General features: G+C 64.1%; 47 protein-coding genes and 1 riboswitch (2 of these 48 running past the window's edge). Of the genes, 18 read left to right on the top strand and 29 right to left on the bottom strand.

What is annotated here, in order from left to right; genetic code table 11:
* The 5 genes from QTJ18_RS21000 to QTJ18_RS20980 form a co-directional block, all read right to left on the bottom strand.
* Nucleotides 1-50 carry the 5' portion of an ABC transporter ATP-binding protein gene (locus tag QTJ18_RS21000; RefSeq protein WP_252755216.1) on the bottom strand. 1,846 nt of this gene lie to the left of the window's left edge, so 50 of the gene's 1,896 nt are visible here — the first part of the coding sequence; its start codon is at nucleotides 48-50; its stop codon lies beyond the left edge, outside the window.
* A gap of 10 nt (nucleotides 51-60) precedes the next feature.
* The gene (locus QTJ18_RS20995; protein WP_252755217.1) at nucleotides 61-1,914 is read right to left on the bottom strand and encodes an ABC transporter ATP-binding protein; all 1,854 of its coding nucleotides are present in this window, start codon (nucleotides 1,912-1,914) and stop codon (nucleotides 61-63) included.
* Between the two features lie 285 nt (nucleotides 1,915-2,199).
* Entirely contained in the window at nucleotides 2,200-2,976 is a 777-nt protein-coding gene (locus QTJ18_RS20990) for an ATP-binding cassette domain-containing protein (RefSeq protein WP_252755218.1), read from the bottom strand.
* Complete coding sequence (locus QTJ18_RS20985) at nucleotides 2,976-4,058, bottom strand: ABC transporter permease (RefSeq protein ID WP_252755219.1); 1,083 nt, start codon at nucleotides 4,056-4,058, stop codon at nucleotides 2,976-2,978. Before QTJ18_RS20985 ends, QTJ18_RS20990 begins: the two co-directional genes overlap by 1 nt.
* A gap of 189 nt (nucleotides 4,059-4,247) precedes the next feature.
* On the bottom strand, nucleotides 4,248-5,273 hold the full coding sequence (locus QTJ18_RS20980; RefSeq protein ID WP_252755220.1) for a sugar ABC transporter substrate-binding protein: 1,026 nt from the start codon (nucleotides 5,271-5,273) through the stop codon (nucleotides 4,248-4,250).
* Between the two features lie 212 nt (nucleotides 5,274-5,485).
* On the opposite strand from QTJ18_RS20980, the gene QTJ18_RS20975 reads away from it, so the two are divergent.
* Together QTJ18_RS20975 and QTJ18_RS20970 are read left to right on the top strand one after the other, a co-directional pair.
* Entirely contained in the window at nucleotides 5,486-6,718 is a 1,233-nt protein-coding gene (locus tag QTJ18_RS20975) for an ROK family transcriptional regulator (protein ID WP_252755221.1), read from the top strand.
* On the top strand, nucleotides 6,718-7,152 hold the full coding sequence (locus QTJ18_RS20970) for an RbsD/FucU family protein (RefSeq protein ID WP_252755222.1): 435 nt from the start codon (nucleotides 6,718-6,720) through the stop codon (nucleotides 7,150-7,152). The genes QTJ18_RS20975 and QTJ18_RS20970 overlap by 1 nt, the downstream gene beginning before the upstream one ends.
* Before the next feature lie 162 nt (nucleotides 7,153-7,314).
* On the opposite strand, the gene QTJ18_RS20965 is transcribed toward QTJ18_RS20970, so the two are convergent.
* The 7 genes from QTJ18_RS20965 to QTJ18_RS20935 all read right to left on the bottom strand — a co-directional run bounded on the left by QTJ18_RS20965 (nucleotide 7,315) and on the right by QTJ18_RS20935 (nucleotide 14,021).
* Entirely contained in the window at nucleotides 7,315-8,595 is a 1,281-nt protein-coding gene (locus QTJ18_RS20965; RefSeq protein ID WP_252755223.1) for a TRAP transporter large permease, read from the bottom strand.
* A gap of 1 nt (nucleotide 8,596) precedes the next feature.
* Entirely contained in the window at nucleotides 8,597-9,124 is a 528-nt protein-coding gene (locus QTJ18_RS20960) for a TRAP transporter small permease (RefSeq protein WP_252755224.1), read from the bottom strand.
* An 85-nt stretch (nucleotides 9,125-9,209) separates the two neighbouring features.
* Nucleotides 9,210-10,151: a TRAP transporter substrate-binding protein gene (locus QTJ18_RS20955; protein WP_489667273.1), complete on the bottom strand. Its 942-nt coding sequence runs from the start codon at nucleotides 10,149-10,151 to the stop codon at nucleotides 9,210-9,212.
* Nucleotides 10,152-10,267: 116 nt separating this feature from the next.
* On the bottom strand, nucleotides 10,268-11,143 hold the full coding sequence (locus QTJ18_RS20950; protein ID WP_252755226.1) for an amidohydrolase family protein: 876 nt from the start codon (nucleotides 11,141-11,143) through the stop codon (nucleotides 10,268-10,270).
* Entirely contained in the window at nucleotides 11,143-12,279 is a 1,137-nt protein-coding gene (locus tag QTJ18_RS20945; protein ID WP_252755227.1) for a mandelate racemase/muconate lactonizing enzyme family protein, read from the bottom strand. Before QTJ18_RS20945 ends, QTJ18_RS20950 begins: the two co-directional genes overlap by 1 nt.
* A 13-nt stretch (nucleotides 12,280-12,292) precedes the next feature.
* Nucleotides 12,293-13,201 (bottom strand): 5-dehydro-4-deoxyglucarate dehydratase, encoded by a 909-nt coding sequence (gene kdgD, locus QTJ18_RS20940; protein WP_252755261.1) that lies wholly within the window; start codon nucleotides 13,199-13,201, stop codon nucleotides 12,293-12,295.
* Between the two features lie 73 nt (nucleotides 13,202-13,274).
* Nucleotides 13,275-14,021, bottom strand: coding sequence for a FadR/GntR family transcriptional regulator (locus QTJ18_RS20935; protein ID WP_252755228.1), 747 nt, complete (start codon nucleotides 14,019-14,021; stop codon nucleotides 13,275-13,277).
* Nucleotides 14,022-14,185: 164 nt separating this feature from the next.
* Between QTJ18_RS20935 and QTJ18_RS20930 the strand changes: the two genes are divergently transcribed.
* Nucleotides 14,186-14,983: an NAD-dependent epimerase/dehydratase family protein gene (locus tag QTJ18_RS20930; protein ID WP_252755229.1), complete on the top strand. Its 798-nt coding sequence runs from the start codon at nucleotides 14,186-14,188 to the stop codon at nucleotides 14,981-14,983.
* Between the two features lie 92 nt (nucleotides 14,984-15,075).
* Here QTJ18_RS20930 and QTJ18_RS20925 read toward each other — a convergent pair whose 3' ends face one another.
* Complete coding sequence (locus tag QTJ18_RS20925) at nucleotides 15,076-15,753, bottom strand: sulfite oxidase-like oxidoreductase (RefSeq protein WP_252755230.1); 678 nt, start codon at nucleotides 15,751-15,753, stop codon at nucleotides 15,076-15,078.
* Between the two features lie 302 nt (nucleotides 15,754-16,055).
* Here QTJ18_RS20925 and modA point away from each other — a divergent pair, with 302 nt between their 5' ends.
* From modA to QTJ18_RS20905, 4 genes are all read left to right on the top strand, one after another.
* Complete coding sequence (gene modA, locus QTJ18_RS20920; RefSeq protein WP_489667274.1) at nucleotides 16,056-16,826, top strand: molybdate ABC transporter substrate-binding protein; 771 nt, start codon at nucleotides 16,056-16,058, stop codon at nucleotides 16,824-16,826.
* A 163-nt stretch (nucleotides 16,827-16,989) separates the two neighbouring features.
* Complete coding sequence (gene modB / locus QTJ18_RS20915) at nucleotides 16,990-17,709, top strand: molybdate ABC transporter permease subunit (RefSeq protein ID WP_252755231.1); 720 nt, start codon at nucleotides 16,990-16,992, stop codon at nucleotides 17,707-17,709.
* Nucleotides 17,706-18,782: a molybdenum ABC transporter ATP-binding protein gene (gene modC, locus QTJ18_RS20910; protein WP_252755232.1), complete on the top strand. Its 1,077-nt coding sequence runs from the start codon at nucleotides 17,706-17,708 to the stop codon at nucleotides 18,780-18,782. The genes modB and modC overlap by 4 nt, the downstream gene beginning before the upstream one ends.
* 297 nt (nucleotides 18,783-19,079) lie before the next feature.
* Nucleotides 19,080-19,565, top strand: coding sequence for a DUF1003 domain-containing protein (locus QTJ18_RS20905; protein ID WP_489667272.1), 486 nt, complete (start codon nucleotides 19,080-19,082; stop codon nucleotides 19,563-19,565).
* 67 nt (nucleotides 19,566-19,632) lie between these two features.
* Here the strand turns inward: QTJ18_RS20905 and QTJ18_RS20900 are convergent, their stop codons facing one another.
* Entirely contained in the window at nucleotides 19,633-20,019 is a 387-nt protein-coding gene (locus QTJ18_RS20900) for a winged helix-turn-helix domain-containing protein (protein ID WP_252755233.1), read from the bottom strand.
* A 179-nt stretch (nucleotides 20,020-20,198) separates the two neighbouring features.
* Here QTJ18_RS20900 and QTJ18_RS20895 point away from each other — a divergent pair, with 179 nt between their 5' ends.
* Both QTJ18_RS20895 and pbpC read left to right on the top strand, forming a co-directional pair.
* Nucleotides 20,199-25,655 carry an alpha-2-macroglobulin family protein gene (locus QTJ18_RS20895; RefSeq protein WP_252755264.1) on the top strand — a complete coding sequence of 1,819 codons (5,457 nt, stop codon included), beginning with the start codon at nucleotides 20,199-20,201 and terminating at the stop codon, nucleotides 25,653-25,655.
* A gap of 6 nt (nucleotides 25,656-25,661) precedes the next feature.
* Complete coding sequence (gene pbpC / locus QTJ18_RS20890) at nucleotides 25,662-27,746, top strand: penicillin-binding protein 1C (RefSeq protein ID WP_252755234.1); 2,085 nt, start codon at nucleotides 25,662-25,664, stop codon at nucleotides 27,744-27,746.
* Here the strand turns inward: pbpC and QTJ18_RS20885 are convergent, their stop codons facing one another.
* Nucleotides 27,747-29,063, bottom strand: coding sequence for a cobyrinic acid a,c-diamide synthase CobB (locus QTJ18_RS20885; RefSeq protein WP_252755235.1), 1,317 nt, complete (start codon nucleotides 29,061-29,063; stop codon nucleotides 27,747-27,749).
* Entirely contained in the window at nucleotides 29,060-29,851 is a 792-nt protein-coding gene (cobA, locus tag QTJ18_RS20880) for a uroporphyrinogen-III C-methyltransferase (RefSeq protein ID WP_252755236.1), read from the bottom strand. The genes QTJ18_RS20885 and cobA overlap by 4 nt, the downstream gene beginning before the upstream one ends.
* Nucleotides 29,852-29,928: 77 nt before the next feature.
* Between cobA and QTJ18_RS20875 the strand changes: the two genes are divergently transcribed.
* The gene (locus tag QTJ18_RS20875) at nucleotides 29,929-31,050 is read left to right on the top strand and encodes a cobalt-precorrin-5B (C(1))-methyltransferase (protein ID WP_252755237.1); all 1,122 of its coding nucleotides are present in this window, start codon (nucleotides 29,929-29,931) and stop codon (nucleotides 31,048-31,050) included.
* Here QTJ18_RS20875 and cobM read toward each other — a convergent pair.
* The 3 genes from cobM to cbiE are packed head-to-tail and all read right to left on the bottom strand — an operon-like array spanning nucleotide 31,005 to nucleotide 33,426.
* Nucleotides 31,005-31,778 (bottom strand): precorrin-4 C(11)-methyltransferase, encoded by a 774-nt coding sequence (cobM, locus tag QTJ18_RS20870; RefSeq protein WP_252755238.1) that lies wholly within the window; start codon nucleotides 31,776-31,778, stop codon nucleotides 31,005-31,007. The genes QTJ18_RS20875 and cobM overlap by 46 nt on opposite strands.
* Nucleotides 31,775-32,173 (bottom strand): cobalamin biosynthesis protein, encoded by a 399-nt coding sequence (locus QTJ18_RS20865; protein ID WP_252755239.1) that lies wholly within the window; start codon nucleotides 32,171-32,173, stop codon nucleotides 31,775-31,777. The genes cobM and QTJ18_RS20865 overlap by 4 nt, the downstream gene beginning before the upstream one ends.
* Nucleotides 32,170-33,426 carry a precorrin-6y C5,15-methyltransferase (decarboxylating) subunit CbiE gene (gene cbiE, locus QTJ18_RS20860; RefSeq protein WP_252755240.1) on the bottom strand — a complete coding sequence of 419 codons (1,257 nt, stop codon included), beginning with the start codon at nucleotides 33,424-33,426 and terminating at the stop codon, nucleotides 32,170-32,172. The genes QTJ18_RS20865 and cbiE overlap by 4 nt, the downstream gene beginning before the upstream one ends.
* Before the next feature lies 1 nt (nucleotide 33,427).
* Here cbiE and QTJ18_RS20855 point away from each other — a divergent pair, with 1 nt between their 5' ends.
* Nucleotides 33,428-34,204, top strand: a complete 777-nt coding sequence (locus QTJ18_RS20855) for a cobalt-precorrin-6A reductase (protein ID WP_252755265.1) — start codon at nucleotides 33,428-33,430, stop codon at nucleotides 34,202-34,204.
* Here QTJ18_RS20855 and QTJ18_RS20850 read toward each other — a convergent pair.
* The 7 genes from QTJ18_RS20850 to QTJ18_RS20820 are packed head-to-tail and all read right to left on the bottom strand — an operon-like array spanning nucleotide 34,159 to nucleotide 42,547.
* Entirely contained in the window at nucleotides 34,159-34,932 is a 774-nt protein-coding gene (locus tag QTJ18_RS20850) for a precorrin-3B C(17)-methyltransferase (protein ID WP_252755241.1), read from the bottom strand. The genes QTJ18_RS20855 and QTJ18_RS20850 overlap by 46 nt on opposite strands.
* A gap of 13 nt (nucleotides 34,933-34,945) precedes the next feature.
* Nucleotides 34,946-35,686 carry a precorrin-2 C(20)-methyltransferase gene (locus tag QTJ18_RS20845; RefSeq protein WP_252755266.1) on the bottom strand — a complete coding sequence of 247 codons (741 nt, stop codon included), beginning with the start codon at nucleotides 35,684-35,686 and terminating at the stop codon, nucleotides 34,946-34,948.
* A gap of 20 nt (nucleotides 35,687-35,706) precedes the next feature.
* Entirely contained in the window at nucleotides 35,707-36,339 is a 633-nt protein-coding gene (locus QTJ18_RS20840; RefSeq protein ID WP_252755267.1) for a precorrin-8X methylmutase, read from the bottom strand.
* Nucleotides 36,340-36,348: 9 nt separating this feature from the next.
* Nucleotides 36,349-37,692, bottom strand: a complete 1,344-nt coding sequence (gene cobG, locus QTJ18_RS20835; protein WP_252755242.1) for a precorrin-3B synthase — start codon at nucleotides 37,690-37,692, stop codon at nucleotides 36,349-36,351.
* Entirely contained in the window at nucleotides 37,689-41,060 is a 3,372-nt protein-coding gene (gene cobN, locus QTJ18_RS20830; protein ID WP_252755243.1) for a cobaltochelatase subunit CobN, read from the bottom strand. The genes cobG and cobN overlap by 4 nt, the downstream gene beginning before the upstream one ends.
* Nucleotides 41,060-42,097, bottom strand: coding sequence for a cobalamin biosynthesis protein CobW (gene cobW / locus QTJ18_RS20825; RefSeq protein WP_252755244.1), 1,038 nt, complete (start codon nucleotides 42,095-42,097; stop codon nucleotides 41,060-41,062). The genes cobN and cobW overlap by 1 nt, the downstream gene beginning before the upstream one ends.
* 12 nt (nucleotides 42,098-42,109) lie before the next feature.
* Nucleotides 42,110-42,547, bottom strand: coding sequence for a DUF1636 family protein (locus QTJ18_RS20820; protein WP_489667275.1), 438 nt, complete (start codon nucleotides 42,545-42,547; stop codon nucleotides 42,110-42,112).
* Between the two features lie 77 nt (nucleotides 42,548-42,624).
* Nucleotides 42,625-42,851: riboswitch (cobalamin riboswitch) on the bottom strand.
* A gap of 94 nt (nucleotides 42,852-42,945) precedes the next feature.
* Between QTJ18_RS20820 and cobO the strand changes: the two genes are divergently transcribed.
* Together cobO and QTJ18_RS20810 are read left to right on the top strand one after the other, a co-directional pair.
* On the top strand, nucleotides 42,946-43,560 hold the full coding sequence (gene cobO, locus QTJ18_RS20815) for a cob(I)yrinic acid a,c-diamide adenosyltransferase (protein WP_252755246.1): 615 nt from the start codon (nucleotides 42,946-42,948) through the stop codon (nucleotides 43,558-43,560).
* Complete coding sequence (locus QTJ18_RS20810; RefSeq protein WP_252755247.1) at nucleotides 43,560-45,029, top strand: cobyric acid synthase; 1,470 nt, start codon at nucleotides 43,560-43,562, stop codon at nucleotides 45,027-45,029. Before cobO ends, QTJ18_RS20810 begins: the two co-directional genes overlap by 1 nt.
* Here QTJ18_RS20810 and cbiB read toward each other — a convergent pair.
* Entirely contained in the window at nucleotides 45,013-45,984 is a 972-nt protein-coding gene (gene cbiB, locus QTJ18_RS20805; RefSeq protein WP_252755248.1) for an adenosylcobinamide-phosphate synthase CbiB, read from the bottom strand. The genes QTJ18_RS20810 and cbiB overlap by 17 nt on opposite strands.
* A 43-nt stretch (nucleotides 45,985-46,027) precedes the next feature.
* Here cbiB and cobD point away from each other — a divergent pair, with 43 nt between their 5' ends.
* The 4 genes from cobD (at nucleotide 46,028) to QTJ18_RS20785 (ending at nucleotide 51,090) form a co-directional block, all read left to right on the top strand.
* On the top strand, nucleotides 46,028-47,062 hold the full coding sequence (cobD, locus tag QTJ18_RS20800; protein ID WP_252755249.1) for a threonine-phosphate decarboxylase CobD: 1,035 nt from the start codon (nucleotides 46,028-46,030) through the stop codon (nucleotides 47,060-47,062).
* A 79-nt stretch (nucleotides 47,063-47,141) separates the two neighbouring features.
* Nucleotides 47,142-48,593 carry a M20 family metallopeptidase gene (locus QTJ18_RS20795; RefSeq protein ID WP_252755250.1) on the top strand — a complete coding sequence of 484 codons (1,452 nt, stop codon included), beginning with the start codon at nucleotides 47,142-47,144 and terminating at the stop codon, nucleotides 48,591-48,593.
* A gap of 65 nt (nucleotides 48,594-48,658) precedes the next feature.
* On the top strand, nucleotides 48,659-50,119 hold the full coding sequence (locus QTJ18_RS20790; protein WP_252755251.1) for a phospholipase D-like domain-containing protein: 1,461 nt from the start codon (nucleotides 48,659-48,661) through the stop codon (nucleotides 50,117-50,119).
* A 149-nt stretch (nucleotides 50,120-50,268) separates the two neighbouring features.
* Complete coding sequence (locus tag QTJ18_RS20785) at nucleotides 50,269-51,090, top strand: endonuclease/exonuclease/phosphatase family protein (protein ID WP_252755252.1); 822 nt, start codon at nucleotides 50,269-50,271, stop codon at nucleotides 51,088-51,090.
* Between the two features lie 13 nt (nucleotides 51,091-51,103).
* Here the strand turns inward: QTJ18_RS20785 and QTJ18_RS20780 are convergent, their stop codons facing one another.
* Complete coding sequence (locus tag QTJ18_RS20780; RefSeq protein WP_252755253.1) at nucleotides 51,104-52,231, bottom strand: NAD(P)/FAD-dependent oxidoreductase; 1,128 nt, start codon at nucleotides 52,229-52,231, stop codon at nucleotides 51,104-51,106.
* Between the two features lie 78 nt (nucleotides 52,232-52,309).
* Nucleotides 52,310-53,509 (bottom strand): M20 aminoacylase family protein, encoded by a 1,200-nt coding sequence (locus QTJ18_RS20775; protein ID WP_252755254.1) that lies wholly within the window; start codon nucleotides 53,507-53,509, stop codon nucleotides 52,310-52,312.
* A 593-nt stretch (nucleotides 53,510-54,102) separates the two neighbouring features.
* On the opposite strand from QTJ18_RS20775, the gene QTJ18_RS20770 reads away from it, so the two are divergent.
* Nucleotides 54,103-56,742 carry the start of a GH36-type glycosyl hydrolase domain-containing protein gene (locus QTJ18_RS20770; RefSeq protein ID WP_252755255.1) on the top strand. It continues 5,835 nt past the right edge of the window, so the window shows 2,640 of its 8,475 coding nt (coding positions 1-2,640); it begins with the start codon at nucleotides 54,103-54,105; its stop codon lies beyond the right edge, outside the window.

Raw genomic sequence — 56,742 nt, 5'->3', positions numbered from 1 at the left:
CGCCCGTCTTCGCGAACATCGGCGCGCTCGGTTTCCATTTCCTCTGCCATTCTATCCCCCTCAGCCCGCCATGGTTTCGTCGTCGGGCCGGATCTGCAGGTCGTAGAGCGCCCGATAGCGGCCGCCCAGCGCCAGCAATTCCTGGTGCGAGCCCTGTTCGACGATATGTCCGTCCTCCAGGAACAGGATCCGGTCGGCATGCATCAGGGAGCTCAACCGGTGGGCCACGATGATGGTGACGCGGTCGGATGCGTAGCGGCGCATGGCGCTCCGGATGCGCTGCTCGGTTGCCGCATCGATTGCGGCGGTGGAATCGTCGAAGATCATCACGGCCGGCTTCAACATCAGGGCGCGCGCAATCGACAGGCGCTGGCGCTGCCCGCCGGAAAGGGAGACGCCGCGTTCGCCGACCACTGTCTCATAGCTGGCCGGCAGGCCCAGCACGTAATTGTGCAGCTGGGCGCTTTCGCTGGCCTTCTCGATCTGGCCTTCCCGCGCCCAGGGGTCTCCATAGGCAATATTGTTCTCGATCGTCGTGGTGAAGAGGAAGGAATCCTGCTGCACCACCACCACGGAGCGCCGCAGGGATTGCAACCTGACGCTGCGAATATCCTGGCCATCGATCGTGATGCTGCCGGATGTCGTATCGTAAAAGCGCGGGACGAGATGGGCGATCGTCGACTTGCCGCTGCCGGGCGGACCGACAATGCCGATCGTCTCGCCGCGCCGCGCCTCGAAGCTGATGGACTTCAGCACGGGACTGTCCGGCGCCGCGGGATAGGCGAAGCTCACTTTGTCGAAGTGAAGCGTGCCCTGGCTGATCTTCAGGGCGGGCGCGCCGGGCTTGTCCTTCACGGCGATATCCATGTCCAGAAGCTCGAACAGACGGGCGCCGCAGGTGGAGGCGCGTGCGAAGCCATTCACCATCAGGCCCAGCTGGCGCACCGGCATTTGCAGAATGGTCATGAAGGTCAGGAAGGAGGCGAGCGTGCCGACGGTGATTTCGCCTTCCATCACTTTTCCGCCGCCGACCCAGAGGACCAGTCCCATGGCGGCAAAGAAGGAAAAGGTCATGGCGCTGGTATTGGCGACCCGGATGCCGACCCGCTGATGGGCGAGCGTCAGCGCCTCGCGCGAGGCATTGTCGAATTTTTCCAATTCGTGCGCATGGGCCGAAAAGGCGCGCACAACGCGTATCCCGCCGAGATTCTCTTCCATCACCCGGGTGAGAACGGCGAGCCGCTCCTGCAGGTCGAGCCAGGTCGCCCGCAGCCGCAATTGCGTGACGGAGGACCGCCAGCCGACAAAGGGGACGAAGCTCAGAGCCAGAAGCCCCAGCACCACATCGGTCGACAAAAGCAGATAGGCGCCGATACCGATCAGCACCGAGAGGAAGATCATGCGCACGAGCGCGGTCGAGAAATACATGCGCACGCCTTCCAGATCGAGAAGGCCGACGGTGATCAGATCGCCGGAATGAACCGTGTCGTGGAAGCTGAAGGAGAGGCGCTGGATCTTCTCGTAACAGGCCAGCCGCAACTCGTAGCCGATATGATGGCCCACGGCCTCGCTGTAATAGTTCTGGACCATGGTGAACAGGCCGCGCAGCACGCTTGCCCCGAGCAGCAGAAGCGCCGTCCATAAAAGCGCGTCCTGGGCAGCGGCGGCGGCATTGCCGGTCGCGGTAATGCCCTGTGCCTGGTCGACGGCCCGTCCCAGCAGAAGCGGAATCATCAACTGGAAGGTGGAGGCGATGAAGGTCGCGCCGATGGCGGCACCCGACTGGTAGGGGTGGCGCAGCGCCATCACGGTGATGCGGGTGAGGATGGAGAGGCCCTTGCCCCAGCCAGCGGCCTTAACATGGGCGAGCGATGCGGAAAGCGGGGCTGCTCCGCCGGAAGAAGAGGCTGTCACGATCGTCATTCCAGAATGAAGCGCGCAGACGCCAGTTGTGAGCGAGAGGGCGCGTATACCACCTGAACTAGGCGGAGAATTGCTGAAGGGAATGACATAGGAAACCGATTCTGCACGAATCGGAAGCGTTTTTTCGGATTTTCGCCAGGAAAGCCCGCCTGCGGGCGCAAACCTCCCCTATCCCGGACCCGCATCGGGAAACCAGGTGCCGGGGAGGTCCGATCGAAAGACAGGTGTTCGCCCGGCCGCGCCCTCGCAAGCGGCGCGGCCGGGGACATTTAGCGGTCAGGCGGCCAACGGTTCGGGTGCTTTTGCGCCCGTCATGAAGGCCACGGCATCCGACATGGAATAATCTTTCGGATTGATGACGGTCAGACGCCTGCCAAGCCGATGGATATGGATGCGATCGGCCACTTCGAAGACATGCGGCATATTGTGCGAGATCAGGACGATCGGAATTCCGCGGGAGCGGACATCGAGGATCAGCTCCAGCACGCGCCGGCTCTCCTTCACGCCGAGCGCTGCCGTCGGCTCATCGAGGATGATGACCTTGGAGCCGAAGGCCGCTGCCCGTGCCACGGCAACGCCCTGGCGCTGACCGCCGGACAGAGTTTCCACCGCCTGATTGATGTTCTGGATCGTCATCAGACCGAGTTCGGAGAGCTTGTCGCGGGCAAAGCTCTCCATGGCCGGACGATCAAGCTTGCGGAAGACGCTGCCCATGATGCCCGGCTTGCGGATTTCGCGGCCGAGAAACATGTTGTCGGCAATCGAGAGGGCCGGCGATAGCGCCAGGTTCTGGTAGACCGTCTCTATGCCGGCCTCGCGCGCGGCGATCGGCGAGCGGAAGTGCACCGGTTTGCCCTCCAGACGGATCTCGCCATCGTCGGGGCTGATCGCACCGGAGATCGCCTTGATCAGCGACGACTTGCCCGCGCCATTGTCGCCGATGACCGCGAGGATCTCGCCCGGATAGAGGTCGAAATCGGCGCCGTCGAGCGCGGTGACCCTGCCATAGCGCTTGACGAGGCCGCGAGCGGTGAGAATGGGGTCCTGTGCCATTAGCCTGCTACCTTTCTGATCCACTGGTCGATGGCCACTGCCGCGATAATCAGCACGCCGATCAACAGATAGGTCCATTGCGGATCGGTGCCGATCAGGCGAAGGCCGAGCGAGAAGACGCCGACGATCAGCGCGCCGAACAGCATTCCCAGGATGGAGCCGCGTCCGCCGAAGAGCGACAGGCCACCGATCACCACGGCGGTGATGCTCTCGATGTTTGCGAACTGGCCGGCAGTCGGCGAGACCGATCCGATCCGGCCGATCAGCGCCCAGCCGCCCAGCGCGCAGATGATGCCGGACAGCGTGTAGACGGAAATCAGCATCTTCTTGACATTGACCCCGGCAAGCTCGGCCGCGTCCGGATCATCACCGACCGCATAGAGATGGCGGCCCCAGGCGGTGGAATTCAGCACATACCAGAGCAGGAAGACGAGCAGGACCATGGCGATTACGCCATAGGTGAAGACGGCACCCCCAATGCGGATATTGTCGCCGAAAAATTGCAGCAGGGGCGCATTGGCGGCGAGATCCTGCGAGCGGATCGTCTCATTGGCGGAATAGAGGAAATTGGTGGCCAGCACGATCTGCCACATGCCGAGGGTCACGATGAAGGGCGGCAGCTTGACGCGCGCGACCAGGAAGCCGTTGATGAAGCCGCAGATCGCCCCCACGACAAAGCCGGCAAGCACCGCCAGCGGAACCGGCACGCCATAATGGATGGCGAACTGGCCCATGACGACGGATGACAGCACCATGATCGCGCCAACCGAAAGATCGATGCCGGCGGTCAGGATGACGAGCGTCTGTGCGGCGCCGATAATGCCGGTAATGGCCACCTGCTGCAGGATCAGCGTCAGTGAAAAGGCCGAAAAGAACTTCGTGCCGAGGATCAAGCCGAAGACGGTGAGAGACAGAAGCAGGACGATCAGCGGCACGGCGGCCGGGCTGCCATGCAGGAAATGCTGGAATTTCTGTAGAGTCGTCTTGTCGTGCGTATCGAACTGGGCGACCTGCGTGGAGCTTCCCGACAGACCCTTTTCGAAATCGATTGCGGGTTTGCCGGCGGCCTGTGGCTCGCTCATGTCTTCCTCCCTTGTGCCTTCTGAAGGCTTTGAGGGCCGGCTGGAGGTCGTTTGCAACCTCCGGATCTCGGCGGTAGGACGGGCCGGTCAGCACTTTGCTGCAAGCGATGGTCAGGCCGCGTCCCGTGTGGTGAAAGGGCGGCCCTGGCCGCCCTTGTGCAGTGATCGTGTTTCGTCAGGCCGTGCGGCTTAGCCCCAGCACTTGGCCGTACCTTCCTTCGTATCGATGGAGGGCACGCCATTGGCCGGCTTGTCGGTCACCAGAGCGACGCCCGTATCGAAGAAATTCTTGCCTTCGGTCGGCTTCGGCTTCTCGCCCTTGTCGGCGAAGGTCTTGATCGCCTCGATGCCGAGAGCGGCCATCAGCAGGGGATATTGCTGGGAGGTCGCGCCGATGACGCCGTCCTTGACATTCTGGACGCCCGGGCAGCCGCCATCGACGGACACGATCAGCACATCCTTCTCCTTGCCGACCGCCTTCAGCGCCTCATAGGCGCCGGCCGCCGCCGGTTCGTTGATCGTGTGGACGACATTGATGCCGGGATCCTTCTGAAGAAGGTTCTCCATGGCGGTCCGGCCGCCTTCCTCATTGCCGTTCGTCACGTCATTGCCGACGATGCGCGGATCCTTCTCGTCACCAATGCGGGTGATATCGCCGACATCGATCCCAAAACCCTTCATGAAGCCCTGATTGCGCAGAACGTCGACGGAGGGCTGGGCAGGGGTGAGGTTCAGGAGCGCGATCCTGGCATCCTTGGCCTTGTCGCCAAGGGTTGCGGCGGCCCATTTGCCGATCAGCTCGCCGGCCAGCAGATTGTCGGTGGCGAAGGTCGCGTCGGCCGCATCGATCGGATCAAGCGGCGTATCGAGCGCGATCACCAGAAGACCGGCCTTGCGGGCCTCTTCGACGGCCGGCACGATGCCTTTGGTGTCCGATGCCGTCAGCAGAATGCCCTTCGCGCCATCGGCGATGCAGGTCTCGATGGCGGCTACCTGGCTTTCGGAATCGCCGTCGATCTTGCCGGCATAGGATTTCAGCGTGACGCCGAGTTCCTTGGCCTTGGCTGTGGCGCCTTCCTTCATCTTAACGAAGAAGGGATTGGTGTCGGTCTTGGTGATCAGGCAGGCGGAAACATCGGCGGCCGAGGCGGGCGCATCGAAAACAACGCCGAGCGCAAGCGTCGCGACGGCTGCAGTCAAAACAGATTTCTTCATTGGCTCCTCCCAGAGCATGGTTGTCCGCGAATGCGGTGATCGCGGGCATGGACGGGTCCGGAGTGACCGAACGCCTCCTCCAAGCCGTCCGCCCTTGCAGCGCCCATCATCACCAAACAATCGACCCTGTCAATAATTAATTCCGATTGATTTATTAATTCGAGGCGGTAAGGTTCGGGCATTGCAGAATGGGTGCTCAGGGAGGGGCGGCCATGACCATTGACGACAATCCGTCCGCAGCGCTTGCGCCCAATTTCGCCTCCGGCCTTGCCGGGGGCTCGAACCAGGTCCGGGTACGGGCGCATAACGAGCGGCTGGTCCTGTCCCTGGTGCGCATGCACGGCTCGCTGTCCAAGGCCGACATCACCCGCGCCAGCGGCCTTTCGGCGCAGACGGTCTCAGTGATCATGCGGGCGCTCGAAAAGGATGGTCTTCTGCTGCGCGGCGAACCGCAGCGCGGCAAGGTGGGGCAGCCCTCCGTTCCGATGCGTCTCAATCCGGATGCGGTCTTCTCGTTTGGGGTCAAGATCGGCCGGCGCAGCGCCGATGTCGTGCTGATGGATTTCGTCGGCAAGATCCGCATGCAGGTCCGCCAGACTTACGCCTATCCGAGGCCGGGCCAGATCATCAGCATCATCATGTCCGGCATGGAGCGGCTGGAACAGCAGATGAGCGAGGCGGAACGCCAGCGGATCGCCGGTGTCGGCATTGCGGCACCTTTCGAACTCTGGAACTGGGCCGAGGAAGTGGGAGCCCCATCGGGCGCCATGGAGGAGTGGCGGGATTTCGATCTGCATGCCGAGATATCGGCGAAGGCGCGGCATCCGGTCTATCTGCAGAACGACGCCACGAGCGCCTGCGGCGCCGAACTCGTCTTCGGCGTCGGGCCGGCCTATCCCGATTTCGTCTATTTCTTCATCGGCTCGTTTATCGGCGGCGGGATCGTGCTGAATTCGGAAGTCTTTTCAGGTCGCTCCGGCACGGCCGGCGCGCTGGGCCCCCTGCCGGTGCGCGGCAAGGGCGGCGAAACCCGGCAGCTTCTCGATATCGCCTCCATCTTCGTTCTGGAAAAACTGCTGATGGAGCGCGGCATCGACCCGCAGCCCCTCTGGTATTCGGCAGCGGAGTGGATCGATTTCGGCGAACCCATGGAGATCTGGATCCGCGACACGGCCGAAGCGCTTGCACAGGCGATCGTCGCCTCGGCGGCACTCATCGATTTCGGCGCAGCGGTCATCGATGGCGGCTTTCCCGCCTGGGTCAGGCGGCGGATTGTCGACGCCACGGTGGAAGCCGTCTCTCGCCTCGACCTCCAGGGCATCATCATGCCGGATATCATCGAAGGCAAAGTGGGTGCCCAGGCGCGCGCAATCGGCGGCGCCAGCCTGCCGATCTTCGCCCGCTACCTGACCGATCAAAGTGTCTTGTTCAAGGAGCTCGCCTGATGCTGAAGGGGATTGATCCACTGCTGAGCCCGGAGCTTCTGGCGACGCTGCGCGCCATGGGTCACGGCGACGAAATCGCCCTTGTCGATGGAAACTATCCCGCAGTGGAACATGCCCGGCGCCTGGTGCGGCTGGACGGGCTTGGCCTGGTCCCCGTGCTGGATGCGATCCTGTCGGTCCTGCCGATCGACGATTTCGTGCCGCAGGCAATTTTCCGTTCCACCCGCGGGCAGGACCGCGATCATTTCGAGCCGGTTCATCACGAGATGATCGCCTGCTGCCAGAGGCATGAGCCGAAGCAACCGGTCGTGCCTCTGGTGGGGGATGAATTCTATCAGCGTGTGCGGCGCGCCCATTGCGTGGTGCAGACGGGCGAGCCGCGGCTCTATGCCAATATCATTTTGAGAAAGGGCGTGATCCGTCCCGGCGCCTGAGGTGCTGCGGCGTCTAGATCACATAGGCCGTCCCACGCCTCGTCGCGCAGTGCCTCCCCCTTCGCTTTTCCCCCGATCATCGCCTTTCCAGCCCTGCCCATAAAGACGAAAGGCCGGTGGAGAGATCCACCGGCCTTTCGTTCATGTCCTGGGAGGACGGTTTTACCGAAAGAGGCTGGGAAGCCACAGAGACAGCGCCGGGATATAGGTGACCAGCAGCAGGACAGCGACACTTGCGCCGAAGAAGGGCCAGATCGTCCGCATGGCCTCCCGGATCGTGATCCCGCCCACGGCGCAGCCGACAAAGAGGACGGTCCCGACCGGTGGCGTGTTCAATCCGATGCCGGCATTGAGGATCATCACGACGCCGAAATGCACCGGATCAACCCCGAAGGCCTTGACCACCGGCAGCAGGACCGGCGTGGAAATGATCACCAGCGGCGCCATGTCCATGAAGGTTCCGAGCAGCAGCAGGATGATGTTGATCACGAGCAGGATGATGATCGGATCGTCGGAGATCGCGCCGATCGCGCCGATCATCAGCTGTTGCACCTGCAGGAAGGCCATCAGCCAGGCGAAGGATGCGGCCGTGCCGATCACCAGCAGGACCATTGCGGTGGTGCGCACGGCGCCCGTGACCGCTTCGACAAAGCCGTGCCAGTTCAACTCGCGATAGACGAGCATCGCGACCAGGAAAGCGTAGAGAACGGCAATGCAGGAGCTTTCCGTGGCGGTGAAAATGCCGGAGCGTACGCCGCCGAAAATGATACCGATCAGAAGAATGCCCGGTGTTGCAGCCAGGAGGTAGATGACCAGATTGGCAAAGCCCGGAAAGGGTTCGGAGGGATAGCCCCGCCGGCGCGCGACGATATAGGCGGTGATCATCAGCGCCAGCGCCAGCAACATGCCGGGAACGATGCCGGCCGTGAAGAGATCGGCCACCGAGACATTGCCGCCGGCAGCGATCGAATAAAGGATCATGTTGTGCGAGGGCGGGATCATCAGGGCGATGATGGCGGCATTGACCGTGACGTTGACGGCATAGCTGCGGTCGTAGCCGCGCGCTGCCATCTGCGGCACCATCAGGCCGCCCACGGCCGATGCATCCGCCACGGCAGAGCCGGAGATCCCGCCGAACAGCGTGGATGCGACGATGTTGACCTGGCCAAGTCCGCCGCGCAGGTGGCCGACAAGGCCGGCGGCAAAGCGGATCAGGCGGGCGGCGATCCCGCCGCGCACCATCAGGTCGCCGGCAAAGATGAAGAAGGGGATCGCCATCATGGCGAAGACATTCATGCCGGAATTCAACTGCTGGAAGATCACGATCGGCGGCAGGCCGAGATACATGACTGTGGCCAGCGAGGCGATGCCGAGGCAGAAGGCGATGGGCATGCCGATCGTCATCAAGACGATGAAGGAGCCAAACAATACAGCATAGGCCATTTTACACGGTCTCCACGGAATCGGCCGGCGAGACAGTGGCCTCCGGCTCATCGATAATGACGTCGCAGAGGCGTTCCACTGCAAAGAGGGCGATCAGGCCGCCGCCGACGATCAGGGGAATGAAATCGACGCCGCCCGGCCAGCCCAGAACGGGAATGGTTGCGGTCCAGGTGCCTCTGGCCAGCAGCACGCCATAATAGGACATGCAGCATCCGAAGCCTGCCACCAAAGCAAGGCTGATCAGATCCATGGCGCGCTGCACCGGCTTCGGCATGGCGTAGCGCACGATATCGAGCCCAAGGTGGCCGCTTTCGCGCACGCCGACCGCGGCGCCCAGCAAGATGAACCACGACATCATGAACAGCGAGAGCGGCTCCGACCAGCTCGGCGAGCTGTTGAGCACATAGCGCCCGAAGACCTGCCAGCCGACGATGAGGGTCATGGCGACGATGCCGACGGCCGCAATATAGAGAGCGGCGCGGCTCAACAGACCAAGAGCGGGTCTGACGCTTCGAATGAAAGTCTTCATTCCCATTGTCCTTTGCGCAAAACGGGACGCGCACAGAGAAAAGGGCCAGTCGTGTTTCAAGCGACTGGCCCCGGAACAGATCGATTTACTTGACGGCCTGGATGCGGGCCACGAGATCCTGCATCTTCGGATCGGTGACGAAGCGGTCATAGACCGGCTTCATTGCATTGGAGAACTCTTCCTTGTTCACCTGAACGACCTTGACGCCGCTGGCGCGTACCTTCTCTTCCGATGCCTTTTCGCGCGCCTGCCAGAGCTCACGCATCTTGGCAACGGAATCCTTGGCGGCCTGGCGGACAACGGCCTGGTCTTCCGGGGTCAGCTTGTCCCAGGTCATCTTCGACATGACCAGTGCTTCCGGCGTCAGCGAATGCTCGGTCATCGAGAAGTTTTTGGCGACTTCGAAATGGCGGGAGGACTCGTAGGACGGCCAGTTGTTCTCGGCACCATCCACCACGCCGGTTTCCAGCGAGGAATAGACTTCGCCGAACGGCATAGGCGTCGGGTTGGCACCGAAGGCTTCCATCATGGCGATCCAGAGGTCCGACTGCTGGACGCGGATCTTCATGCCCTTCAGGTCGGCCAGCTTTTCGATCGGCTTCTTGGTGGTGTAGAAATTGCGGGCGCCGCTGTCGTAGAAAGCCAGGCCGACGAGACCATGCGGCTCGAATGCCTTGAGGATTTCGTCACCGATCGGGCCGTCGACCACCTGGTGCATGTGTTCGGTCGAACGGAACAGGAAGGGCAGGCCGAGAACCACGGTTTCCTTGACGAGGTTGTTGAACGGCGCGGTGTTCACGCGGTTCATGTCGATGACGCCGAAACGGGTCTGCTCGATCGTGTCCTTTTCGCTGCCCAGCACCGAATTGTTCATGACCTGGATCTTGATGCGGCCATTGGTGCGCTCGCTCAAGAGGTCGCCCATGAACTTCACGGCTTCCACCGTCGGGTAGCCATCCGGATGGATGTCGGCCGAGCGCAGCGTCATTTCCTGCGCCTGGACGGCCGTTGTCATTGCGGTTGTCATGGCGGTGCTCACCGCAAGGCCGATCGCCAGGCCCAAGATCTTTGACATTTTCATGCTTTTCTCCTCCACATTGAGATGCGCCCGGTCATCGCGGTTGCGCGTTACTGCTGCTTTGTCTATCGCGCCTGCCATTTCGGCAGGCCGAAGAGGTCTTCCGGGTTGGATACGAGCGCCTTGTGACGGGCAGAATCATCGGCAAGCCAGCCGAGAACCGTCTCCGTCAGCGCTACATCATCGGGATAATCCGCTTGTTCGCGGGCAAGATTGTGCGGCCAGTTGGTGCCCCAGACGATGCGTTCGGGAGCATGGCCGGCAATTACCCGCGCCACGGCTGCGACATCGGCATAATCGGGGCCGCCGCTCTTCGAACTTTCATACACGCCGGCAAACTTGAACCAGCAATTGCCTTTGTCGATCAGCCGGCGCGTGGCGGCGATCTGCGGGCTGTCGGGTGTGACCCCGCAGAAGAATTTGCCGTGATGGTCCAGGACCCAGCGCGACGTCAGCGCTGCCAGCCGCGGCTCGTGCTCCTCGATATTGCTGCCGTCGAACTGGATGGCGAGCATCCAGCCGCGCGCCCGAGCCATGGCGTCGAGACGCTCCAGCGCGGCCAGTCCCACGGCGCCGCCCGGCAGATCCATGATGCGCAGGCCAACAATGCCGGCCTCGGCGAGAGCGTCGAGTTCCGCGTCGCTCGCCTCGGGAGCAACGGCGGCGATACCGCGCGCCACATCGCCCATTTCCTTCAGGCAGGCGACGACATTGTCATTGTCTGTCTGCTGCGCATTGCCCTGGGTAATGATCACGCGATCAATGCCCAGCCACTGCATGACCTCCCGATACTGTTGCGGCGTCGGCAGGTCTCCCGCCGGAAGGCCGGGACCGCCCGGACGGGACGGATAGCCCGGGAGATACATGTGCATCTGCGTGTCCACTGCGCCCTCGGGCAACAGGATGTTCGGCTTGCGGCCGGTGAGCGGGCGTTTCAGCATCAGATCTCTTTCATGCGAAATTCGGCAAGGGCGTCGCGATTGATGTCGATGCCGAGGCCGGGGGCATCGGGAATGGCCACGATGCCGTTCTGGTGTTCGATCGGTGTCTTGACGATCGCCTGGCGGAACGGGTTGTCCGTCCGGTCGAATTCGAGAATGGGCTCGATCGGATTGACGCGCACCGGGCTGGGGATCATGGCGGCCATGAACTGCAGGGCGGCGGCGATGTGGACTGCGGTGCCCCAGACATGCGGCACGACGCGCACGCCGTGCAAGGCGGCCAGATCGGCAACCCGTTTGGCTTCCGTGAAGCCGCCGACGCCGGCAAGATCCGGCTGCAGGATATCCACGCAACGGGTTTCCACAGGTTCGCGCATGCCCCAGCGGCTATGCCAGGTTTCCCCGCCGGCAACCGGGATCGGCTGGCGGGCGCGCACCTCGCGATAGGCGGCAAGCTGTTCGGGAACCACGGGTTCCTCGAACCAGTCGAGATCGAGTTCGGCAGCGGCCTGGCCGAAACGGACGGCTTCCACCACGTCATAGCCGTGATTGGCGTCGACCATGATGCGCATCTCCGGCCCGACGGCGTCGCGCGCCGCCCGAACCACCCGCAGGTCTTCCGCGACGCCGAAGCCGATCTTGATTTTCGTGGCGTGGAAGCCTTCCTTCCAGTAGCGGGCGACATCGGCCGCATTGTCCTCTACGCGATCCACTCCGTCGCGCTTGAAACTGCCGGTGGCATAGGCCTTCACGCTTTCGCGGAAGCGACCGCCAAGCAGGATCGAGACCGGCACGCCGAAATGCTTGCCCTTGATATCCCACAAAGCGATATCGATGCCCGACAGAGCCGTCACGGCGAGGCCGCGCTGGCCCTGGTCGCGCAGCGCATTGTACAGCCGGGCCCAGATCTTCTCCGTTTCCAGGGGGTTTTCCCCGATCAGCCAACCGGCATAGGTCGCGACGACGGCGGCGTTTGGGCGCGCCGGGCCAAGGCATTCGCCCCAGCCCACCGTGCCGTCATCGCATTCGATCTCCACCAGAACATGGGCGCGGCGGTCGAAACGCATCGAGGCGCTCTCGAAGGCCACATCAAGCCTGTGTTCCAGAAGGTGGGTACGGACTCTCGTGATCTTCATTGGCGCCAGACCTTCAGCCGCGTTTCCACGACCCGATGAGGTTCAGCAGCATGCCTTCCTCCTCCTGGGTCAGATCGTCGAGCGGCGGGCGGACCTTGCCGGCGTCGAAGCCCTGCAGGCGGACACCGGCCTTGATCGCGGCGACCGCATAGCCCTTGCGGCGGTTGCGGATGGCCATGAAGGGATAGAAGAAATCGCGCAGGATTGCTTCGCATTTGGCGCGCTCGCCGGCGCGCAGCGCCTTGTAGAACTCCACTGCCAGGCCCGGCACGAAGTTGAAGACCGCGGAGGAATAGGTGGTGAAGCCCGCACCGAGATAGGCCTCGGCGAAGAGCTCGGCTGTCGGCATGCCGCCGAGATAAGTCAGCCGGTCGCCCATGGTGGCGGTGACCTGACGTACGAGGCCGATATCGCCGGTGCCGTCCTTGAAGCCGACGAGATTGGGGCACTCGTCACACAGGCGCTTCAACGTGTCGACCGACAGGACGGAATTGTCGCGGTTGTAGACCATGACGCCGATGCCAACCGACTGGCAGATCTTCTTGACGTGCTGGTACAGGCCTTCCTGCGGCGCGTCGATCAGGTAATGGGGCAAAAGCAGGATGCCGTCGGCGCCGGCCTTTTCGACCGAGCGGGCGAGTTCGACGCCCACATGGCTGCCGAAGCCGCAGCCGGACACGATGGCCGTCTTGCCTGCCGCTTCCTTGGCGGCGCGCACGATGCCCGGGATTTCATCCGGCGACAGGGAGAAGAATTCACCGGTGCCGCCAGCAGCAAAGAGAACCGGCGCGTCATAGCCCGACAGCCACTCGATATGGCGACGATAGCTCTCCGGCTGAAACTGTCCTTCACCATCGAAATGGGTGACCGGAAAGGACAGGAGGCCAGCGCCAAGCGCCGCCTTGATCTCTTGTGGCGTCATCATGAAATTCCCTTGTAGACAGATCCTCCTCCAGCGTCGTATCCACTCTACATACAAGTGTCAACAAGTTATCTTACAAATTCCGTTGCTCGCGCAGCAGGCTGCGGTAGCGCGCCTGGCTGCCGCGCAGATGGCGGCGCATGGCATCGCGGGCGCCCTCCTCGTCGCCTGCGGAAATGGCGTTGACGATGGCGCTGTGTTCCTCGGCGAGAAGCCGGATATAGGCGGCCTGATCCTCCTCGGTTTCCTCGTTCTGCAGCGCGGCGCGGGGGATGACGCTCTTGCCGATCATGGACAGGAAATCACGGAAGCGCGGATTGTTGGTGGCTTCGGCAATGGCCAGATGCAAAGCGAAATCGGCCTCGCTGCTGGGACGGCCCTCTTCAAGGCAGGTCTTGACCGCATAATGACAGTCGATGATCACCTCTTCCTGCGCCGGAGAGCGGCGAAGCGCTGCAAGGCCCGCCGCCTCCACTTCCACGGCGGTGCGCAGTTCGAGAAATTCGATGACGGAGGAAACTCGTGCATAATCAATGTTTTCCACCGACAGCGGCGGAGCGTTGGCGGCAATGGGAGGCTCAAGCACGAAAACGCCGGCGCCCTGGCGAGCTTCCACCAGACGGTCGGCGCGCAGGGTGGCGATGGCTTCGCGCACCACGGTGCGGCTGACCCCGTGGCGCTCCCCCAGCTGCGCTTCGCTTGGCAGTTTGCTGCCGGGCGGGAATTGCCCCGCGGCGATCGCCTGTCGCAGGGTTTCGCCCAATCTGGAGGCAAGCGTGCCGGTCCCGGCGGGCGATCTGCCCTGGCTGGCCGTGTTCATGGATCCATCCCTTTCCTGCTTCCCTTCGGGCTCGGCGCGCATAGTGCCGGTCCCGTCTGCATCTAGCTGTACCGTGTTGACGCTGATCTGCCAACATGTATGATAAATCATCACGGCAGGGAGACAAGTTTGCATCGTCTGCCTTATCGCCAAGGAGGATTCCCATGAAAAGACTGTTGATTACCGGCGCTGCCGGAGCGCTGGGCCGCGCCATGCGCGTGCGTCTGGCAAAGCAGGCGGACACGCTTCGCCTCTCCGACATTGCCGGCCTGGGGGAGGCGGGTCCCCATGAGGAAATCGTGCAGTGCGATCTTGGCGATGCGGCAGCGGTGCACAGACTGGTGGAAGGCTGCGACGGCATCCTGCATCTTGGCGGCATCTCGGTCGAGGACAAGTTCTCCAAGATCCTGAATGCCAACCTGCTGGGCCTTTACAATCTCTACGAGGCAGCGCGGGCGCATGGCCATCCCCGCATCCTGTTTGCCAGCTCCAACCACACGGTTGGTTATTATCGGCAGGACCAGCATATCGATGCGACCGCGCCCATGCGTCCGGATGGTCTCTATGGCGTGTCGAAGTGTTTCGGCGAATCGCTGGCCCGGATGTATTTCGAGAAATTCGGTCAGGAGACCGCGCTTTTGCGCATCGGCAGTTGCATGGAGAAGCCCTCCAATCATCGCATGCTGGCCAGCTGGATGTCCTATGGCGATTTCCAGCGCCTGATCGAATGCGTGTTCCGCGCCCCCATGCTGGGCTGCCCGATCATCTGGGGCATTTCCAACAATGATTCCAAATGGTGGGATAATTCCCATGCCGATTATCTTGGCTGGAAGCCGCAGGACAATGCAGAGCATTACCGCGCGGAAATCGATGCCGCCCTCGGCAAGCCGGATCCGAAAGCCGCCCTGCATGTCTATCAGGGCGGCAATTTCGTCAATGATCCGATTTTTCCGGAAGACTGATCCGGCAATCCCCCTGGGATTTCAGGCAGTCCCATCCTTCCGTCTTGCGTCCCGGTTGCCGCCGAAGCACCGGGACGTCTCTTCTTTGCGGTTCAATCGTCGGAATAGCGTTGTTCCCGCCAGGGATCGCCGCGCATATGGTAGCCGTTCTTTTCCCAGAAGCCCGGCCGATCGTGATGGGTGAATTCGATCCGCGTCAGCCATTTGGCGCTTTTCCAGAAATAGAGATGCGGCAGGACAAGCCGCATGGGACCGCCATGTTCCGGGGTTATCGGCTGCCCCTCCCAATGGGTGGCGAGAATGGCGTCTTCAGCGGCGAAATCCTGCAGCAGCAGATTGGTCGTATAGCCATCGAAGCTTGTCAGCATGACCGCATTGGCATCTGCGCGCGGCTGGACGAGATCGAGAAGATCCCGCACGAGAACGCCCTTCCAGGCATTGTCATAGCGCGACCAGGTGGTGACGCAGTGGATGTCTGAGGTCAGGGATGTCTGCGGCAAAGCCAGGAAGGCGTCCCAGTCGAGCGTGGCGGGACGGTCGATATCGCCGCGGATATCGAGCCGCCATTGCATCTGCGAGATCTGCGGCTGCTGGCCGAGATCAAGAACCGGCCAGTTCTTCACCAGGTGCTGGCCGGGCGGCAGACGATCTGTCTCCGGCCGGCTGATCCGACCGGTCAGAAACCGGCCTTCGCTCGCCCATTTGCGCTTGGTGGTGGTGAGCTTGCTGTCCTGCGGTTCAGACGTGTCGTCAGTGGTCTCGTCAGTCATCTCGTCATTCCTCGTCGCCGATCTTTGGCGCATAGCCCTGTGCAATAGGTGGGCGAGCTTGCCTGTCCGTCAAGCGCCGGCAAGCGCCGTCACCGCCGCCAGCGGCAGTCCCCGGCTTCCGACAGGGAAATGGAAGCTGGAGAGTAACCTGGATTGCGTCGCCTCTGCATCCAGCCGATATATTCCGCCGAATATAGCACTTTTCTTGGTGCCGGATCTCGTTATAGTCGTCAGGATATGTCGGTTGGAGAGGATGAACCATGAACGCCATTGCCATGCCGTGTCGAACACTTACCCGGACAATGGCGCAGGTGGTGACCCTGCTATGGACGGTCGGCATGTTCCTTTCGCTCCTCTGCTCTCCCGTCCCGGCAGCCGATAGTGTTACCGTCTTTGCCGCTGCCAGCATGAAGACGGTCCTGGATGCGGCCAATGCGGCCTATGAGCAAGGCACCGGCGGGGCCGTCACGGCGTCCTATGCTGCAAGTTCGGCATTGGCCAAGCAGATCGAGGCCGGAGCGCCCGCCGATATCTTCATATCGGCTGATCAGGACTGGATGGATTACCTGCAGCAGAAAGGCCTTGTCGTCCAAGGCACCCGCAGCGATCTCGTCGGCAACCGCCTGGTGCTGATCGCGCCGAGCGCCGTCGCGAAACCTGTCGATATCCGGCCTGGTTTCGATCTTGCGGGGCTTTTGGGAGATGGGCGCCTTGCCATGGGCGCGGTGGAGAGCGTTCCGGCCGGCAAATATGGAAAGGCCGCGCTGCAGGCCCTGCAGGTTTGGGACAGCGTTTCGGCCAAGGTGGCGGGTGCGGAAAATGTGCGGGCCGCGTTGGCGCTCGTGTCGCGCGGTGAGGCGCCGCTCGGCATTGTCTATGCCACCGACGCCGCGGCCGATCCGACAGTCGCCGTCATCGCAACCCTTCCGGAAAGCAGCCATCCGCCGATCCGGTATCCGGTGGCGCTGATGACGGCCGCGAAAACAGAGGCGGCACGCGCTTATCTCGCATTCCTGACATCGGAAAAGGCGGCGCCCTATTTCCGGGCGCAGGGTTTTGAGATCCTTCGGTAAGGCGATCGGCAATGATCGGCTGCAGCTCAGCTCTCGAGGCTTTAGAGCATGATCCGACCGGAGTGAAACGAGGATCGATAAGATTATGCTTTAAATTTGAAAGTTTAGAGCGCCGATTTGATTCAATCAGATCGAACAGCGCTCTAAAGCGTCCGGCATCTCAATGGAAAAAGCGGGGTCGATTGTGCAGGAATGGCGTCTCAGTCCGGAAGAATGGACGGCAATCGAACTCAGTCTACGCATTGCTGTCGTTGCAACGCTTGCAAGCCTGCCGGTCGGTGTCGCCTGTGCCTATCTTCTGGCGCGCGGGCGCTTCTGGGGCCGATCCCTGCTCAACGGGCTTGTGCATCTGCCGCTGATCCTCCCGCCGGTGGTGACCGGCTATCTTCTGCTGATCCTGTTCGGCCGGCGTGGGCCGCTCGGCGTGCTTCTTGAGCAATCTCTGGGACTCATCCTCTCCTTTCGCTGGACCGGTGCGGCATTGGCCGCGGCGGTCATGGGCTTTCCGCTGATGGTCCGCTCGATCCGCCTGTCGATCGAGGCCGTCGATGTCAAGCTGGAGGAAGCCGCGGCGACGCTGGGCGCACGCCCTGCGGTCATCTTCGCTACCGTGACGCTGCCACTTATTCTGCCCGGCATCATTGCCGGCATGATCCTGGCCTTCGCAAAGGCCATGGGCGAATTCGGGGCCACCATCACCTTCGTCTCCAACATCCCCGGAGAAACGCAGACATTGTCGGCCGCCATCTACACCTTCACGCAGGTGCCCGGCGGCGATGCCGGCGCCCTGCGCCTCACGCTGGTGGCGATCGCCATCTCCATGGCGGCGCTGCTCCTGTCCGAATGGCTGGCGCGCCGGGTTGCCGAACGGGTGCGGGCATGACCCTGACCGTGGAGATCCGCCATCGCCAGGGCGCGTTCGACCTCGACGTCTCCTTCCAGGCAGAGGGCGGCGTCACGGCCATTTTCGGCGCATCGGGTTCGGGCAAGACCTCCATTCTCAGGATCCTGGGCGGTCTTGCAAGGCCGGATCACGGCGTAGTCAGGCTTCAGGGCGATGTCATCCTCGATACGCAGAGGCGCATCTTTACGCCGGCGCATCGTCTGCACTTCGGCTATGTCTTCCAGGAGCCGCGCCTGTTTCCCCACCTCACGGTCCTGCAGAATCTCTCCTATGGACGGTGGCTCTCGCGCCGACGCGCCATGCAGGCAGATCTCGACCAGATCGTCGACTTGCTCGGGATCGGCCATCTGCTCGGGCGACGGCCGGAGACCCTCTCCGGCGGCGAAAGGCAGAGGGTATCGATCGGGCGCGCCCTCTTGTCGTCGCCGCGGCTTTTGCTGATGGACGAGCCGCTTTCCGCCCTCGATCAGGATCGCAAGGCCGAGATTCTGCCCTATCTGGAGCGCTTGCGCGACGGGCTGGATCTCCCCATCCTCTATGTCAGCCATTCCGTCGAGGAGGTGGCGAGGCTGGCGGATCGGCTGATCCTGCTGCAGCAGGGAAAGGTGAAGGCGGTGGGCGCAGCAAGCGAGCTGCTGGGCGGCGCGGCAGAGATTGTCGAAGGTGCTGCCGGCAGCGTGCTGACGGGACAGGTCGGGGCCGTCGAGCCCGGTGCGGGTGTTGCGACCATCGTCTGCCGAGGCATGTCGCTGATGGTGCCCAATTCGGGACTGCGGCCGGAGGCGCGGGTCAGGGTGCATATTCCGGCCCGCGATGTGCTCGTTGCCACCGAGGAGCCGCGAAACATCAGTGCTCTGAACGTCTTGCCGGGACGTATCGCGGCCATTGCCGAGGCGCCGGGCGGCACGGTGGACCTTTCCTTGTGCTGCGGCGAGGAGACCATCCATGCCCGCATTACCGCGTTTTCATTGCAGCGTCTGGAACTGCATGTGGGACGGCCGGTCTTTGCCATCATCAAGACGGTCGCGCTCAAGCGCCCCGGATCGCCCTGAACCGGCAGAGAACCGGCAGAGGTCTGGCAGAGCTCTGGCAGAGGTCTGGCAGCGGTTGGCCGCTTTGCGCAGAGCCCCGAGCAATTTTTTGATTTGACCAGCCTCTTGCCTGGGTTTACGGGCAATTTCATGCACGTTTTTCCGTGCCATGTCCTGAAACCGACCCCTGAGGGGATCATGCCTGGTACTGATCATAGTCGATTGACCGTGCCGTCTGCGGCCGCCGTGCTGAGCTGACCCCAAGGAAAGGCTCCCTCACGACAGGCCCGAGGGCCGGTCGTTCACTGGAGGTGAGCCATGAATGCAACCATCCGCTTTTTCACCCATCAATTGCGCCGTACCGCCATGAGCAAGGATCCGAACCAGATTTTCGCCGAGCGCCTCACCTTTGGCGATCGGCTTGCCGACCGCATGGCGGAGATTGGCGGCTCTTGGAATTTCATCATCGGCTTCATGGTGTTCCTGATCGGCTGGTCGATCCTGAACACGATCATTCTGGCCGCCAATGCCTTCGATCCGTTCCCGTTCATCTTCCTGAACCTGATGCTGTCCATGCTGGCCGCACTCCAGGCGCCGATCATCATGATGAGCCAGAACCGCCAGGCCGCGAAGGATCGGCTGGCAGCCCGGCTGGATTATGAAACGAACCTGCGCTCGGAAGCGGAGATCGCCGCTCTCACGGCAAAGGTGGATGCACTGGCCGGCGACCTTGCCCTGCTGGTACGGCTGCAGATTGCCGGCGATGCCGGCAGGGCCGATCAGTCTTTCGACGAGCGTCCTTGACTGAGAGCATGAGGGCTGACGCGGGACCGGCCTGTCCGGCTCCGCTGCCTGATCCTCGCATGCCCGATCAGCCAGCGCGATCGTCTTTTTCCCCATCGTCTCTGCGGCTGCGTTCAAGCCATTCCAGTTCCGCTTGGATCGCCGCCTCGGCCTTGCGTTCCATTTCGCGGAATTGCGCAATCAGCCGCTCGCCGAAGGCGGTCAGCTGCGCGCCGCCGCCCTGTTTGCCGCCCCGCTGCGGTTCGACGGCCGGCTCGAGAAACATGTGGTTGAGCGCATCGACGAGCAGCCAGGCGCGCCTATAGGACATGTCCATGGCGCGGCCGGCGGCCGAGATCGAGCCCGTCCGGCGGATATGCTCGAGAAGTTCGATCTTGCCGCGGCCCAGCCGATCCTCCGGGGCAAGGTCGAGCCTCAGCACCGGCCGGATCGATTTTCTCTCGGTCTCTTGCATGAGCGCCTGCCACCTTCCTCATCCTTGGCCGGTGTAGCAGCGAGCAGGCCGCAAATCCACCGCGATGCTAAGCGCTCCGCATCGGCAAGCTTCGGGGATCGCTGATCTCTTTCAATTGACAACCGGACGTTTGCGGCAGACAACTGAGGCCAAATGCCGCCAGCTTTCGGGGGGACATGATGTCTAAGCGCGCGTGGTTCGGGATCTCTCTTCTGGCCGTCTTCGGCCTTCTGGCGCCACCTGTCCCGGCGCAGCAGACGCAGAGGCAGATCGAGCTGTCGGAGGGCGCGGATTATCCGGGCTTCGATCTGCGCACGGAAAAGAACCTGTCTCAGGCGCAATGCGAAACGGCCTGCCTGAAAGACGGCTCCTGCCGCGCCTTCACCTACAACGTCAAGGCGAAGTGGTGCTTCCTGAAATCGGATTACGGCCAGAAGAACGATTTCACCGGAGCCGTGGCGGGCAAGGTGGTCGTGGCCGGAGCCGAGCCGGATCTCGGCGCGCCACCTGCCTTGCCCTTCGTCTCGGCCGATCTTGCCCAGCAGGCGAGCGATCTTTCAAATGGCCTGGAAGTCCCTGCCGAATTGTCCGGCCAGGGGCTCGAAAGCCTCAAGGCACTGGCGCAGCTGGAACTGGTGAACGGCAATGTGGCGGGCGCCGTCGCAGCCTTGACCGGCGCTCTTTCCATAGAGCCGGACTCCGCCGATCTGTGGATCGAGATGGCGCGCGCGGCCGGCACGATCCGCGGCGATAGCGAGTGGACGACCAAGGCGCTGCTTGCCTCCATCAATGGCTATGAGGCCTCCCGCACGGCACCACAGCGCGCCGAGACCCTGGCACAGCTGGGCGAGGCCCTGGAGGCGCAGGAGAACCACCGGGGCGCGATCGATGCCTTGCAGCAGAGCCTTGACCTCGTGGCGTCCCGTACGGTGCAGGCGCGCTACAATGATATGAAGGAGCGCTGGGGTTTCCGGGTTGTCGATCATTCCGTCGATGCGGATGCGGCAAGCCCCCGCGCCTGCGTCCAGTTTTCCGAGAAGCTTGTGAAGTTCGGCGTGGATTATTCCAGCTTCGTCACGCTGAACGGAGCAGCTCCCAAGGCGGTCGAGGCAAAGGACCAGCAGATCTGCGTCGAGGGACTGGCGCATGGAGAGCGCTACAAGCTTGCCTTGCGCCGCGGCCTTCCCTCGCTTGTCGGCGAAGACCTGCAGGCCACGGTGGATCTTGACGTCTATGTCAAGGATCGCTCCCCCGCCGTGCGCTTTACCGGCGACAGTTTCGTCCTGCCGTCCACGGCGCGGCGCGGCATCCCGCTGGTCTCGGTCAATACCAGCAGCGCCAATCTCAAGCTCTTTCGGATCGGCGACCGCAATATTGCCCCGCTGCTCGCCCAGTCGCAATTCCTCACCCAGATGGACGGCTATAGCGCCGACCAGATCCAGAACAACAATGGCGAACTGGTCTGGCAGGGATCGATCGACCTTGCCCAGGACGTCAACAAGGACGTGGTGACCAGCTTCCCGGTCGACGAAGTGCTGCCGAAGCGCAAGCCGGGCGTCTATGTCCTGACGGCGACGGCCGGCACTGGTGCAACCAATGAATGGGACAATCGGGCCACTCAATGGTTCGTCGTGTCCGATCTCGGCCTGTCGACCTATGCCGGTACGGACGGGCTGAATGTCTTCGTGCGTTCCCTGTCAACGGCGCAGCCGGTCACGGGTGTCGACCTGCAGCTGCTTGCCAAGAACAACGAGGTTCTCGGCAGCGCCAAGACCGATGATCAGGGCCGCGCCGTCTTCAGCGCCGGCCTGATGCGGGGCACGGCAGCCATGGTGCCGGCCGTTCTCACCGCTGCCAGATCCGGTGAGGATTACGTGTTCCTCGACATGAGCCGCGCCGGTTTCGATCTGTCCGATCGCGGCGTGACCGGACGGCCTGCGCCCGGCGCCATCGACGTCTATGCCTGGACGGAGCGCGGCATCTATCGCCCGGGCGAGACCGTGCATGCCGCGCTTCTGGCGCGCGACACGGCGGCACAGGCCATCGACACGCTTCCGCTGACGTTCGTCTTCCTGCGCCCCGACGGGGTCGAAGACCGGCGCATGAGCGGCAGTGGTCTGTTGGGCGGCTATGCCGTCGACCTGCCGACGCTTGCCACATCGATGCGCGGCACCTGGACCTTGCAGGTCTTCACCGATCCCAAAGGCTCTCCGATTGCGGAAAAGCGCTTCCTCGTCGACGATTTCGTGCCGGATCGCATCGAGTTCGATCTCGCGAGCGAGGCAAAGGAGATCATCGTCGGCGATGAGACCTGGGTGACGGTGGACGGCCGCTATCTTTATGGCGCGCCTGCCGCCGGTCTCGCGCTGGAGGGCGAGATCGTTCTGCGGCATGTCCGGGAACGTGAAGCCTATAAGGGCTATCTCTTCGGTCTGGCGGATGAGGAGGCGAGCGAAGCCGAGCGCCTGCCGCTCGACGAACTGGGCGTGCTGGACGAGGAGGGCAAGACGCGCTTCGACGCCGGACTGAGCGAGCTGGCCTATACGACCCAGCTGACCGATGCCGATATTGTCGTTCGGCTGAAGGAAGGCGGCGGCCGCGCCGTCGAACGCAAGCTGACATTACCGGTGCGCGCCGATGGCGACCGGATCGGCATCAAGCCCGAGTTTTCCGGCGATCTTGCCGAAAATGCCGTGGCCAATTTCAACCTCGTCATGATCGGCGACGACGGCTTGCGCAAATCGGCCGAGGATCTGCACTGGAAACTCGTCAAGATCGAACGCGACTATCAGTGGTACCGGGAAGGCAGCTCCTGGCGCTACGAGCCGGTCAATCGGACACGGCAGGTCGCGGATGGCAGGGTTTCGGTCGAAGCCTCGCAGGGCGGCAGGCTGTCGCTGCCGGTGCAATGGGGCCGATACAGGCTCGAAGTGGTCAGCGGTGCGGCCGATGGCCCGGCCAGCAGCGTCGAGTTCAATGCCGGCTGGTTCGTATCGGCCAGTTCGACGGAGACGCCGGACGCGCTGGACGTGGCGCTGGACAAGCCGAGCTATCGGGTCGGCGAAACGGCGAAGCTGAAGATTTCGTCGCGTTATGCGGGTCAGTTGATGGTGACGAGCGGCGCCGAGACGCTGCTATCGGTGCAGAATGTCGCCATCGGCGAGACCGGCGGAGAAGTGGATATCCCGGTCACGGAGGATTTCGGCGCCGGAGCCTATGTCACGGCAACCCTGTATCGTCCGGGGGAGGCGCAGGAAAGCCGCATGCCGATGCGGGCGATCGGGATCGCCTGGCTGAAGGTCGATCCGCAGGCGCGCGATCTTTCGGTGTCGCTTGCCGCCCCCGACAAGACCCTTCCGCGCCAGCCGCTCGATATCGATGTGCAGGTAGCGGGCGCCGGGATCGGCGAAGATGCCTATGTCACGGTTGCGGCGGTCGATGTCGGCATCCTGAACCTCACCCGTTATGAGCCGCCGGCGCCGGACGACTGGTATTTCGGCCAGCGGCGCCTGGGGCTGGAGATCCGCGATATCTACGGCCGTCTGATCGATGGTTCGCTGGGAGCCACTGGCCGGTTGCGCACGGGCGGCGACGGCGGCAGCGTGGCCCTGCAGGGCAGCCCACCTAAGGAGAAGCTCGTTGCCTTCTTCTCCGGCATCGTCAAGCTTGACGCCGAGGGCAAGGCGAAGGTCTCCTTCGATATCCCGCAATTCAATGGTACGGCCAGGGTCATGGCGGTTGCCTGGAGCAAGAGCGGCGTCGGCCATGCCACGAAGGACGTGGTGATCCGCGATCCGGTGGTGCTGACCGCCAGCCTGCCGCGTTTCCTCGCGCCGGGAGATGAAGCGAGCCTGCGTCTCGATATTGCCAATGCCGATGCGCCGGCCGGAGAATATCAGCTGTCGCTCGCCACCAATGGGGTGATCGGGAGCGATGCGGCCGGCGCCCTGCGCGCCGTGCGGCTGGAGGCAGGAGGAAAGCAGAGCCTTCGCCTGCCGCTGAAAGGTCTGCGCGCCGGCGACGGTTCCGTCACGCTTACCCTGTCCGGCAATGGCCTGGCGCCGATGGAGCAGGTTCTTGCTGTGCCGGTGCGACCGGCGGTCCTGCCGGTCACCGAGCGGCGCGTGATTGCGCTTTCGCCAGGCCAGAGCCTGACGGTGGACGAAAACCTGCTGGCGGATGCGGTGCTTGAAGGCGCCTCGGTGGCGCTGAGCGTGACCCGCGCCGCGGATTTCGACGTACCGGCGCTGTTGATGTCGCTCGACCGCTATCCCTATGGCTGCGCCGAACAGACGACGAGCCGGGCCCTGCCGCTGCTGTATCTGTCGCAGCTGTCGAAGCAGAGCGGTCTTTCCGATGATGCCGCGGTCAAGACGCGCGTACAGGATGCGATCTATCGCGTGCTGTCCTATCAGTCCTCCTCGGGAAGCTTCGGCTTGTGGAGCCCCGGCTATGGCGACAAATGGCTGGATGCCTATGTGTCCGATTTCCTGACCCGCTCCCGCGAGCAGGGCTATGACGTGCCGGAACAGGCCCTTGTCCAGGCCTTGAACAATCTGCAGAACGCGCTGGCCTATGACGTCAACGTCAAGGATCAGGGAAGCCAGATCGCCTATGCGCTCTATGTCCTTGCGCGCAACCGCAAGGCATCGATCAGCGATCTGCGCTATTATGCCGATACTATGCTCCGCGATTTCCCGACGCCTTTGTCGAGGGCTCATCTGGGAGCGGCCCTCGCCCTTTACGGCGACGCGCAGCGGTCCAAGACGGTGTTCAACGCAGCCCTGCAGATGACGGAGCAATCCGCGCTGCAGCAGGTCAGCCTGTCGCGCGCCGATTACGGCTCGCTGCTGCGTGACGGGGCAGCGGTCCTGGCGCTGGCCGCCGAAAGCCGGCCCGTGCCTGCCATCGTGCCGCAACTGGCGGCGCTTGTCGCCAGGGAATGGCGCAACAAGCGCTATACGAGCACCCAGGAACAGGCCTGGATGCTGCTCGCCGCCCGCGCCCTGCTGCAGGGGGATGACACGCTGCGGGTTGCGGTCAATGGTGCGGAGCAAAGCGGCGGCTATGCCGGCCGGATGACGGGCGACGATCTGCTGCAGAGGCCGGTCACGCTGACCAACCGATCCGCCGACCCGGTCTCCGCCGTGGTGACCACGGTTGCGGCACCGGCCCAGCCTCTGGCTGCCGGGGGCGAGGGTTTTGCGATAACGCGCGCCTATTACACCATGGAGGGCGAAGAAGTCAGTGTCAGCGAGGTGGAGCAGAACCAGCGCTATGTCGTGGTTCTGAGCGTCAACGAGACGAATGACTGGGCCTCGCGCATCCTGGTGCAGGATCTCCTGCCGGCCGGTTTCGAAATCGACAATCCTAATCTCGTCAACAGCGCCGAACTCTCGAACTTCGAATGGATCGGCGAGGTGCAGGCGGCCCATACGGAGTTCCGCAATGACCGCTTCGTCGCCGCCTTCGACCGCAATGCCGGCGACAATCGCGATTTTTCCTTCGCCTATGTGGTGCGGGCCGTGACACCCGGCACGTATGACCATCCTGCGGCCTCTGTGGAGGACATGTATCGTCCGCAGCTTTCGGCCCGGACGGCGACGGGACGCATGCAGGTGCGGGAGGCGCAGTAGGCGGCTATGCGGATCTGGCTGAAAGGGCTGATCGGGCTCGCCGGCATTGCGGTATTGTCCGCGGCCGGCCTGGCCGCGGTCGATGCCCTTGATCGTGCCTTTCCACCGCCTCTGACGCGCGCCACGCAGGTCTCCGCCGAGGTCTTTGCTTCGGATGGTGCCCTTTTGCGTGCCTTTGCCACGAAGGATGGCTTCTGGCGTTTGAAAACCAGTGCCGCAGATGTGGATCCGCGCTTCCTGAAGATGCTGGTGGCCTATGAGGATCAGCGCTTCTATGCCCATTCCGGGGTCGATCCCTATGCCGTTGCCCGCGCGGCTTACCAGTTCCTGACGCAGGGCCGGATCGTTTCGGGCGCCTCGACCTTGACGATGCAGGTGGCGCGGCTGATGGAGCCGCGCGACAATCGGTCGTTGCCGGCAAAGCTCGCGCAGATGCTGCGGGCGCTTCAGATCGAACGGCGGTTGTCGAAGGCGGAGATACTCGATCTCTACCTGACGCTGGCGCCCTATGGCGGCAATCTGGAGGGCGCTAGGGCCGCAAGCCTTGCCTATTTCGGCAAGGAGCCGAAGCGTCTTTCGGTGGCGGAGGCGGCGCTGCTGGTCGCCCTGCCGCAATCGCCGGAGGCCCGCCGGCCGGACCGCTTCGCCGATCGTGCAAGGGCGGCCCGCCAGAGGGTCCTCAGCCGCGAGGCCGTGGTCGAGGAAGTGGGCGCGGATGAGGTGGCGCGCGCGTCCGTCCACGAGGTGCCGCGGGAGCGGCGTCAATTGCCCGCACTCGCCGCGCATCTGGCGGAAGCGGCGCTTCGCAAGGCGCCGGTCGAAAACCGCCACGCGACGACGCTTCGGAAGTCCATCCAGGAAGGGCTGGAGGCGGCGGCCGCCTCTGCCGTTGCCAATCTTCCGCCGCGCACCTCCGTGGCGATGATCATGGCGGATTCGACCAGCGGGGACATCGTCGGATCCGTCGGTTCGGCCGATTATTTCGATGCATCCCGCTCCGGCTGGATCGACATGACGCGGATGCCGCGGTCTCCGGGATCGACCTTGAAGCCCTTCATCTACGGCCTGGCCTTCGAGGACGGGCTGGTGGCCCAGGAAACCATCATCGAGGACCGGCCCTCGGATTTCTTCGGCTACCGGCCGCGCAATTTCGACATGAGCTACCAGGGCGATGTCAGCGTCAGGCAGGCGCTGCAATTGTCGCTCAACGTTCCGGCGGTCAGGCTGCTCGATGGCGTGGGACCTGCCAAGCTGATGGTGCGTTTCCGCAACGCGGGTGTTCGCCCCTTGCTTCCGGCCGGCGAAGCGCCGGGACTGGCGATCGGGCTTGGCGGCGTCGGGCTTACACTGAAGGACCTGGTGCAGCTTTATGCGGGCCTCGCCAATCAGGGTTGGCCGGTGCGCCTCGGCGATGGCGTGCATGAAGCGCCCAGCCGCGAACCGGCGCAGCCCCTGCTTGATCCCGTGGCGGTCTGGACGGTCACGGATGTGCTGGCCGATGTGCTTCCGCCGCAGGGCGCGCGGCAGCTCGGCATCGCCTACAAGACCGGAACGAGCTATGGCTATCGCGACGCCTGGTCCGTCGGTTATGACGGACGCTATGTCCTGGGTGTGTGGATCGGGCGGCCGGACAATGGCGCCGTGCCCGGAATTACCGGCTATGGCACCGCCGCACCTTTGCTGTTTGATGCCTTTTCGCGCTCCGGCGTTGCCATCACCGCGCATCCGTCGCCGCCGCCCGGCGCGCAGCGCCTGGCTCTGTCCGACCTTCCGGTGGGCCAGCGTCGCTATGCGGTTACGGCAAGCGGCCTTGTGCGCTCCTCCACCCGCGAACCGGCACCGCAGATCGTCTATCCGCCGGAAGGGGCGCGTGTGGATCTCGGCGCTCAGGGCGGCATCGGCCTGTCGCCGCTTGTCTTGAAATTGCAAGGGGGCAGAGCGCCGTTCCGCTGGCTCGCCAATGGCAAGCCGCTGTCCAGCCTTTCCCGCACACGCATATCCGAATGGCTGCCGGACGGGGCCGGCTATGCGACGCTGACGGTGATCGATGCCGCGGGCGGTGCGGCGACCGTCCGGGTCTTTGTCGAATAGTCAGCCGGTCACTGCCGCGATCGCATGGAAAAACGTGCCGGAGACCAAAGCGCGACGGCCGCCGGATAGGCCGATCGGTGATCCGGTGCCGTCGGCAATCGCGGCAAAGGCTTCATCCCGGCCCGCATCCGTGACGCGGGCATAGTGGAATTCATGCCCACGGATCACCTGACCGGCCCGGCCGAGCGCGCCATCCGACAATAAGGTTGCCTGGCGATAGCCGAGATTCATCTTTCGGGTGGCAAAGCTGGTGGAATGCGACAAAAGCCCCGTCATCGTATGTCTTTGCCCCTCGGCATCCTCCAGGCTCTCGCCAAGCACCATATAGCCGCCGCACTCGCCATGCACCGGCCGGGTTGCTGCAAAATCGGCCAGGCCGGCCCTGAATTTGTGCGCGGCGGCGATCCGGCCGGCGAAGAGCTCGGGATAGCCGCCTGGCAGCCAGCAGGCATCGCAATGGCCGGGTGGCGCTTCATCGGCAAGCGGCGAAAAGGCCACGAGTTCCGCACCGGCCTGTCGCCAGTGATGGCCAAGATGCGGGTAGAGAAAGGTGAAGGCGGCATCGGAGGCGATGGCGATGCGCTGGCCCGGCGGAGAAAGATGCGCAGACGGCGAGCCGGCCTCCGGCGCGATCGAAACGGCAAGCGACAGGATGGCATCCAGGTCCAGCGCGCTCTCCATCGCATCGGCAAGCCGATCGATATGGCTCTCGATCGCCGGATGTTCTGTGGCCTGCACAAGGCCCAGATGCCGCTCCGGCAGCGACAGCATGCTGTCGCGCAGGACCGCGCCGACGACCGAAAGCCCTGCCGACTCGATCGCCGCCCTGGAGAGACGCACGTGGCGCTCGCTGCCAGCGCGGTTCAGCACCACGCCGGCCATGCGGACATTTTGATCGTAGTGGCGAAAACCGACCGCGACGGCGGCGGCCGTCTGGCTTTGGCCGGATATATCGAGCACCAGCAGGACCGGGATGCCGAGCAGCCGGGAGAGATCGGCAGCTGAGCCGGTACGCCCCTCGCCGCCGGCAATGCCGTCGAAAAGACCCATGGCGCTTTCGATCAGGAGCAGGTCGATACCCTCTGCCGCATTGGCCAGCAGGTGCTGTACAAGCGGCGGTTCCATGGCCCAACTGTCGAGATTGAGGCCCGCAATGCCCGTCGCCGCCTGGTGGAAGCCAGGATCGATATAATCCGGTCCGGACTTGATGCCGCGCACCCTGATGCCGCGCCGGGCAAAGGCGCGCAGCAGACCGATGGTCACGCTCGTCTTGCCGGAGCCGGAGCGCGGTGCGCCGATGATCAGGGCCTTCGTCATCTTGGCTGCTCCTGCGGCATCAGCAGATCGCGCATGCCGACAATGTGGCCGATGACGATCAGGGCCGGCGCGGCAAAGCCCTGGCGCTCCGCCTCCGAGGCGAGCGTGCCAAGCGTTGCCGTCAGCAGTCTTTCCTCTGCCGTGGTGGCCGACATGATGATCGCAGCCGGCGTTTCCGGCGCGCGTCCGCCATCGATCAGAAGCCGGCTGATCGTCGGCAGGTTCTTCAGCCCCATGTAGATCACGATCGGCTCCTGCGTCCTGGCGAATGCTGCCCAGTCGAGATCGTCCTCTTCGCCGGCAGCATGGCCGGTCGCCAGCGTGATCGCCTTGCTCATGCCGCGCATGGTGGCCGGAATGCGAGTCGAGGCAAGCGCCGCAAGCGCGGCGGTCATGCCGGGCAGGATGCGAAAGGGAATGCCGGCTCGGGCCAGCGCTTCCGCTTCCTCGCCGCCGCGGCCAAAGATGAAGGGATCGCCGCCTTTCAGCCGCAGGACGCGTTTTCCCTGGCGCGCCAGGCGGATCAGCGACAGGGTGATGTCCTCCTGCGCGGTCGAGGGCTTGCCGCCGCGCTTTCCGGCATAGTGAACCTGCGCCTGCGGGGCGAAGCTCAGCACCTCGTCGGACACCAGCGCGTCATGCACCAGGATATCGGCCTTGGTCAGCGCATCGAGGACTTCCAGCGTCAGGTAACGCGGATCGCCGGGGCCAGCCCCTGCCAGCCATACATGGCCCGGCTCGAAGGCGGGGAGGCGCTCGGCCAGACGATCAAGGGCAAGCTTCTTCATGGATGTGCCTTTTGCCGATGACGCAAGATCGTGTCAGCGGTATAGAAACGTGTATGGAAGCGGAAATCGGAAGCGATATGGCGCAACATCTGCGCCGCGGCTGGACCACCGGCACCTGCGCGGCGGCGGCGGCAAAGGCTGCCTGCCTGGCGCTCACCGGTCACGGATTTCCCGATCTCGTTGAGGTGACGCTGCCCGGCGGACAAAGACCGGGCTTCGCGCTGGCGCTGGAGGAACAGGGTCAGGGTTTCGCCCGCGCCGGAATCGTGAAGGATGCCGGCGATGATCCGGATGTCACCCATGGTGCCTTGATCATCGCCACCCTGAGGAGCGGACCTCCAGGCGCCGGCATTCGGTTCTTCGCAGGCCAAGGTGTCGGCATGGTCACCAGACCCGGTCTTGCCATTGCGCCCGGAGAGCCCGCGATCAACCCCGTTCCGCGCCAGATGATCCGCGCGGCCATTGCCGAAGTGGTTGGTGAGGGAGCCGATTTCGACGTCGAGATTTCCATTCCGGAAGGGGAAAACCTGGCGCAGAAGACCCTCAATCCGCGACTGGGCATTCTGGGCGGGCTTTCTGTGCTCGGCACCACCGGCATCGTCATCCCGTTTTCCTGCTCGGCCTGGATCCATTCGATCTGGCGGGGCATCGACGTCGCGCGGGCGGAAGGTCTCGTCCATGTGGCCGGCGCAACCGGCATGACGACGGAGAAAGCCGTTCAGGCACATCACGGCCTGCCGGAGACCGCGCTTCTCGACATGGGCGATTTCGTTGGCGGCATGCTGAAATATCTGCGCAAGCATCCTGTGCCGCGGGTGACCGTGGCCGGCGGCGTTGCCAAGATGACCAAGCTGTCGCAGGGCATGCTCGACGTGCATTCCAAGCGGGGTCTCGCCGATCTCGAGGCACTGGCAGATGTTGCGGTCGAGGCCGGCGCCGCGGCGGATCTTTCGGATTCGATCCGCCGGGCCAATACCGTCGCGCAAGCCTTTCAACTGGCGCTGGAGGCAGGGCTGGCGCTCGGCGATCTGATTGCCGCGCGGGCCTGGCAGACGGCGGCGGGCGCCTTGCGCAGCGACCATATCGCGCTCGAGATCCTGATCTTCGACCGCAATGGCAAGCTTGTCGGCGAAGCGCCCTTCACCCCGTCCCATCATGCCTCGTCCTTGCCTTTGGGGGAGCGGAAGCGGCGCACATAATCGGTGCTGTAGAGCGCGCTCTCGCGAAAATCCTCCGCGTTCAGTCCAGGGCCGACAAAGATCAGTGCCGTGCGCTCGATCGGCTCTGCGGCCACCGCGGCGGCAATGGTTGAGAGCGTGCCGCGCAGGATCGTCTCGTCCGGCCAACTGGCCTTCACGACGATCGCAACGGGGCAATCGGCGCCGTAATGTGGCGTCAACTCCGCAATGATCGTTTCCAGCGCGTGAATGGCAAGGTGGATCGCAAGCGTTGCACCGGTGGCGGCGAAATTTGCAAGCGTCTCCCGTTCCGGCATCTTCGACGCACGGCCGGACACGCGCGTGAGGATGAGGCTCTGCGCGACTTCCGGGATCGTCAGCTCGCGCTTCAGCGCTGCGGCGGCGGCGGCAAAGGAGGGCACGCCGGGTGTCAGCGTGTAATCCATGCCAAGCCGGTCGAGCCGGCGCATCTGCTCGGCCACGGCGCTCCAGACCGAGAGGTCGCCGGAATGCAGCCGCGCCACATCCTGCCCTGCCTGATGGGCACGCCAGTATTCCGCCTCGATCTCGTCGAGAGACAGCGAGGCCGTATCGACGATACGGGCGCCGGCGGGGCAATAGTCCAGCAGTTCGCGCGGCACGATGGACCCGGCATAGAGGCAGACCGGGCAGCGGGCAATGAGGTCGCGCCCGCGCACCGTGATGAGATCGGCGGCACCGGGGCCCGCGCCGATGAAGTGAACCGTCATGCGGCGTCCTCTGTCTCGTCTTCTGTCATGGCCAGCGCGCAGGTGACGCCCTGCGAGACGTGACGGGGACCAAGCAGCCTTGCAGAGGCGCCGCCGGCCGCCAGTGCCGCCGCCTCGCAAAAGCTCGACACCCCGGCATGTCCCACACTGTGCGGCGATACCGTCAGCGTGCGGTCGGACACAGCCTCCATTTCCGCCTCGGTGAGGATCGCCAGATCGAGCTTCAGCCGTGCGGCAGCCTCGAGAAGCCCCGCCTCATCGGCCTTCAGCGTCCCAGTTGCCAGTCGTGCCGGCCGCTCTCCGGTCTTGCCCGCGGCTGCAAGCGCCTCCTCGAGCACGGCCATTACAGTTTCGGCACTGGTGCCGCGGCGGCACCCGATCCCGGCAATCATCATCGTCCTTCATCCTCTGGCTTGTGGAAAATCCATTGCGTGACCGGCATGGCCGGCCGCCATCCCGTCATTCGTCCGACCGGTTCGGCCCGGTCGATGGCGAGACGAGTGAGGCGGCCGCCTCGTTCTTCGTGAGCATCCAGCAGAACGCGCTCCATTTCCAGCGTCACGGCATTGGCCACCAGGCGCCCGCCCGGTTTCAAGGCCTCAAGGGCGGCGGGCAAGACACCCTCGCCGCTGCCGCCGCCGCCGATGAAGATCGCATCCGGTTGCGGTAGACCGGCCAGCGCCTGGGGCGCCTTGCCTTCGATCAGGTCCAGCGAGGGAACCCCGAAGCGCCTAGCATTGCGGCGAATGCGCGCGGCCCTCTCGCTCTGGTGCTCGATGGCAATGGCCCGCATCGAGGGATGCGCCAGCATCCATTCGATGGCGATCGATCCGGAGCCGGCGCCGATATCCCAGAGGATCTCGCCCCTCAGGGGCGACAGGGCGGAGAGCGTGGCGGCGCGAATCTCCCGCTTGGTGATCTGCCCGTCATGCTCGAACAATTCGTCCGGCAGGCCGAAGCCGAGGGGCAGGAGGCGCGCGTCCGGCCCGGTCTCCACTTCGATTGCCACGAGATTCAGCGGATCGATCCCGGTCATGTCGAAGGCACTTGCCAGGGTGGACCGCTCCCGCTGGCGTTCGCCGCCAAGCGCTTCCAGGACCGTGATCCGGCTCGCTGAAAATCCGCTCTCCGTCAGAAGCGAGGCCAGCTGCGCCGGTCCCTCCGCATCCGAGGTCAGCGCGAGGATCCGCCGGCCGGGATGCAGCAAGGGCCGGATGAGGTCGATGGGGCGGCCATGCAGCGAGACGGTCTCGACCTCCTGCAAGGCCCAACCCAGCCGGGCGGCGGCGAGCGAAAAGGCGGAAGGGTGGGGATAGACGCGGTATTCATGCCTTGCCAGATGCCGGGCGAGCGTGACGCCGACGCCGAAGTAGAAGGGGTCGCCGGAGGCAAGCACGCAGACGCTTTGCCCGCGCAGTGCAAGAACCGCCTGCATGGCCCTGTCGAAAGGCTGCGGCCAGGTCCTCGCTTCGCCGCGAATGGCGTCTTGCGCCAGTTCAATGTGCCGTTTGCCGCCGAACACAAGCTCAGCCGTCTCGATTGCACGCCGGGCACCCGCGCCAAGACCGGCCAATCCGTCTTCGCCAATGCCGATGATGGACAACCAGGGCTGACCGGTTACAAGGGAGGCGGACGATTCAGGAGCCATGATGGACCCCTCCATTCTCATTCTCGGCGGCACGACGGAAGCCCGGCAGCTGGCGCAACGCCTTGCGGGCCTTGAGCGCTTTCGGCTCGAATTGTCGCTGGCCGGACGGACCAGGACGCCTGCTCCCCAGCCGGTGCCGGTGCGGATCGGCGGCTTCGGCGGGGCAAAAGGGCTCGCCGACGAGCTGAAGGAGCGCGGCGTCGCCCTGCTGATCGATGCCACACATCCCTATGCGGCGCAAATCTCGGCCAATGCGGCCAAGGCGGGTGACATTGCCGGCGTTCCGGTCGTGGCGCTTCGTCGCCCGGCCTGGGAACGGCAGGCGGGCGATCGCTGGCTGGAGGTCGCCTCCGTCGAAGCGGCCGTCGCCGCTCTCGAGGAGAAACCCCGCCGCGCCTTTCTGGCGCTGGGGCGTCAGGAGCTCCTGCCTTTCGAGGCCGCGCCGCAGCATGATTACCTTGTGCGCAGTGTCGATCCGGTGGAACCGCCGCTCAGCCTGCCTTTCGTGCGCTACCTGACCGCCCGCGGCCCGTTTCTCGAGGCGGATGAGCGGGCGCTGCTCTCGGCAGAGAGGATCGAGGTGATCGTCTGCAAGAATTCCGGTGGAACGGCCAGCTACGGCAAGATCGCAGCCGCCCGGGCGCTGGGGCTTGAGGTCATCATGATCAGCCGCCCGGTTCTGCCGGACGTTCTTGCCTTTCAGACGGTGGATCACCTGATTGCCCATCTGGATCAGGCCTTTCCGCCGGATCTGTCGCCCCAGGATCGCGGCGAATAGACGAGCGGGCGGGCGCCCTTGCGCTCGATCAGCCGTGTCTCGGTGGAACCGACGATAATGCAGGTGGCCATGTCGGCCATATCGGAACGCGCCTCGGCAAGCGGCACGACAGTGATCTTCTCATCCGGCCGGCCGGCGGCGCGGCCGAAGATGACCGGCACGGTACCCGGCAGATGGGCGCTGAGGATGGCGAAGGCCTCTGCCAGCTGGTGGGGCCGCGCCTTGCTCACGGGATTGTAGAAGGCCATCACAAACCCGGCTTCTGCAGCAGCGACCAGCCGCTTTTCAATAACCTTCCAGGGCTTCAGATTGTCCGACAGCGAGATGGCGCAGAAATCGTGACCCAGCGGCGCGCCGGCCTTTGCCGCCACGGCCAGCATGGCCGTCACACCCGGCACGACGCAAAGGTCGATCTCGCGCCAGCTTTGCGGCCCGCTGTCGATCGCTTCGCAGACGGCGGCGGCCATGGCGAAGACACCGGCATCGCCGCCCGAAACGACGCAGACTTTCGCCCCTTCGGCGGCCAGTGTGAGCGCTGTGCCGGCGCGCGCCATCTCCTCGCGATTATCGGAGGCGTGGCGGTGCTGGTCGGGCCGCAGGTCCAGGCGATCGACATAGGGGCCGTAACCGAAGAAGTCGGTGGCTTGCGTGATGGCCGCCAGGGCTTCCGGAGTCACCTGCTGCGGACTGCCGGGGCCAAGGCCGACGACGGTGAGCGTGCCCGTCATTGCGCATATCCTCTCATGCCAGGTGCCCTTGCGGCCGGCCCTTCCAGCCCGGCACCAGCACGAGCGAAAAATAGGGAGCAGGGGTCTCGTCGCGCTCCGAAAGCGGCATTGCATGGCCGGTCGGCATCGTGCCGCGCTCCACATAGATTGCGCCTTCCAGCTTGCCGGTTGCGGCAAGCGCGCGCCGGATCTTGGGAAGATTGCGCCCCACTTTCATGATCACGGCACCGTCGGTTGCCGCAAGCCGTGTCGTCAGCGCCTCTTCCGGCAGCGTACCCGGCAGAACGCTCAGGATATCGTCGCCCTGCACGAGCGGCAGGCCGGCCAGCGACCAGCATCCGGACATGGCGGTGACGCCTGGAATGACCTCTGCCGGAAAATGCGGGGCAAGCCGCAGATGCAGATGCATGTAGGAGCCATAGAAGAGCGGATCGCCTTCGCTCAACACCGCCACGGTGCGCCCGGCCTGAAGATGAACGGCAATCTCCGCCGCGGACTGGTCGAAAAAACCGTCAATGGCGCGCTTGTAGCTGTCGCTGTCCTTATCCTCTTCCACCGTCATCGGATAGACGAGCGGCAGCTCGACGATATCGCGGCGCAGGTGAACGTCGACAATGGTGCGGCCATTGCCGCGGGCGCCGCGCTTGGCGAAAAAGGCCAGCACATCGGCGGCATTGAGCGCCTTGACGGCCTTGAGCGTCAGAAGCTCCGGATCGCCGGGGCCGGTCCCCACGCCATACATCTTGCCGGACATCTTGCCAGGATGGATCTCGCTCACAGGCCTGCCCTCGCCAGCGCGTTGACGGCCGCCGCCGTCATGGCCGATCCGCCCATGCGACCTTCTACGATCGCATAGGGTATCCCGTGCGGTATCTGTGCCAGCGCCTCCTTGCTTTCGGCAGCGCCGACGAAACCGACCGGCATGCCGATGATCGCGGCCGGCCGCGGGCAGCCCTTGTCCAGCATTTCCAACAGGTAGAAGAGGGCGGTGGGTGCATTGCCGATGGCCACGACCGCTCCCTCCAGGCGGTCGCGCCACAATTCCAGCGCCACCGCGGAGCGCGTATTGCCCAGCTGTTGGGCAAGCTCTTGAACCCGAGGGTCCCGCAAGGTGCAGATCACCTCGTTGTGAGCCGGCAGACGGGCGCGGGTAATGCCATGCGCCACCATCTGCGCGTCGCAGAAGATCGGCTTTCCGTTAACAAGGGCGGAGCGTGCGGCGCTGACGAAGCCTGGCGAAAACTGGAAATGCCGTGCGGCCTCCACCAGTCCGCAGGCGTGAATCATGCGGATCGCGACATCTGCTTCCTCGTCGCTGAAGCGGCTGAGATCCGCTTCCTCGCGAATGATGGCGAAGGATTTGGCATAGATCGCATCGCCCTCGCGAATATAGTCATAGGTCGTCATCATGATCCTTCAGGCAAGCGCCGCCGCGATCCGCTCAGGACCCAGGCGTTGCAAACAGTCACGGCTTGTTTCCCCGTTTCGGCGTTCCAGGCAAAGCAGCGCAGCGATGGCGGCAAGTGCCGCAACTTCCGTCCGGGGGGCGAGCCGTTTGGCGGGGGTATCGGTGGTTTTCCCGTCGATGACAAGATGCGTTGCATCCTGCGTGCCGGCAAAGGTGAGCGTGGCGGCCATTGGATGGGCGCAACCCTTCGGGCAGCCGGAGACGTGCAGGCGCACGGAGCCGTCGAGGAGCGCGCCTGCGGTGTCCGCGGCAAGACGGGCCAGGGCATGGGTCTCGATCCATCCCGATCGACAGGCTGGCCTGCCGGAACAGGCGTGGATAAAGCGCAGCGGATCATCCTCCTCGACGATGAAGCCGAGCTGCCGTGCCGCTGACTGGAGCGACCGGCAGCCCTCTTCGGGTCCGAAGCACAGCAGGCTATGCTCCGGAGCGGGGCGGATGGCGTCGATGCGGCAGGCTTCGGCCGCCTGTACCAAGGCGGCAAGCGGACCGGATTTTATCTGGCCGAAGGGCAAGGCGATGCGCAGAACGGAACTGCCATTTCTCAGAGGCAGCGCGCCGAAGGCATTGGCGTGCCGCGCCATGGCGAGCGGCGGGCCCTTCCGCAAGTGGCGACGCACATCGTCGGGCAGAGCGGCCGGGTCGATGTCGCGACCGCGTGTGCGCGGCCCCAATGCGGCAAAATGCGAAAGAAGCGCCACCACGCAGTCTGCGGCCTCGATTGCGGTGACGAAGCCAAGCGGACGACCCTCTTTCACGGTGCCACCGAGGAGGATGGTCCAGCCCGTCTCCCCTCCGCTTGCCTCATCCTTGGTCGCCACAAGACGGATATCGGCCAGAAGGTCGTCAAGGCGCAGCAGCCCCCCGCTTTCGATCACCACGGAAAGCTTGGGTGCCAGCGCGCCGTCCAAGCGTCTCGCCAAGGCCATGATGTCCTGGCCCAGCGGGCGCGGATCGACATCCAGGGTTTGATCACGCCCCGCCAGCGGCGACCATTCCACGGCAAGTCCTTCCCGGAGCGGCAGGCCGAGATCGCGCACATCCGTCTCCAGCGCGGCGGCAGAGCCGGGTGTCAGACCGCGGATCTGCAGGTTTCCGCGAGCGGAGATGTCGATCATGCCATTGCCGTGGCGCTCCGCCAGGTCGCACAGGGCGGCAAGCTGCAGGGGCGAAAGGGCTTCGGTCAGCGCCAGGCGCGACAGATAGCCGTCGCCGGTAAGCATAGGCGCATCAAGCGCCGGGCAGGCGCCGCGCGCCAGGGAAAGGGGCGGCAGGCTGAGAGATGCTGTCACCGCCGTCTCCCTCTTCGCGCCTTCGCCTCGGCAAAACCGCGCAGCATGTCGAGATCGCGATCGACCGAATTGCGGCGCGGCTGCAAAAGGCCCCGGCGCCTTGCGGATATCAACCGGTCTGCTATGGCGCGGGCGGCTTCCGGATTCTGCTCGAGGATGAAATCCCGCACGGTCTCGTCGACCACATAGGCCTCGAACACGGCTTCGATCAGGCTCTGCGGCACCGCATTGGTGGTTTCTGCGAAGCCGACCAGCCTATCCACGGTTTCGGCCAGTTCTGCCGCACCGCGCGGGCCATGGCGCATCTGGCCGGCGATGAAGCGGGGATTGACGGCGCGGGCGCGCACGGTGCGTGTCACGGCCTCCGTTAGGGAGCGTGCCCGCGGCTTTTGCGGATCGGTGGTGTCGAGCGCGATCAGATCGGCATTCCCGCCAAGGGCTGCGACGGCCGCTGCAAAGCCGCCGATAAAGGCGACATCGCCCGAACCGTCGAGCAGGTCGCGGCCGGGATCATCGCCGGTATGGACGAGAAGATCCGCCGTGCGGATGCGGCGGGCAAAGGCCTCGCCGGCCGCTCGCCCCTCGCCCTCGGCGCCGCCAAAGGCATGGCTGGCCATGGAAAGATAGGCGCGGCCCAGCTCTTCGCGGGCCTGCCAGTCACCGGAGGCAAGTCGCTCCTCGATACCCGAACCATAGGTGCCGGGCGCGGAACCGAAAATCCTTAGCGGCATCTCACCGTCCAGCCTTGCTTGTTCCGCCAGCGGATTGTCTCCTTCCGCCTCCTCGCGCGCCGCAATGGAACGGGTCGCACCATCAAGCAGCGCGATCAGCGAAGGGAACATGTCGCGAAACAGACCTGAAATGCGGAAGGTCACGTCGACGCGCGGGCGGCCGAGCTGGGCGGGCGGCAGGACTTCAATCCCGGTGACGCGGCCGGTGGCAGGGTCCTGGACCGGCCTTGCCCCCATCAGAGCCATTCCCTGGGCCACTTCCTCGCCGCCGCTGCGCAGGGTGGCACTGCCCCAGAGATCGATCACAAGGCGTCTCGGCCAGTCGCCGTGATCCTGCATATAGCGCCGGACCACCTCCTCGGCGGCCAGCCTGCCCAGCTCGAAGGCGGTCGGGGTCGGCATGGTGCGCGGATCGGATGCGAAGAGGTTGCGGCCGGTCGGCAAGACGTCACGCCGTCCACGGGCCGGCGCACCGGAAGGGCCAGGCCTGATATGATGGCCATCGAGCGCCGCCAGCAGCGCGTTCCGCTCTGCGGGAGCGCTTGCCAGCCGCAGGGGATCGCTGTCGGCGGGATCGGCGCGGCCGAAGACATGCTGGCCGTCCTTGATCGCGAAATCCTTGAGGTCGCAGAGGAAGGCGTCGATCCGCGACAGCGCCGTGTCCGGGTCCAGATCGCGGGAGATACCTGCCTCGGCGGCAAGACCGGTCTCCTCCGCCGCCTCGACGATCAAGCGGGCCAACCGATCGCGGCGGCGTCGATCCAGCCCGTCCGCCTGGGCATACTCGTCAACCAGCAGTTCCAGGCGCTGCTGGGACGGGGAAAGGCCAGCGCTTGCCAGAACCGGCGGCAGATGGCCGATCGTCAAGGCCGCGATCCGCCGCTTGGCGACCGCTGCCTCGCCAGGATTGGAGACGATGAAGGGATAGAGAACCGGCAAATGGCCGGTGACAATGTCCGGAAAGCAATCCTGCGCCAGCGCCACGGTCTTGCCCGGCAGCCATTCCAGCGTGCCATGCGCACCGAGATGAATGATGGCCTGGACGCCCAGCACATTCTGCAGGAAATCGCCAAAGGCCAGCAGTGCATGGCGCGGAGGACGGGCCGGGTCGTGATAATCGGTCCGCCTATCCTCTTCCCGGCCGCGATCCGGCGCCAGGGCAACGGTGACATTACCGAAGCGCAGGGCTCGGATGTGAAACAAGTCCTGGCCAATATCTTCGTCGGCTAAGGGCTCTCCCCAGGCGGAGGTGACGGCTTCCCGGGCATTTTGAGGAAGACCATCGAAAAAGGCTTGATAGCTGTCGGCCGAATGAGTCTCTGTCTGGCGCAGCAGGCGGTCCATCAGGTCCTTCGCATCCGCGGGAATGTCTGTAACCGCATAGCCCGCCTCTGCCAGATCCCGCAGCATCTGCAGCACGCTTTCCGGCACGTTGAGCCCGACGGCATAGCCGGTGCGGCCATCGGCGCCGGGATAATCCGGCATCAGGATGACAAGCCGGCGCTCCCGCCGGGGCGTTGCGTAAAGTTGGATGTGTCTGGCGATCCGCCTGGCGCTGGCCTCGACGCGGTCCGGCTCCGGACAATTGACAAGTCCTGTAAAGCCGAAATCCGCTACAGCCTCCCGTTCGGCCTTGAATGAGAGCGTCCCGGCCAGAATACGGCCGTCCAGCTCGGGCAGAACGACATGCATTGCAAGGTCCGACGGGCTGAGGCCGCGCTGGCTTTCCGCCCAGGCCTTGCGCCGCGTCGTGGCAATCACCGTCTGAAAGACGGGGATGCCCAGCACATCGAAAAGTGTCTCGCCATCCAGTTCGGCATTGCTGGCAAAGGCCGTGGTGGTTACGAGAGCCGCCGGTTTCAGCGGCATGAGCGAGTCGCGCAAAGCCTCCAGGACCGGCGCCTCCTTGAGCCCCGGCACGAAGATCGGCAGGACTGCGAGCCCGTGAGCCTCCAGCGCCGCCGTCAGCGCATCGATGGGCGCCACATCGCTCGCCAGAAGCATGGAGCGATAGAAGAGCAGCGGCAGGAGCGGCCTGTCCCCCTGTCCCTCCAGCGCCGCGGTAAGCGGGACTATGCCTTGATCGGGCCGGTAATAGCCGAATTTCGGCACGTCCAGCACGGGGGCGGGAGGGGCGGGCTCGCCGCCGCGTGCCTTTATCAAGAGCCGGCTTACGATCTGGTCCAGATTGTCCGGTCCGCCGGCGCGAAACAAAGCGAGGATAGAATGAATGTCTGAGGGATCGACGGTCGATGCGCCTTCCAGACGGTCATCGCGTTCGCTGCATTCGCCGGGCAGCAAATAAAGCGGGATGGAGCGTTCTCGCGCCAGGCTTGCCAGCTCATCGACCCCATAGCGCCAGCGATCATAGCCGCCAAGCACGCGCACCAGGATGAGCTTGGCGTGGCGCGCCACCTTGTCGATCCACAGATCGACCGACATGGGGTGGCGCAGGTCCGAAAGCTGAGCGAGACGCAGTGTTAAGCAAGCGTTGCGGGAGCGGTTCCAGGCTGCGGCAATACCGTTAAGATCGCTGTCGGTAAACGACAGCACCACCACATCACCCGGCGTCTGGTTCAGATCGACCGGCTCGATGAGATCGTCGAGCGACGAGGATGTGGTGGCGAGGATATGCATCAGGCGGCCAGAACTGCGCTGATCTTTGCCGCGTCTATGCCCTTTTCGCCGATCACCACCAATCGCGAGCGGCGGGCCTCCTGCGAGCCCCAGGGCCTGTCGAAATAATGGTTGACGCGCGGGCCGACGGCCTGGACCAGGAGCCGCATCGGCTTGCCGGCAACTTCCACATAACCTTTGATGCGCAGCACCTTCTGCGTTTCGGTCACATTCTGAATGCGCTGGCTGAGTGCCTCCGGGCTGGCGATCGCCGGGATGTCCAGCACGAAACTGTCGAAATCGTCATGCTCGTGATCAAGCTCGTCATCGTGATGCGTCTTGCGGTTTTCGATATCGTCCTCCACCGCAAGGCCAAGCCCGATGAAGATCGTCGGATCGATCGCGCCGTTTTCGGCGGTCACGATGCGCACCGCGCGCGGCAGATGGTCCTCGATATGGGCGCGGGCCCTGTCGAGATCCGCCGGCTCGAGAAGATCGGTCTTGGTGAGGACGACGAGATCGGCGCAGGCGATCTGGTCCTCGAAAACCTCTTCCACCGGGTCGTCATGATCGAGCGACTGATCTTCGGCACGCTGGGCAGCCAGCGCCTCCAAATCGTCGGCGATCCGGCCTTGCGCCAGGGCAAGTCCGTCCACGACCGCCACCACGCCATCGACCGTGACGCGGCTCTTGACGCTTGGCCACTGGAAGGCCTGAATCAGCGGTTTCGGCAAAGCCAGACCGGAGGTTTCAATCAGGATGTGGTCGACCCTCGGCTCCATTGCCAGGATCTTGTCGATCGCCGGCACGAAATCATCCGCCACGGTGCAGCAGATGCAGCCATTGGCCAGCTCGATGATATTGTCCTCCGGGCAGCTGTCGATGCCGCAGCTCTTGAGGATTTCGCCATCGATGCCGACATCGCCGAATTCATTGACGATGACGGCGAGCCGCTTGCCGGTGATCGTCTGGAGCGCATTGCGCAGCAGTGTCGTCTTGCCGGCGCCGAGAAAGCCGGTCACGACGGTACAGGGCACACGGGTAAGCGATGGGGTCATGATGGCGGTCCTTCAGATCTTGTTCGATATGGATTGCAGGGGTGGCATGCGAGCGATCATGCCGCGCTTCAAGGCGTCGGGTCTCCCCTTCCAGGGCATCAGCCCATCGGCGGAGGCGGCAAGCAGGCGTGCGCCGTCCAAAAGATCGCCGGCGGAATCGAGGCTGAGATCGCCGAAGACATAGGACCAGCCATCGGCCCTCTGGATGGCGGCGCTCAGGCCGCGCTTGCAATTGGCAAGGCAGGCGACGGCGCGCACGTCCACATCCGGCGCCTGCAGGCTCCTGGCTGCATCGGCAAGCCTGGCGCCGGCGCGCGGCTGGTCTGAAGCTTCGCTGCCGTCACGGCAGGTCTCGCAGACATAGACGACCACGCGCGGCGCCTCGCCTGCACTGGAATTGGTCCGGTCCGGTTTGGTCGAAAGATCCAAAACTCCACCCCATGTGTTCATCATAGCGGGGTGCGTCCACGACGGATCTGCGATCCGCATGGGTGGTCACGTCCCTTCCGGAGCACCCCGCCCGGCTGGACTTTACTTCCTCAACGGCAGGTCTCCTGGCTCGCGGTTCATGGTCCGGACACCGCCTTCCCGAAGCTCGCGCTCCAGTGGCATTTCGCGCCGGACGATCCAGCCCTTGCGGGCGGAGGCCGCTTACAGTTGCGGGGGCAGCCGTGGTTTTGGGGCAGAGCACCGCACCACGTTCCCTCTTAGCTTTCCCCGTTGCCGGGGAAAGACCGTTGCAGGGTTCACTATGCGTTTGCGCAAGCCCGTGTCAATGGCGCATTGCCGATGGTCTGCTTTCGACTATAGTCCGGCGCTTCGTGGAACAGGCATGGAAGGAGCGGCCGATGAAGGAGATCGAGGAGCACGAGGCAGAGCGCCATCGCCGCAAGATGGAGAACCGCAAAGCGGTCCAGGATGCCGAAGTCGCATCGAAAACCATCGAGAAGGGCCTGTTGATCGTCAATACCGGGCCGGGCAAGGGAAAATCCACGGCCGCCTTCGGGCTTGCTCTGCGCATGCTCGGCCATGGTCGCAAGGTGGCGGTGGTGCAGTTCATCAAGGGCGCCTGGGATACGGGGGAACGCGTGGCGCTGGAGGCCTTTGGCGAACGCGTGCTGTGGCACACGATGGGCGAGGGTTTCACCTGGGATACGCAGGACCTGAAGCGCGATGTTGCGGCCGCCGGACGGGCATGGGAGATGGCCAAGGAGATGATGGCGCTGCCGGAGGTGGGTCTCCTCATTCTCGACGAAATCAACATCGCCCTGCGATACGACTATCTCGATCTCGAAACGGTCATTGCAACCCTTAGCGCCCGCAGGCCCGATCTGCATGTGATCGCCACCGGCCGCAATGCCAAGGCACCGCTGATCGAGGCGGCCGATATGGTAACGGAGATGACGCTGGTGAAGCATCACTTCAAGGCCGGCGTGAAGGCTCAGGCGGGTATCGAATTCTGATGACGCAGCGGCTCGCCAGGACCCTGATGTTCCAAGGCACCGGTTCGGATGTCGGGAAGTCGCTGGTGGTGGCGGGCCTGGCGCGCGCTTTCACGCTCCGCGGGCTCCGCGTCATGCCGTTCAAGCCGCAGAACATGTCGAACAATGCGGCGGTGACGGATGATGGCGGCGAGATCGGCCGGGCACAGGCCTTGCAGGCGCGGGCGGCCCGGATGCCGCTTTCCGTCCACATGAACCCTGTGCTCCTGAAGCCGCAAAGCGAGGTGGGCGCGCAACTCGTCGTGCAGGGGCAGGTCGAGGGCAATGCCCGCGCCGCCGAATATCAGCAGATCAAAGCCCGCCTGATGCCGCGCGTGCTGGAGAGTTTCGACCGCCTGAAGGCAAAGGCCGATCTGGTGCTGGTGGAAGGAGCCGGCAGCGCCTCGGAGATCAACCTGCGCCGCAACGATATCGCCAATATGGGTTTTGCCCGCGCAGCAAACGTGCCGGTCGTGCTGATCGGCGATATCGATCGCGGCGGCGTCATTGCAAGCCTCGCCGGCACCAGGACGGTCCTCGACCCGGCGGATGCCGCTCTCATCGAAGGCTTCATCGTCAATCGCTTCCGCGGCGACCCCAGTCTGTTTGCCGATGGCATGCGGATGATCGAGGCCTTCACCGGCTGGAACCCGATCGGTCTCCTGCCGCATTTTGCCGACGCCATGCGGCTGCCGGCGGAAGATGCGCTGGCGCTGAATTCGGTGCCCGTCTCCAAAGCTTTTGCGCAGATCCGCATCGCGGTGCCCATTCTGCCGCATGTGTCGAATTTCGACGACCTTGATCCGCTCGATGCGGAGCCGGCGGTGGAACTCGTCCGGGTGCGGCCGGGCGGCGTGCTGCCGGCGGATGCCGATCTCGTCCTGCTTTTGGGATCGAAGGCGACGATCGCCGATCTGAAAGTGCTGAAATCCGCCGGCTTCGACATTGATATCGCCGCCCATCTGCGCCGGGGCAAGCCGGTGATCGGCCTGTGCGGCGGTTACCAGATGCTGGGAAAACATGTGGCCGACCCGGACGGGATCGAAGGTCCGGCCGGTGCCATGGAGCCGGGCCTCGGCCTCCTCGATGTCGAGACGCGGCTGACAGGCGACAAGCGACTGGTGGCGGTCACGGGCCGCACAGCCGATGGCAATTCCTTTGCCGGCTATGAAATGCATGTGGGCGAGACCGTGGGTGGTGACTGCCTTCGCCCCTTCGCCGACATCATGGGCCGCAGAGAGGGCGCCGTTTCTGCCTCAGGCCTTGTCTCGGGCACCTATGTGCACGGCTTGTTTGCCGATGACGGGCAGCGATCCGCCTGGCTGAAGCGGCTCGGGGGTGCGCCCTCGCAGCTCCATTACGAACAGGGTGTCGAAGAGGTCCTGGATCGGCTGGCCCGGCATATCGAGCAGCATCTCGATCTCGACAGGCTGCTTACCATAGCGCGGTGAGGCCGTCTGCCAGAAGGCCGAAGAGAATGATCAGCAGCAGGTCTGCAATGCGGGACAGGCTGAGCGCGCGCATGATATCCTCGGCTGTGGCTGCACGGCGACCGCCTTCGCCCATCACATGGTCTTCGACGAGAACGCCGTCATAGATGCGCGGACCGGCAAGTCCGAGGCCGAGGGCGCCCGCCATGGCGGCCTCCGGCCAGCCGGCATTCGGCGATTTGTGCTTGCCGGCATCCCGGCGGACGGCGGCCCAGGCGCCGCGCGGCGATGTTCCCGGCACGAGACAGGCTGCTGCGATGAACAGCAGGGCCGTCAGACGCGAGGCCGGCAGGTTGACGAGGTCGTCGAAGCGGGCAGCGGCCCAGCCGAAGGCGCCGTAGCGGGCATTTCTGTGCCCAATCATGCTGTCGGCCGTATTGGTGGCCTTGTAGAGAGCCGCGCCGGGCAGGCCGAGCAGGCCGAGCCAGAGCGCCGGCGCGGTGATGCCGTCTGAAAAGTTTTCCGCCAGGCTTTCAATGGCCGCCCGGCTCACCCCGGCCTCGTCCAGCTGATCCGGATCCCGCCCGACGATCATCGAGACCGCTTTGCGACCCGCCTCGATCCCGCCTGTCTCCAGGGCAATGGCCACGGCGCGCACATGGCTTTCCAGGCTTTTCTGGGCAATCAGGCTGGAGGCCACCACCGCCAGCAGCAAAATGCCGAAGGGCAGGAGAAGGACGGATCGCTCGATGAGGAACGACACCATCAGCGTTGCGGCAAGCAGGGCGATGAAGGCAAGGACGCCATTGCGCCGGCGGGCGCTGAAATCGAGATCTGAGCGGTTCAGACGGTGCTCCAGACTCTCGATCAGGGCGCCGATCCACATCACCGGATGTCCAATGCCTCGAACAAGCCATTGCGGATAACCGACAAGCCGTTCAATAACGAGCGCGAGGAAGGCGAGAGAGAAGGCCATGGAGCGAACCGGCGAGACTGAAGGATGGCAAGGAGCGCCTGTCATGCATAAAATTGGGCATGGCGGCAACCTGAGACAGGCGGAAAGCCTCTTTCCGGCGGCGCCGAGACCATGGATCGACCTGTCCACCGGCATCAATCCGCATGCCTATCCATTCTCGCAGCCGCCCGCCACGGCCTTTGCCCGCCTGCCGGAGCCGGATGATCTAGCGCGACTGAGGCAGACGGCGGCCCTCGCCTATGGGGTCTCGTCCGCCGATCACGTCGTTGCCGCGGCCGGCACGCAGATCCTCCTGCCGCTTCTGATCGAGGCGGTCTTCGGCAGGACCACGCCGCACCTGAAGCAAGCAGCCATCCTGTCGCCCACCTATGCCGAGCACCGGCAGATGGCGAGGCTTGCGGGCTTTGCGGTGCGGGAAACGGGGAATGTTGCGGATCTTTATGATGCCGACCTGGCGATCCTCGTCAATCCCAACAATCCCGATGGACGTCTGGTGTCTCGCGGCGATCTGCTTGCACTCGGGGCGCATATGGAAGCCAAAGGCGGTCTTCTGGTGGTCGATGAGGCTTTCATGGACGTCGTGGAGACAAAAGGGCAAGGGCCAGCCCAGTCAGTGGCGGATCGCGTCCATGGAGGCCTGGCGGTCCTGCGGTCCTTCGGCAAATTCTATGGGCTTGCCGGTATCCGCCTGGGCTTTGCCATTGCCGCTCCTGCGATTGCAGCACGGCTGTCGGCTCATCTTGGCCCCTGGACCATTCCCGGCCCTACGCTTGCCATCGGCCTGGAAGCCCTTGCCGACACAGGCTGGCAGCACGCCATGCGGGAGCGGCTGCAAGTCGAAGCCGAAAGGTTGAACGCGCTTCTGGCGGCGGCCGGGCTCGAGGTGCTGGGCGGAACGTCGCTCTTCCGTTACGTTCGCCATGCGGCCGCAAGAGACGTGTTCGAACGCCTGGGACGCGCCGGAATTTTTGTCCGGACCTTTCCCGAGCGACCCGACCACCTGCGCTTCGGACTTGCGCGGCCGGATGATTGGCCGCGTCTGAAGCACGCGCTCTGCCCAGAAAACCGGCAGGCCTAGAGACTGCAGGAAAGATTTGCATTCTGTCGATGCTGGGATAGGGTCGAACGGTCTTGAATATCGCATGCAGGTGAAACCGATGTCCTCCGCCCAGCCCATGAGCAGCAATCTTCCTGAAATCTTCGATGCCGTCGATCGCAAACGCGAGGTCTTCACTGAACTCGCGGACCGGGTCTGGGCCACGCCCGAGACCTGCTACATGGAAGAGGAATCGGCGGCGGCGCATCGGGAAATGCTGGAGACGCAAGGCTTCCGCATTACCGAAAACGTGGCCGATATTCCGACGGCGCTGATCGGCGAGGCGGGCGAGGGCGGTCCGGTAATAGCCTTTCTCGGCGAATATGACGCGCTGGCCGGGCTCAGCCAGAAATCGGGCATTGCGCGGCAGGAGGCGATGACAGCCGGCGCCAACGGCCATGGCTGCGGTCATAATCTGCTGGGCTCCGCCTCGCTTCTGGCGGCGACGGCCCTGAAGGACTGGCTGGAGGCCACGGGCACCCCCGGCCGCGTGCGCTATTACGGATGCCCGGCGGAAGAAGGCGGTGCGGCCAAGGCCTTCATGGTGCGTGCCGGCGCCTTCGAGGATGTGGATATCGTCATATGCTGGCACCCCAGCAATTTCGCCGGCGTGCAGCGGGAGACCTCGCTTGCCAATTGCCGCATCGATTTCACCTTTACCGGCCGCTCCTCGCATGCCGCCGCCAGTCCCGAGCTCGGCCGCAGTGCCCTCGATGCGGTGGAACTGATGAATGTCGGCGTCAATTACCTGCGCGAGCACATGCAGCAGGATTGCCGCATTCATTATGCGCTGCTCGATGCCGGTGGCATATCGCCCAATGTCGTGCAGGCGCATGCCAAGGTCCGTTATGTCGTGCGGGCGCCCGAACTGGCCGGTCTGTTCTCGCTGATCGAGCGGGTTCGCAAAGTGGCCGAAGGTGCGGCTCTCATGACCGAAACGACGATGGAGAACCGGATCCTGTCGGGGGTCTCCAACCTGATCGTCAACACGCCGCTGATGGATGTGATGCAGGATATCTGGCAGAGCCTCGGAGCGCCCGATTACGACCGCCAGGACGTCGCCTTTGCCGAAGCCATTCGCGCCACCCTGAGCCCGGAAGATATCGCCGCCAGCTGGGCACAGGAGAGGCTGGAAGAGCGCGATGTGCCGCTGGCGGACTTCATTCTTCCGGCGCATAACGAGGTGCGCCAGATGGGCGGCTCCACCGATGTCGCCGATGTCAGCTGGGTCGTGCCGACCGTCCAGGCCTATGGGCCGACGCTTGCCATCGGCACCCAGCTGCACACATGGCAGGTGGTGGCGCAGGGCAAGAGCGGCATTGCGCACAAGGGCATGGTGGCAAGCGCCAAGGCCATGGCTGCCACCGGGCTTGCCGCGCTGCAAAGCGAGACCCTGCGCGAGGCCGCCTGGGCGGATCTCAAACGCCGCCTGAAAGGCCAGGCCTATCGCAGCCCGATCCCGGCGGGCACCGAGCCGCCGGTCGAGGCCATGGGCGGTCGCCGCAGGGCATAATTCCGTTCGAGCCATCCACGCGGCAGGTCATTGCAGCGGCCCGCCCATCGCCTATATCTGTCGCAATGCTTGATCTTCTCTCGTCCTACTGGCCGCATATCGTCTTCGTTCTGTCGGTGGTGATGGGAGCGACGGCTGCCATCCATGTCGCCATGACCAAAGAGGAAGTCCGTTCCGCCGTCGGCTGGGTGGGCGTCATCCTGCTGTCACCGATCGTCGGCGCGCTGCTTTATTTCGTGGCTGGCATCAATCGCATTCGCCGCACCGTCGTGTTCAACCAGCGGCAGCTCAAACAAAAGCCGTTCAACGCGCATGCGATCTCCTTCGATGCCAGCGATGATCGGGTGGCCGGCGAATTCGGCCGGCGCTTCCTGGCCATGAAGACGCTCGGCGATCGCGTCTCGCGCTGGAACATCACCTCCGGCAACCGGATCGATATGCTGAATGGCGGCGATGCCGCCTTCGGCGCCATGCTGCAGGCGATACGGGAGGCGCGACGCAGCATCCTGCTGGAGACCTATATTTTCGACCGGGACAAGATCGGCCGCAGGTTTGCCGAGGCCCTGTCGCAGGCCGTGGCGCGCGGTGTCGAGGTTCGCGTGCTGATCGATGCAGTCGGTGCGCGCTATTCCGTCCCGAGCGTGCTCGGAATGCTGCGGGATGGCGGTGTGCAGGTGGCAGTCTTCAATGGCAATGTCATCATGGGGCTGCGCCTTCCTTACGCAAATCTTCGCACACACCGAAAGATCATGATCGTGGACGGGGCTCTCGCCTTTACCGGCGGCATGAATATCCGCGAAGCCTTTTCGCAGGAGATCGCCGGAGAGACATGCTCCATCGACACGCATTTCCGTCTGGAGGGGCCGGTCGTCGCCGATCTGTTTGCCGTCGCCGCGGAAGACTGGCAATTTGCCAGCAACGAACTCCTCACGGGCGAAGCCTGGCAGATCGGCGACCAGCAGGGAGAAGCCGGTGCGCCTATGCTGGCACGGGTGGTGGCGTCCGGGCCGGATCGCAGCCTGGAAACCAATCACAAGCTTCTGATGGGCGCTTTTTCGGTGGCCAGGAGCACGATCCAGATCGTCTCCCCCTATTTCCTGCCGGACCGCGAATTGATCAGCGCCCTTGCCACCGCGGCGCGGCGCGGCGTTGCCGTTGACATCATCGTTCCGGCTTCCAACAATCTGACGCTGGTCGACCGCGCCATGACCGCGCAGTTCGACCAGATCCTGAAGGGCGATTGCCGCATCTGGCGAGCCTCCGGCCCCTTCAACCATTCCAAGCTGACGGTGGTTGATGGGCGATGGGTCTATGTTGGTTCGTCGAATATGGATCCGCGATCGCTGCGGCTGAATTTCGAAGTCGATGTCGAGATCTACGACATTCCCTTTGCCGCGACGATCGAAACCCGGCTTTCCCAAATCAGGTCGACGGCGGAGGAGGTGAAACTGGAGGCATTGCGCGCCCGTCCTTTCCCTGTGCGGCTCTTCGAACGCGTGTTGTGGCTCGGATCTCCCTATCTTTGAACGCCTGAAGACCGGCCGCTTTGCGGCCGTTTCGCCGGGCGGACGACGCGGCGTGGCACGACGAAGTTCGCCTCAGCTGCATCTCGGGTCTGGAAGCCCGACCGCCGAGCGCTATACTGGCTCCTATGGTATTTCAAACAAGACGCCGCATGTCAGATCCCCCTCGGCCCAACCTTCCCGCCAGCATTCTGGCGTCCATCCGCAATCGCAAGCAGCGTGACGTCCATGGCGATGCTTCAGGCGGGGCGGAGGCAGGCACGCTCCTCGTCGCCTCCTACAATGTGCACAAATGCGTCGGCGTGGATGGCCGTTTCGATCCCGGCCGCATTGCCCAGGTCATCCGGGAAATGGCGCCCGATCTGTTGGCCCTCCAGGAGGCCGATACGCGCTTCGGCGAACGGCGGGGGCTCCTCGACCTTGCCTGGATGGAACGGGAGACGGGCCTCGTGCCGGTGCCGCTGACCGGGGTGGCCAAGGCCCATGGCTGGCACGGCAATGTCCTCTTCATCCGCGAAGGGGTCGTTCGGGACGTCCATCAGCTGAAGCTTCCAGGTCTCGAACCCCGCGGCGCGCTCCTGACGGAGCTGGAACTGAAGGATGGATCGCCGCTGCGCGTGATCGCGGCTCATCTCGGTCTCCTCAATCGTTCCCGCCAGCAGCAGGCGCGGATGATCCTCGATATCCTTGCCGCGCGCGACGAACAGCCGACGCTGCTGATGGGCGATCTCAACGAATGGCGGCTTGGCACCCGATCCTCGCTGAATTCGCTGGCGGCGGCGTTTCGCGGCATGCCCCCGGCAGTGCCGAGCTTTCCGTCCAGGCTTCCGGTCCTCGCGCTCGACCGCATCATGTGCAACCGGCCCGGTCTCGTCGATGTGGTCAAGGTTCATGACACGGCGCTTGCACGGATCGCCTCCGACCATCTGCCGATAAAGGCCACGGTGAAGGTCCAGCCAGACCCGCCGGTGTGAGGGGCGGCACGGCTCATGCGCGGGGCGCGGCGCGCTCCGTCGCCCTCAGCCTGTCGGCCACCTCCCGGGCAATGGCCAGCGAGGCGGTAAGGCCAGGGCTTTCAATGCCGAACAGGTTGACCAGGCCGCGCACGCCATGAGCCTCGGGACCGTCGATGCGGAAATCGGCAGCCGGATCCCGCGGGCCGCAGATCTTCGGTCTGATGCCGGCATAGCCGGGGGTGAGCGCATCCTTCGGCATAGCGGGCCAGTAGCGGCGGATGGCGTCCGCGAAACCGGCGAGCCGCTGCGGGTTTACCGCGTAATCGATCCGATCGACCCATTCGACATCCGGACCGAACCGGGCCTGACCGGCGAGATCGAAGGTCAGGTGGACGCCAAGCCCATGAGCGGACGGAGCGGGATAGATGAGGTGCGAAAAAGGTGCCCGTCCCGAAAGCATGAAATAATTGCCCTTTGCATAGCGCGTCTCCGGCACATGAGCCGCATCCAGCCCGGTCACGCAACGCGCCACGGCCGAGGCCTGCAGGCCCGCGGCATTGACGATCATCGAACACGACAGATCGATCGGTTCCTCGCCGCCGGCATGCACGATGAAGCCCTCCTCGGTGGGCCGGGCCATGAGGAGAGGCGTGCGCAGCGCCACCACCGCCCCGGCCTCCTGCGCATCCCCCAGAAGGGCCAGCATATAGCTGTGGCTGTCGATGATCCCCGTCGAGGGCGACAGGAGCGCGGCCACGCAATCGAGCGCCGGCTCAAGCGTGCGCGCCTCCTCGGCGGACAGCATCCGCAGATCATCGCAGCCATTGGCTTCGCCGTTCCTGCGCAGCGCCTCCAGGAGCGGAACCTCGCTGAGCTGTGTCGCCACGATCAGTTTTCCGGACTGACGATGGGCCACGCCATGCGTCCGGCAGAAGGCATACAGCGCCTCGCGCCCTTCGACGCTCAGTCTCGCCTTGAGACTGCCCGGCGGGTAATACAGGCCGGCATGGATAACCTCGCTGCTGCGCGAGGATGTGCCGGTGCCGATGGCGCTATCTGCCTCCATCACCACGACGGAACGGCCAGATGCCGCCAGTTCCCGAGCGCAGGCCAGGCCGATAACCCCTGCGCCGACGATGATGGCATCGATATCCGTCATTCACTATTCCTGCTTTGATGAGGGATGGCGGAAGGCTTGTTTGCGTGCCTTGGTCCCGTCTTATGCCTGTTTTGCCGACTACACCCGCTCCGCCTGTCCGCTCCGCCCTGTCTCCGGCGGCGCATTCAGAAAGGTCTCGACCAGTTCGACCCACATGGCGACGCCGATGGGCAGCGCCTCGTCGTTGAAATCGAACCGCGGATGATGGAGCGGCGGGTCGTTCTCCGTCTTCGCTGTTCCGAGCAGGAAATAGCTGCCGGGGCATTCCTTCAGCATGAAGGCGAAGTCTTCGCTCCCCATCGAGGGGCGCGCGAGCTCGACGAGCTTTTCGGCTCCCACGACCCTGGCCGCCACATCCCGCACGAGATCGGTTTCCCTTTTATGGTTGATGGTGGGTTCGTAGCCACGCTCGTAGTCGATCGACACCGTCATGCCGAAGCTTTCCGCCTGGCCCTGTGCAAGCGCGCGGATCCGGCGTTCCAGCATGTCGCGGACCGCAGGGTCAAACGAGCGCACCGTCACCGCCATTTCCGCCCGCTCGGGGATGACATTGCTCGCCTTTCCGGCATTGAAGGCGCCCACGGTGATCACCGCCTGGTCCAGCGCGTGCAGATTGCGCGAGACGATCGTCTGAAGCGCCATGACGATGCTCGCTCCGCAGACGATCGGATCGCTGGCGTCCTGCGGCTCTGCGCCATGCCCGCCGCGACCGTTGACGATGATGCGGCATTCATCGGCTGCCGCCATGATCGCACCCTCGCGCACGGCAATGGTCCCGAAGGGAATGCTGGGATCATTGTGCAGGCCAAAGACCGCATCGCAGGGGAAGCGCCGGAACAGCCCGTCCTCGATCATCAGCCTGGCGCCGGCGAAATTCTCTTCCGCCGGCTGGAAGATCAGGTTCACGGTGCCGTCGAACATGCGGCGCTCGGCCAAGATCCGGGCAGCTCCCAGCAGCATGGCCGTGTGGCCGTCATGGCCGCAGGCATGCATGAGGCCCGCAGTGCGGCTGGCATGATCGAGGCCGGTTTCCTCCTGGATCGGCAGGGCGTCGACATCGGCCCTTATGCCGATCGATCGGCCGCTCCCGCCCTGCGTCAGCCGGGCCACGAGACCGGTCTGGCCGAGCCCCCGGGTGACCTCATAGCCGAGGCCGAGGAGTTGTTCGGCGAGAAAATCGGAGGTCTTGAATTCCGAAAGGCCAAGTTCAGGATTCTGGTGAAGGAAACGGCGGGTCGCGACAAATTCAGGACTATAATTTGAAAACTGGATCGTCATCGGCGGTTCGCTTCAACGTTGGAGACTGTTTCCATGCAGGATTAGCCATATCAGGTAGCAAGCCTGCGGGTAATATCAATCACGGACCTTCGTAGGGTACCGGAGGGCGAAGACCGTCAAACGTCGGGCGGGTTCGCTGGCTCGCCGCAGAGGCATTCACCGTGTCTCCTGATGCTGCTTGAACCGCCCGGGGCTTGATGTCATGGAAAGCCGGCCCTCAAGGAAGAGGAGGGGAGGAAAGAGGGGAGAAGAGGAAAGAAGAGGCGCGGGGGACGCAAGCCTCACCGTCGCGCATTGCGGGCAATCGCTCTCGGCCTGGCCGAACGCTGCGCAGGGCCTGCAACCCGGCAGGCCAAGAGGCTGAATATGTTCAGGTTTCATTCATGCCGGCAAAGCTAGAGGCGAAGGTTCATGATAGGGAGAGATAGGTGAGAAGGTTTGATCACTGTGTTGACGTCTCCGGCATCACGCCAAAACCGTCCCGTCCCGGGCGATCATCCGGCACATCCCGACACGTGATTCCGCCCAAAGCTTGATATTATCGGCCCGTCCGACACTTTAACCCGTGCCCCTCATTTGTAGAAGCCGCCAAAATGTCCTTTCACAACACGCCTGCTGCCACTTCTCGCGATAACGAAGGCAAGCAAATCGATCACAACGAGGCGATCAGAGCGACCTATTTCAATGCCGAGGATCTGCGGGCATGTGGGGAAGCTCTGGCGCGCGATGGTGCGCAGACACTGCCGGGCCTGATCAGCTTCGATTTCGGCGAGCGGCACAGGGAGAACGAAAAGGAGATCCTGCGGGTCTACCGGGCGACCGCGAAAGATGTCGAAGCGGGCGCCACCATCACGCCGGCAGCAGAATGGCTCCTGGACAATCACTACATCGTGGAAGAGGCGATCCAGGAGGTCCGGCGCGATTTTCCGCGCAAGTTCTATCGCCAATTGCCGAAGGTCAGCATTGGCGGCATGCAGATCCCGCGTGTGCTGGCGCTTGCCTGGCTTTACGTGGCGCACACCCACAGCACGCTGCACCGCGACAATCTGACGGCCATGACCGAGGGTTTCCAGGTGCACCAGCCTCTGGAAATCGGGGAGCTTTGGGCCCTGCCCTCCTTCCTGCGCTTCGTGCTCATCGAAAACCTCCGGCGCATCTCGATCAGGGTCGAGCGGTCGCGCCGCATGCGCCAGCAGGCCAATGACGCAGCCGACGAGATCATCAGGCTGAACGACGAGGCCGCGTCCTCCGCGATCCTCAAGAAGATCGAGGGGCTGACCGAAGACAATACCTTCTCGACGCAGTTCCTCTACCGCCTGCGCAATGCCTCGCAGTCGCCGGCCTTCGCCGTGGCCTGGCTGGAAGGACGGCTGGAAGCGGCCGGAACCGATACGGAAGAAGTGATGATGGCGGAGCAGAACCGCCTCTCTTCCGGCAATCTCACTATGGGCAATATCATCAAGAGCCTGCGTGAGATCGACGACACGGAATGGAGTGTCTGGTTCGAGGAGGTCTGCCTCGTCGATCAGGTGCTGCGCGCCGAAAGCGATTATAACGAGCTCGATTTCGGTTCGCGCAATTCCTATCGCAATCGGATCGAGAAAATCGCCCGCTATTGCGAAACAAGCGAGATCGATGTCGCGCGGGCGGCCATTGCGCTCGCCTCCGAGGCGGCGTCCGCGCCGGAACCGGATCCGCACAAGGCCAATGTCGGCGCCTTTCTGACGGGCGCCTATCTGGCGGAGCTCGAGAACCGCGTCGGCTATGCGCCGAAGCCCGCCCAGCGCCTGATCCGGTCGGTGCGCCGCCTGAACTGGCTGGCCGTTGCCGTTCCCGTGCTTCTCATCACCTTCCTGGCGCTTGCGATCGTCGGCGGCTTCCTGCGCAATGCCGGCATGGACTGGCCGGTCATCCTGTTGTTCCTGCTGATGTTCTCTCTTCCCGCCTCGGAAGGGGCGACGGGTCTCTTCAACACGCTGGTGACCTATATCGTCAAGCCTGCGCGGCTGGTCGGCTACGAATTCAAAAATGGCATTCCCGAGGATGCCCGCACGCTCGTTGTCGTGCCTTGCCTGATCACCAATCGCGATACGGTGGACGAGCTTGTCCGCAATCTCGAAGTCCATTACCTCGCCAATCCGCATGGCGAGATCTACTTCGCGCTGCTCAGCGACTGGAAGGACAGTGCGCTGGAACAGACGGATGCCGATCTCGAAGTTCTGGAATATGCTCGACGCGAAGTGGCCGGTCTCAGCGCCCGCTACGCCCATGACGGCAAGACCCGCTTCTATCTCCTGCACCGCCGCCGCCTGTTCAACCCGTCCGAGGGCGTGTGGATGGGTTGGGAACGCAAGCGCGGCAAGCTGCACGAGCTGAACCTCCTGCTGCGCGGCGACAAGGACACGACCTATATGCCGGGCGCCAATGACGTGCCCGCAAATGTCCAGTATGTCATGACGCTCGACGCCGATACGCGGCTGATGCGCGATGCGGTGACGAAACTGGTCGGCAAGCTGCACCATCCGATCAACAGGCCCGTGCACGACGCCCATTCCGGCCGCGTCATCGACGGCTACGGATTGCTGCAGCCGCGCGTCACGCCATCGCTGACGACCGGCAAGGACGCATCCGTCTTCCAGCGCGTCTATTCGATCAGCCGGGGCATCGATCCTTACGTCTTCACCGTTTCCGACGTCTATCAGGACCTGACGGGCGAGGGCACCTTCACCGGCAAGGGGCTCTATAATGTCGACGCCTTCGAGACGGCGCTGCGCGGTCGCATCGACGAGAATTCGGTCCTCAGCCACGACCTTCTGGAAGGCACATTCGCCCGCTGCGCCCTCGTCACCGATGTGGAGCTGGTGGAGGACTTCCCGACCCGCTACGAGGTCGAGGTCTCGCGCCAGCATCGCTGGGCGCGCGGCGACTGGCAGCTCCTGCCCTATATCCTCGATCCGATGCGCGGCGTGACAGCGCTGGGCCGCTGGAAGATGGTCGACAATCTGCGCCGCTCGCTCACGCCGATCGCCTGGTTCTTGTCTTCGGTGCTCGGCTGGTATTTCATGGATCCGCTCGGCGCTCTCGTCTGGCAGATCCTGCTGATCTTCTCGCTCTTCGTCGCGCCGACCCTGTCCCTGATCACCGGTATCGTGCCGCGCTCCACCGATATCGTGCCGCGCGCGCATTTCTACTCGGTCTGGTCCGATATCCGTTCCGCCAATGCGCAGGTCGCC

Source organism: Rhizobium sp. SSA_523, assembly GCF_030435705.1.
Lineage (GTDB): Bacteria > Pseudomonadota > Alphaproteobacteria > Rhizobiales > Rhizobiaceae > Neorhizobium.
The sequence above is the reverse complement of the archived record's forward strand: the minus strand, read 5'-3'. Positions and strand labels throughout refer to the sequence as shown.

Excerpts from the sequence above, each read along its gene's own strand:
- QTJ18_RS20990 (WP_252755218.1), bottom strand. The coding sequence starts at position 2,976 with ATGGCACAGGACCCCATTCTCACCGCTCGCGGCCTCGTCAAGCGCTAT.
- QTJ18_RS20985 (WP_252755219.1), bottom strand. The coding sequence starts at position 4,058 with ATGAGCGAGCCACAGGCCGCCGGCAAACCCGCAATCGATTTCGAAAAG.
- QTJ18_RS20980 (WP_252755220.1), bottom strand. The coding sequence starts at position 5,273 with ATGAAGAAATCTGTTTTGACTGCAGCCGTCGCGACGCTTGCGCTCGGC.
- QTJ18_RS20975 (WP_252755221.1), top strand. The coding sequence starts at position 5,486 with ATGACCATTGACGACAATCCGTCCGCAGCGCTTGCGCCCAATTTCGCC.
- QTJ18_RS20970 (WP_252755222.1), top strand. The coding sequence starts at position 6,718 with ATGCTGAAGGGGATTGATCCACTGCTGAGCCCGGAGCTTCTGGCGACG.
- QTJ18_RS20965 (WP_252755223.1), bottom strand. The coding sequence starts at position 8,595 with ATGGCCTATGCTGTATTGTTTGGCTCCTTCATCGTCTTGATGACGATC.
- QTJ18_RS20960 (WP_252755224.1), bottom strand. The coding sequence starts at position 9,124 with ATGAAGACTTTCATTCGAAGCGTCAGACCCGCTCTTGGTCTGTTGAGC.
- QTJ18_RS20955 (WP_489667273.1), bottom strand. The coding sequence starts at position 10,151 with ATGACAACCGCAATGACAACGGCCGTCCAGGCGCAGGAAATGACGCTG.
- QTJ18_RS20950 (WP_252755226.1), bottom strand. The coding sequence starts at position 11,143 with ATGCTGAAACGCCCGCTCACCGGCCGCAAGCCGAACATCCTGTTGCCC.
- QTJ18_RS20945 (WP_252755227.1), bottom strand. The coding sequence starts at position 12,279 with ATGAAGATCACGAGAGTCCGTACCCACCTTCTGGAACACAGGCTTGAT.
- kdgD (WP_252755261.1), bottom strand. The coding sequence starts at position 13,201 with ATGACGCCACAAGAGATCAAGGCGGCGCTTGGCGCTGGCCTCCTGTCC.
- QTJ18_RS20935 (WP_252755228.1), bottom strand. The coding sequence starts at position 14,021 with ATGAACACGGCCAGCCAGGGCAGATCGCCCGCCGGGACCGGCACGCTT.
- QTJ18_RS20930 (WP_252755229.1), top strand. The coding sequence starts at position 14,186 with ATGAAAAGACTGTTGATTACCGGCGCTGCCGGAGCGCTGGGCCGCGCC.
- QTJ18_RS20925 (WP_252755230.1), bottom strand. The coding sequence starts at position 15,753 with ATGACTGACGAGACCACTGACGACACGTCTGAACCGCAGGACAGCAAG.
- modA (WP_489667274.1), top strand. The coding sequence starts at position 16,056 with ATGGCGCAGGTGGTGACCCTGCTATGGACGGTCGGCATGTTCCTTTCG.
- modB (WP_252755231.1), top strand. The coding sequence starts at position 16,990 with ATGGAAAAAGCGGGGTCGATTGTGCAGGAATGGCGTCTCAGTCCGGAA.
- modC (WP_252755232.1), top strand. The coding sequence starts at position 17,706 with ATGACCCTGACCGTGGAGATCCGCCATCGCCAGGGCGCGTTCGACCTC.
- QTJ18_RS20905 (WP_489667272.1), top strand. The coding sequence starts at position 19,080 with ATGAATGCAACCATCCGCTTTTTCACCCATCAATTGCGCCGTACCGCC.
- QTJ18_RS20900 (WP_252755233.1), bottom strand. The coding sequence starts at position 20,019 with ATGCAAGAGACCGAGAGAAAATCGATCCGGCCGGTGCTGAGGCTCGAC.
- QTJ18_RS20895 (WP_252755264.1), top strand. The coding sequence starts at position 20,199 with ATGTCTAAGCGCGCGTGGTTCGGGATCTCTCTTCTGGCCGTCTTCGGC.
- pbpC (WP_252755234.1), top strand. The coding sequence starts at position 25,662 with ATGCGGATCTGGCTGAAAGGGCTGATCGGGCTCGCCGGCATTGCGGTA.
- QTJ18_RS20885 (WP_252755235.1), bottom strand. The coding sequence starts at position 29,063 with ATGACGAAGGCCCTGATCATCGGCGCACCGCGCTCCGGCTCCGGCAAG.
- cobA (WP_252755236.1), bottom strand. The coding sequence starts at position 29,851 with ATGAAGAAGCTTGCCCTTGATCGTCTGGCCGAGCGCCTCCCCGCCTTC.
- QTJ18_RS20875 (WP_252755237.1), top strand. The coding sequence starts at position 29,929 with ATGGCGCAACATCTGCGCCGCGGCTGGACCACCGGCACCTGCGCGGCG.
- cobM (WP_252755238.1), bottom strand. The coding sequence starts at position 31,778 with ATGACGGTTCACTTCATCGGCGCGGGCCCCGGTGCCGCCGATCTCATC.
- QTJ18_RS20865 (WP_252755239.1), bottom strand. The coding sequence starts at position 32,173 with ATGATGATTGCCGGGATCGGGTGCCGCCGCGGCACCAGTGCCGAAACT.
- cbiE (WP_252755240.1), bottom strand. The coding sequence starts at position 33,426 with ATGGCTCCTGAATCGTCCGCCTCCCTTGTAACCGGTCAGCCCTGGTTG.
- QTJ18_RS20855 (WP_252755265.1), top strand. The coding sequence starts at position 33,428 with ATGGACCCCTCCATTCTCATTCTCGGCGGCACGACGGAAGCCCGGCAG.
- QTJ18_RS20850 (WP_252755241.1), bottom strand. The coding sequence starts at position 34,932 with ATGACGGGCACGCTCACCGTCGTCGGCCTTGGCCCCGGCAGTCCGCAG.
- QTJ18_RS20845 (WP_252755266.1), bottom strand. The coding sequence starts at position 35,686 with ATGTCCGGCAAGATGTATGGCGTGGGGACCGGCCCCGGCGATCCGGAG.
- QTJ18_RS20840 (WP_252755267.1), bottom strand. The coding sequence starts at position 36,339 with ATGACGACCTATGACTATATTCGCGAGGGCGATGCGATCTATGCCAAA.
- cobN (WP_252755243.1), bottom strand. The coding sequence starts at position 41,060 with ATGCATATCCTCGCCACCACATCCTCGTCGCTCGACGATCTCATCGAG.
- cobW (WP_252755244.1), bottom strand. The coding sequence starts at position 42,097 with ATGACCCCATCGCTTACCCGTGTGCCCTGTACCGTCGTGACCGGCTTT.
- QTJ18_RS20820 (WP_489667275.1), bottom strand. The coding sequence starts at position 42,547 with ATGAACACATGGGGTGGAGTTTTGGATCTTTCGACCAAACCGGACCGG.
- cobO (WP_252755246.1), top strand. The coding sequence starts at position 42,946 with ATGAAGGAGATCGAGGAGCACGAGGCAGAGCGCCATCGCCGCAAGATG.
- QTJ18_RS20810 (WP_252755247.1), top strand. The coding sequence starts at position 43,560 with ATGACGCAGCGGCTCGCCAGGACCCTGATGTTCCAAGGCACCGGTTCG.
- cbiB (WP_252755248.1), bottom strand. The coding sequence starts at position 45,984 with ATGGCCTTCTCTCTCGCCTTCCTCGCGCTCGTTATTGAACGGCTTGTC.
- cobD (WP_252755249.1), top strand. The coding sequence starts at position 46,028 with ATGCATAAAATTGGGCATGGCGGCAACCTGAGACAGGCGGAAAGCCTC.
- QTJ18_RS20795 (WP_252755250.1), top strand. The coding sequence starts at position 47,142 with ATGTCCTCCGCCCAGCCCATGAGCAGCAATCTTCCTGAAATCTTCGAT.
- QTJ18_RS20790 (WP_252755251.1), top strand. The coding sequence starts at position 48,659 with ATGCTTGATCTTCTCTCGTCCTACTGGCCGCATATCGTCTTCGTTCTG.
- QTJ18_RS20785 (WP_252755252.1), top strand. The coding sequence starts at position 50,269 with ATGTCAGATCCCCCTCGGCCCAACCTTCCCGCCAGCATTCTGGCGTCC.
- QTJ18_RS20780 (WP_252755253.1), bottom strand. The coding sequence starts at position 52,231 with ATGACGGATATCGATGCCATCATCGTCGGCGCAGGGGTTATCGGCCTG.
- QTJ18_RS20775 (WP_252755254.1), bottom strand. The coding sequence starts at position 53,509 with ATGACGATCCAGTTTTCAAATTATAGTCCTGAATTTGTCGCGACCCGC.